We start from the raw sequence: 57,475 nt of genomic DNA on the forward strand, positions 1-57,475 counted from the left end.
TTTGTCGAAATGCAGTAACGCTAACAGTAACAGGTGGTTTTGCTAAGGGAAAACGATGCAATGAATGAGAATCAGGAATGCCAACCGGATCCGGAAATATTGATCGAGCTGGCCAACACACGTATGCCTTTCGGAAAATACAAGGATTACCGTCTGATTGATTTGCCCGAGCCCTATGTGGTCTGGTATTCACAAAAAGGGTTTCCGCGCGGCAAGCTTGGACAGATGCTGCAAATGGTCTATGAGATCAAGGCCAACGGATTGGAGTATCTTTTTGACAGACTCAAATCCGATTGAAAGCTTTGATGAAAACCGATAGAAAGAAGGTATAAATGAGCACGCAAGTTCTTTATTTCGATGATTTCAAGCCCGGCCAAACCTATGCAACGGCGCGCCGGACGGTTACCGAAGCGGATCATGTCAATTTTACCACCAGCTTTGGATTTTTCGAGCCGCTTTTCATGGACCGTGATTTTGTAAAGACCAGCACCCCTTACGAAAAACCCATCATTCCGGGTACGTTGACCTTTTCCGTGGCCGAGGGGCTTGCCATCCTGTCCGGCCTGCTGCACTCCGGCATGGCCTTTCTCGGTGTGGACCTCGATGTTCTCAAACCGGTTTTCATCGGTGACACCCTGAGCGTGGATATTGAGGTGGTCGATACCCGCAAAACGAAAAAACCGGATCGGGGAATCGTCACCTTTCGGCATCGGGTAAAAAATCAGAACGGTGTCGAGGTGATGGTTTACACGGTCAAGCGGATGATGCGTGGAGAATCATGATGACAGAAGAAGGCAAAAAATCCGTGTATGTTGATTTTGACGATGTCTTATGTTCGACAGCTCAATCCCTGATTGACATTTTATTTCAACAATACGGGAAAAAATTAAGTTACGAGAACCTCACCTGCTTCGATCTTAGCAAGTGCATGAACATTACGAATGAGAACGTTGAAAAAATTTTGGATATTGCCCACAGCGATGAAAAAATCATTCAAAATGATCCCGTAAAAAAAGCCTCTGAAGCATTATCGATGATATCTGAAATGGGGTATGCAATAGATATCGTTACCGGTCGTCCGCTATTCACAAAACCGGCCTCAGAAAAATGGCTGTCAACCTATTGTGTACCTTATGACAACATCTATTTTGTCAATAAATACTCACGCCAGGGTGACGGTTATGAGGATGGGGATACATTGGCCCTGGAAGATATCAAGAAGATGAGATTTTCTTTTGCCGTGGAAGATTCTTTAGAGACGGCTGTTTTTATCTCGAACCATATGAATATTCCCGTTTTTCTGTTGGATCGGCCGTGGAATAAAAACGGGGATTCAGACGCGAATATTAAACGATGCCGGGGGTGGGGTGAGATCATGGAGGCGCTTTCGACCACCTCTTGACTATGCGTATTTTTTTTATATATTTTATGCGCATAAAATATGTTCATAGGAGGCTTGCATGAAAACCGTTCTCTATAATCCCAAAGCGGGAAAAAAAGCCACGAATGTAAGCATCAACAGTGATTTGTTAAAGCAGGCAAAAGCCTTATCTGCTCGATATACAGTCAGATCTTTTCGATACACTTGCCACCCGCGTGGTTGTCCCACTGGTCGATGAGAGAATTGTCGGAAAACCTATTTTTCATCTCAACCCGAGATTCCATATCGCCGATACACCGGTGATCATGTCAACGGCGGAAATTGCCGGTATTCCGACAGGCGCGGTAGGCAAAAAGATCGGTTCGTTAAAAGACCAGCGCAATGAAATCATTGCCGCGCTTGACTTCTTGATTAACGGTTTCTAAATTTTACGTTTAAATTCTGAACTGGCTGTGACATAAAGGGCGGATGCTTAAAAGGTATGAACAGATACGCCCGGTGCACCGCAGCGTTACGCATTGAAAAAATGCAACGGCAGTGGATTGTTTCGGGACAAAGGATTTGAACAAAATAAAAGTACAAGGATCGCAATGACGGAAAATAAAGCCACCCGACAGTCGCATGTTTCGTCTTCCGTTATCGATACAGGGCTGTGTACCGGCTGCGGCGCTTGTGTCGGACTGTGCCCTTACTTAAGATCCCATCGGGGCGACACGGTCATGCTGTTTGACTGTGACCGTGAGGACGGCCGCTGCCGGCAATACTGTCCCCGTACGCAAACGGATCTGGACGGCCTTAACCAGGCGCTTTTCGATGCGGCGGACATGACCCCGGAGATCGGTGCTTTCAAGGGGCTTTACATGACCCGGGCGACAGACCCGGACATCCGGTCAAAGGGCCAGCATGGCGGCACCGTAACCGCCCTGACCTGTCTGGCCCTGGAGGAAGGCCTTATCGACGGATGTGTCGTGGCCCTGGAGGAGGCGCCCATGTTGCCCAAAAGCACAGTCGCTCTGAGCCGGGTCGACGTCCTGGCTGCAGTCGGCAGCAAATTCGGCAACGCGCCGGCGGTTGCCGAATTCAATCGCGTGTCCGCCGAAGGGCAGGGGACGTTGGGGGTTGTGGCCACCCCCTGTCAGGCCCTGGCCCTGGCCAAAATGCGAAGCAACCCGGCCGATGTGGATGCTGCCCGAATCGCCCGCCTCAAGCTGATCATCGGCCTGTTCTGCGGCTGGACCCTGGACTGGCGCAAGCTTCGGGAACTGGTGCTCACAGCGGTAAAGGGTGAGACAATACGTGCCATGGACATTCCGCCCTCCAGCCATGCCTGTATGCAGGTCGAGACGGAAGGTGGCGTAATTGATATCCCCATTGATCAGGTCAATGAATGTGTTCGCGGATGTTGCCAATACTGCACGGACATGACGGCCGAATTCGCCGATATTTCGGTTGGGTCGTCGAGAAGCCCGGAAGGGTGGGACGTGGACAGGCACTGGAACCAGGTGATTGTCAGAAGCAAGACCGGCGAGCATTTGATGAATCTTGCCAAGGAAAAGGGGATTCTGGAATTCAAAGATGTGCCGCCGGAGAACCTGGCCAAGCTCAAATCCGCCGCCATGAGCAAAAAGCGGAGCGGCCAGTCGAATTTGCGCCGTCTGCTTGGAGAGGACAACGCTCTGGCTTCCTGAGCGACGGCTATTGCCGGCGTTCAGGGCCGCGGCAAAAAATAATTCATAAATAGTGTTCGTCCAGAAATAGGCAAATTTGGTCGAGATCAAGGCGCCCGACCAATCTTAGCTCGGGTTTAACCACAGGCATATGGTTGATATTCCGAGGATTAAATTTTTCGTGCAACGCCGATATCGGGTAAATTGGTCATTTCTGGATGGACACTAAATAGGTGTTTGCATGTCAATTATTACCGGTAAGAAAAACAAAGCAGAACGTCTCCTGATGATGGGTAACGAGGCCATTGCCCGGGGTGCCCTGGAGGCCGGTGTCAAGGTCGTTGCCGCCTATCCGGGAACCCCGTCTTCGGAAATTCCCAAGGCCCTGGGAGATGTAGCCGACGAGATGGGGCTGTATGTGGAGTGGTCCACCAACGAAAAAGTCTCCCTGGAAGTGGCCGCTTCAGCCGCCTATTCGGGGCTTCGCGCCCTGTGCACCATGAAGCAGGTCGGCGTGAACGTGGCCTCTGATTTTTTGCTTCACCTGGCCGAATATGGATCCCGCGCCGGTCTGGTGCTGGTGACCTGTGAGGATCCCGGCTCGTTGTCGAGTACCAACGAGGGGGATTCCCGGCCTTACAGCAAGATGATGGAGTTTCCGCTGATCGAGCCGGGCGACATCCAGGAAGCCAAGGACATGACCCGCTGGGCCTTCGAGCTTTCCGAAACCATCAGAAATGTTGTCATGCTGCGCAGCGTCACGCGCATGTCCCATGCCTCGGGCAATGTGACTGTCGGTGATTTGCCGGAGACGGACGTTACAGCCGATTTTAAGTGCACCGGCGAATTTTTCGATCAGATGACGGGCCCGGTCATGACGCTTCCGTCCACGGCACCGGCCCAGCGCCTGCGCCAGCATGAAGGGCTGGCAAAGGCCGTTGCGTGTTTCGAAGAGAGCCCCTTTAACACCTACACCGGACCGGAGCGTCCTGAACTGCTGATCATCACCAGTTCGGCCGCCACGTTTTATTGCCGGGAAGCCATCGCCATTTTGGCGCTCGAGGAGCGGGTGGGGCTTTTAAAGCTGGGCACGACCTGGCCGCTGCCACCACGCCTGATTGAAACGCACCTGGCTGCCACGGACCGCGTGCTGATTGTCGAGGAAGGCACCCCGTTTCTGGAAGACAACGTCAAGGCGCTGTTTGCCGACCTGATCGAAACGGTCGGGCCGACCCGGTTTCACGGGCGTGCGGACAAAACCATTCCGTCCGTGGACGAGCTGAATCCCGACATTCTCATGTCGGCCCTGGCAGGGCTTCTGAATCTGCCGACCGACGACAGCACGGCCGACTACCACCAGCGCATCTCAGCTGCGCTTGAGAGCGGTGTGCCGGACAGGGCCATGACCTTCTGTCCCGGATGCCCCCACCGCGCCTCTTTCTGGCTGCTGCATGAAGCACTCAAGCTCGACAACCGCCGCGGCTTTATCAGTGGCGACATTGGGTGTTACACCCTGGGTGTCGCGGACTGCGGGTTCCGGGCCGTGAAAACGGTTGCCGCCATGGGCTCGGGCGTGGGCATGGCCTCTGGATTCGGCAAGCTGCAACGCTTCGGCATGGAGCAGCCGGTCATTGCCGTTTGCGGAGATTCGACCTTTTTCCATGCCGCCATGCCGGGGCTGGTCAATGCCATCCACAACCAGGCGGATATGATCATGGTCATCCTGGACAACGCGGGTACGGCCATGACCGGTTTTCAGCCCCATCCCGGGATTCCGGTCGGAGCGGATGGCAAGCGGTTGCCGGCCCTGGACATTCCGACCATCTGCCAGGCCATGGGCGCGCGGGTGGAGATTGCCGACCCATTTCAATTTCACGCCGCCAGAAAGACAATCCAGGATTTGATGGATGATACAGGTGGGGTGCGCGTACTGGTGCTGCGGCAGGCCTGTGCGTTGAGCCCGGTCCGCAAAGGCAAGAAAGAATGGAACGTGTCGGTTGACCCGGATAAATGCCTGGGTGACGCTTGCGGCTGCAATCGGCTGTGCACCCGGATTTTCAAGTGTCCTGGCCTGATCTGGGATCCGGAACAAAAAGAGATGCGCATCGACGAATTCGTTTGTGTGGGTTGCGGTGTTTGTGCCCAGGTCTGCACCCAAAACGCGATTACGGTTGAAAAGGTGGTGAATTCATGAACACGGCAAATTTGAAACACGACCCCTACAATCTGATCATCACCGGTGTCGGCGGCCAGGGCAACGTTCTGGCCAGCCGGATGGTCGGCGATATGCTATCCCGCCTGGGATTTGACATTACCATCGGTGAAACCTTTGGGGCCTCCCAGCGGGGCGGGTCGGTCATGAGCCACCTGAGAATATCGCAAAAAGGAAGCTACTCACCCCAGATCCCCATGGGTAGGGCCCACATGATCGTGTCCCTGGAACCCGCCGAAACCTTAAGGGTGCTCCTGGCCTATGGCAACCCGGACGTCAAGGTGATCACCAATATGCGGCCGGTCCGGTCTATCAGTGTCATCAGTGGTGAGCAGACATATCCGGCGCCGGATACCATCATGGGCTGGATCCGCGATTTTTCCGACAATGCCTGGTTTCTTGACACCACGCAAACGGCGACCCGGCTGGGCAATCCCATATTCGGCAACGTCATGCTGGTTGGCGCCTTGGCCAGTACGGGCGAGCTGCCCCTTGACCGCGATACCTTTGAAGCCGTGGTCAGAAGCCGCATGCCTGAGTCCAAGGTACCGGTAAACCTGGAGGCTTTTGATGCCGGTGGTGCGATGATCGAACAGTAGCATGGAAAGCAGCCGATAGGCTATCTGGCTAAAATGATAGTGGATTGTTTAAGTGCGATTACTTCTGCTTAACAGGAACCCAAATTTCCTCTGTCGCATTTGGGTCAACAGGACTGTAACCAGCAGGCAGGATTTCAAAGTGTTCCCGGTTGTCCAGGGAATATGAGGCGTTCGGCAGCCATTGCCCGAAGATATGCTGCATGGTTCTGGCTGCCGTGCTTGCTCAGAATCATGTGTATGCCGATCAGCTTTTTGGGGGTGAGGATTTCTATGCGTGGTTCTATATTGTGTGCCATCTAATCATACTTTCCATACTGATTTTTCCATCCGTCGGCCGTTTCCATAAAACGCGCATAGCCGTTTTCTCTGATAAACCGTGTTGCTTCTTCGTATTTTTTATATTTGTAGCTTTTTTTGCCATAGAAACCTTGAATTATTTCGCATGTGGCATAACTCTCACAATCTGCACAGGTGTTCAGATTTTTTCCGATGCAACAAACTTTCATTTTGCACCTGGCTTTGGCGATATCTCTTTTGCCATCCTTATAGCCAATCTTGCAGCCCTTGCAGCGGCCATTTCTTAACTCAGGGCATGTTTTACAATATGCGCCGCAACATCCAATTTCTAAAATGGACATTTTTCTCTCTCCATGATGGGCTTGATTACGCTAAACGGATAACCACCTTTCCTTTGAAACGACCCTTTCCAAAATACCTGAAGGCGTTTGCGGTCTCCTCTAACGGATAGCATCGATCGATAACCGGTTTTTGTTTTTTGTAAAATTTTCTTGGGTGTAGTCAATGGCATGATCGGCACCAAGAAGCTGTATGATATTCAATTTGTCTGTGCTGTCCACACCAGTCACTTCAGCGCCAGATGCTTTGGCCATCTGAATGGCAAAGGTTCCCACACCACCACCCGTACCATTGATCAGCACGTGTTGTCCTGGCTCAACTTGTCCTATCCAATTGATGGATGCCGCATGCACTTTGACCAGGACTTCATTGTTTTCTGGAGAGGGCGTTTTTACTTCTTGGAATTTAAGAACATCCGGAGGTCCATATTGGTTGTTCAGGATTGCTTTCATATGAATTTACCAAATGAAATTGAGGAGGGCAAAAAGGCCGTGTAAAACACCGGTGAAGACAGTCAATTTCTTTTTTGGAAAAGATACTGGTGGATGGTTATCTGGCCCCCGTTTGAATTCGTGCTTGGCAAGGGCCTATCTTTGAGTTTTTCCCAATCGAAAAAAAGGTTTTCGAAGTGGCCGGGTTCGTGATGACGAAATATTTTACCTGAGGACTCGAAGCAGCCATAAGTATCCAATTGTCTTTGTTCATAAAGATCTTTAAAATTTGGATTATCAACCGTTTCATAATCGCTGATATAAAGATAGGCGTTAGGATTCGTATGGTTGCTGATAAATGCGGCCAGTTTCAATTGATCATCTACCGACGGGCAGGACCCAAACAGGGCAAAACAGATAACCAGGTCAAATGAGCTTCTTGTCAACTGAAGTAGCTCATTATTAGAAGATGTTTCAGAGTTCTCAAAAAATGCCTGATGGATCAATGGTACACTGATATCGTAACCAACGACCGTGGAAAAACCGTAATCAATTAATTTAGGTGTCAGGCGTCCGTAGCCACATCCAAAGTCAAGCACCGCAGATACGCTATTAAAGCTCTTCATCCAATCATAGTCGAGTGGATGGGTATATTTTCTTTGAGCGTTTTCCGTGCCCTGGTATTCAGCGTGTTGCCTAGCCATTGTTAACATTCAACTCCAATTCGCATTAGCTGAACAGCTCATCCATCGAGCGATTGAAAAAGAACCTGTATTTATCCTTGCCAAATGAACCATTAACGTTCCAGGGTTGATCCAAGCGCCTTAACAATGGAATATCGTCTTCATTGGCAGGACTCATTTTTTGCCTGCCATTTTACAGAGCCGTTCGTCAAAACCGATAGTCATTCCCATTGAACAAAACCGTTTTGTCATTGATCTCGTGTGGTTAATTTACTTGTCACTCATGGCCCATAAGGGAAACGTGGTGACACTGGAGAAAATGAGCAGAAAGACTGTAAATGATTTTTGCCTTTGTTTCAAGTGGGTAGGCGCCTCACCAGCAATTGTAATTCTGAAGGTGTTCAGCACAAATTTCATCAATCGATTGAAAAATGGTCGACCTCGGGGGGGTGATCCTGCCGGATGGCCGCAACCGTCCGGCAGGCTTTGGCGGCACTATCGTTTCAATTCCTCCAGGCCCTCGTATTGGTCGAGGCAGTCCGGGTTGGCCAGCGCATCGCGGTTGGTTACCGGCTGGCCGTGAATCACGTTGCGCACGGCCAGTTCGACTTTTTTCATATTGATGGTGTAGGGAATTTCGTCCACCTGTATGACCTTGGCCGGTACATGCCGCGGGCTGCAGGTTTCACGGATGGTGGTTTTGATTTTTTTAATCAGCGCTTCGTCCAGGGCGTCGCCTTTGGCCAATGTGACGAACAGCACCACGCGTACATCGTCCTGCCACTGCTGACCGATCACCACACTGTCGGCGACTTCGGCCACATGTTCCAGGGCGTTGTAGATATCGGCGGTACCGATACGCACCCCGCCGGGATTGAGGGTGGCGTCACTGCGGCCGTACATGATGATGCCCTTGGTTTGGCTGTTGATGCTGATAAAATCACCGTGGGTCCATATGCCGGGGTATCGGTTGAAATAGGCGTTTTGGTAGCGCTGACCGTCTTCATCGTTCCAAAAGTAGATCGGCATGCTGGGAAACGCCCGTGTGCAGACCAGTTCGGCGGTTTGATCGTATACCGGCTGGCCGTTATCATCATAAGCAAACACATTCAGGCCCAGCCCGCGTCCCTGCAGTTCTCCGGCGTGAACCGGCAGCATGGGCGTGCCCAGGGCGAAACAGCCGTTGAGGTCGGTGCCGCCGCTGATGGAGGCCAACTGCATATCGGCCTTAATTTCGCGATAGGCGTACTCGAAGCCGGACACGGCCAGGGGTGAGCCGGTGGAGCAGATCATGCGCAGTTTCTCCAGATTGCAGTCGCTACCCGGCTTATACCCGGCTTCGTCCAGGGCGGCGATATAGCGGGCGCTGGTACCGAAGATGGTCATGCCCACCGCCTCGGCCAGTTTCCACAATACCTCCGGGCCGGGATGGAACGGTGACCCATCGTAAAGTACCAGGGTAGCACCCACGCCCAGGCCGCAGACCAGCCAGTTCCACATCATCCAGCCGCAGGTGGTGAAGTAGAAGAGAACATCATCGCGTCTCAGGTCGCAATGCAGGATATGCTCTTTGAGCTGGTTGGTGAGAATTCCCACATGGCTTTGGACCATGCACTTGGGTTTGCCGGTGGTGCCAGAGCTGTACATGACATACAACGGATGCTCGGCCGGTACCTGCGCGAAGGTGATTTCGGCCGGAGCATAGGGGGCCAGAAATTCATCCCATGACACGGCATTGGGCACACCGGTCAGATCGGGTTGCTTGCGGGTGTAGCCGACGACAACGACTTTTTCGACCTTGGGCAGCTGTTTGAGAATACCACTCACCCGTTCCAGACTGTCAAACGACTTGCCATTGTAAAAGTAGCCGTCGGCCGTGATGAGCACCTTGGGTTCGATCTGGCCGAAACGGTCCAGCACGCCCTTGATCCCAAAGTCCGGAGAGGAGGAAGACCAGATGGCGCCAATACTCACGGCAGCCAGCATACCGATGATGGTCTGGGGCATATTGGGCATGAACCCGGCCACGCGGTCGCCTTTCTGAACACCGGCCGCCACAAACGCCTGGGCCATGCGGCTGACTTCATCGTACAGTTGGGCATAGGTGTATTTTTGGATGGGCTGTCCCTCACCCTTGAAGATCAGTGCCGGGTGGTCATCCAGGTGACGCAACAGGTTTTCGGCAAAGTTCAACTGGGCGCCGGGAAACCAGCGGGCGCCGGGCATTTTGGTAGGATCATCGACCACCTGATCATAGGGTTTGTTGGCGATGATGTCGGCAAACTCCCAAAACTTAGCCCAGAACTCAGGGATATTGTCGACGGACCACTGCCAAAGCTGGTGGTAATCGGACAAGGACAGACCGTATTGCTGGTTGACCTCGGTCATGAAACGCATCATGTTCGATTGCTGAACAAACGCTTCGCTGGGTTGCCAGAGCTTTTTGGGATTGTTCATGCGGTGTCTCCCCCCTTATTTACAGAGAATGGTTTCATTTTGGGATCGTTAATGATGGTAGAAAAATAAGGACAGTTTACATTTTAATCTCTGGTCAGAAATAGGTCAATTAGGATGAAGCCAGGTGGGTTAATAGGCCACCTGGTCCAGCCCTTTGAGTCCCAGGATCTGCCGAGCCTCGGCAGGCGTGGCGGTTTCAATACCCAGTTCACCGGCGATCCGTTTCAATTTGGCCACCTGCTCTCCGCTGCTTTTGGCCAGTACCCCTTTGACCAGATAGAGGTTGTCCTCAAGGCCGACCCGGGCGTGACCGCCCATGAGCAGAGCATGCGTGGTCATGGCAAACTGTGTGCGTCCGGCCGCGCAAACCGACCACTGGAAATCGCCGATTTGCTGGCGGGCGGTCTGTACCAGATAAACCAGGTTCTCCACGGTGGCGGGAATGCCGCCCAAAATACCCAATACGAACTGAAGATAAACCGGTGTTTGGATATGGCCGGTATTGATCAGATAGGCAAGATTGTTGATCATGCCCACATCGTAGATTTCAAACTCTGGCTTGGTGCCGTTTTTCTCCATCAGCTTGATGAATTCGCGCATGGTATAAAAGGTGTTGGGAAAAATGAAATCCTCGGTAGCCCCCAGGTATTGTTTTTCCCACTCGTATTTCCACTTTCCTTCATACTTGGGAAGCACGTGAAACAGGGCGAAATTCATTGATCCGGCATTCAGGGAGGCAAGTTCCGGCTGCAGGGTTGCGATCACCTTGCCGCGGTTTTCCACTGTATCCCCCAGGCTGCCGCCGGTGGTGGCGCAGATGACGATGTCGCAGCGGCGTTTTACTTCACTGACCACTTCCCTGAAAATGGCCTGATCCGCTTTGGGCTGGCCGGTTTCGGGATCACGGACATGCAGGTGCGCCACGGCACCGCCGGCCTCGTAGACACTCATGATATCGTCGATCAATTGCTCAGGCGTGATGGGCAGATGGGGCGACATGGCCGGTGTATGAATCGCGCCGGTGACGGCTGCGGTGATAATGGCCTTATGGGAGGTTGGTGGGTTCATCGATAGTTCGATTCCTTTCCATCGTAATAAAAGTGAATCGTGCCTTCCACCACCAGCAACATCTCTTCTCCTTCATGTTGAAAAATAGCGATTTTTGTTGAGCTGGCGGGAATTGTCAAAAGATAGGGTTCCATTTTCTTTTCCAGATCGGGATGGGTCAAGGTCTCATATTAAAAAAGGAGAAAATGGAAAAAAGGTTGCCTTGACTGGAGGTTTCTACATAAGAAACATATGCATCGAATGTTTCTTGTCGGGAGACTTATTGTACGGCTATAGTGTTGTCAAGTGTTTTTAGGCCTCCTATTAACTGAATGATATTCATCAATGTGAAGGATGAAATCGATTCCTTATCCAAAGGAGCCCCATCATGACCTCCATCTGTGATCATCCGGCCTGGAAACTGGCCCTTTCTATGCGTAATGGTGAATTGTCGCCAGTGGACCTGATGCGTGAAACCCTCGAGCGCATCGACCGGCGCAATCCAAGCCTGAATGCTTTCGTGGCCTTGCAACCGGAAACCGCACTTGCCGAGGCGCGCATGATGGCCGACCGGATCGAAAGGGGAGAGGATGTGGGGCCCCTGGCCGGGCTTCCCATTGGTGTCAAGGATCTTGAAGACGTGGCCGGCATGGTTACCAGCTACGGCTCGATTCCATTCAAAGACAACGTGGCCAAAAGGGATTCCATTCAGGTGGCCCGGCTCAAGGCGGCCGGTGCCATTGTGGTGGGCAAGACCAACACACCGGAATTCGGTTTTACCGGTTTCACAAAGAACAGGCTGCATGGCGTCACCCGCAATCCATGGAACCTGGAACGAACGCCGGGTGGCTCCAGCGGCGGCTCTGCTGCCGCCATCGCCGGTGGTCTGGTGACCCTGTGTACGGGTTCCGATGCTGGTGGTTCCATTCGAATTCCAGCATCCTACTCGGGGTGTTTTGGCTTTAAACCCTCCTTTGGCAGAATACCGATGGGACCGTCGCCATTTATCAGTTACAGTGCAATGATTGTTGCCGGCCCACTGACCCGTACGGTACGCGATGCAGCCATGTATATGGATTGCGCCATCGGCAGTCATCCGCAAGATCCTTATTCGCTGCCCACACCGCAGCAACCCTTTCTGGCCGGTCTGGATCATTTGCCGGACCGATTGAAAATTGCTTTCAGTCCGGATCTGGGCTATGCCCGGGTACAAAAAGAGGTGGCGCTGCGCGTCGAGAAGGCGGTGCATGCTTTTGAAGCCATGGGCCATTCGGTGGACGTGTACAGTGGCAGCCTGCCGGATATGGGAGACGTGTGGACACAGCTGATCTGCACGGATATTTTTGCCCAGGTGGGCGATTTGCTCGAGCGTTGCCGGGATCAGCTGGGCCGCACACTGGCCCGTACGGTGGAGAAGACCCGCAAACTGACGGTGGCGGAACTCACAACCATTCAAAAGGATCGGGCAGGGCTCAATCAGATCCTGAATACGTTGTTCGAAACGCACGATCTATTGCTGACGCCCACCATGCCCACCGCAGCCTTTGCCGCCGGTGGACCGCCACCGGCAGAAATCGACGGGCACCCCATTCCGCTCTTGGGGGCGGTGGCGTTTACCTACCCGTTCAATCTGTCCGGCAGTCCAGCGGCCTCGGTGCCGGCCGGGTTGACCACCGATGGATTGCCGGTCGGGCTGCAAATCATCGGGCCCCGCCTTTGTGATCAACGGGTCCTGCAGGCTGCCAGAGCCTATGAGAAAACCAGGCCCTGGAACGATCGTTGGCCTGATATGGCCGAATCATGACCATGCGTCTCATATGGCACTTGGGATGAATTGTCTCCAACTTGCGCTTTCTGGAGAACCGCGTTTTTTTTCTGCGCCCTTAAAACGAAAGGCTGCTCGCACTCGATAGCGTGAGATCAAAAGGGGCCATGACTTGGTAGCGCCCTTCATCTGCCGCATCAACAGCAGAGCAACCGGTGTATTCGCGATGTAGGATTTGAAAGGTCTGCACACGGTTGATCAATTCGCAGGTTTCAAGGCAGCGGTTTTTATCTTGGTGCCGCTTGGGACAATTCCGACAGGGAGATAGTGTCATATGACCTCCTTTCCGGATGCTGCAATATGACAGAATGTGTTTTCCTTGACGTACTGGGCCGGTATCAAGGGATGGTAATTATACACAGCAACTTCAATGCCATATTAAGACCTTAGAAAGTAAGGGGATTTTGAGTTGGAGGGCATCGGCAGTGGAAATTTTCCTGACAGGTTGTAAAGGCCGGTGCTGTTGAACATTCACAACGACTACCGCAGGATTCGCAGCGCATGAAAAAGATCCCGGTATTAGCGATCTTATGACGATATTTGCCATTGTGCTGGTCGTTTTGTCAGCGGCCATGCATGCCGGACGGAATTATCTCACTAAAAAGGCGGGTGATAAACAGGCCTTTGTCTGGTGGTACGAAATTGTCCAAAAGAAAAGATCGCTCCGGCTGGGCCATAGCCAAAGCGATCTTTGGTGCACCCGTCTTTCAAAAGCCTTCCACCGGTTTTGAAATTCGAAAGGGCCAGTTTCGAGCTCCAAAAGATGGTGGGGGGGCAAATGAATACCGACGGGTTGGCCCTGGTAAGCGCAATCTTTTCTATGAAAAACCCGTTAAGGGATGCTCGCTTTGCTAAGCCCCCTTAAGCGGCAGGATCATCATGCATAGAATGACGCCGGTCACCAACAGGATTTTTGCACAGGAGGTGGGCGGTTTCCTGGATCCCGATTCGGGCCACGAGAGTCTATTTTCAGTCCACCGGCACCACTTGCTTTAAGTTCAGGCGGTGCCAATGGTCGGTTTGATCCTTTCATTGTTGTTTGATGGTTCGATTGTATTTTAAAAAAAGCGCACCCAATGTTTTTTTCTACAGAGACTCCGGAACTTCCAGGGACGGCCTCAGATCAACCAGAAGACGCATCAGCCGTTCTGTTTCCTCGTGGATGATGTTCAGGAAGCGCATTCGATCATTATCATCCAACCCCGGGTTTTCCACCAGAAGCTCTGACAGCGATCGGACCGAGGATAAGGAGTTGATAAAATCGTGACTGATAGATTGATTATCGAAGAGAAATGGTACCATTTCTGAGACCATATAATATCTCCCCCGTTTTACTTTCATATGTTGTTAATGAATTCAATTCATTAAATAGTTTATAAGAAATGAAGCGACTTCAGATATTATTCCGTAATTATCAATACCCATGCCAATTGTTTGGAAAATTCATAATATTCTGTTTTTTCTTGAGTTTTTATTAAATCCAAGCGGTTGATGAGGATATGGATGAATACAACCTAAGTTGTGATTTTCAATCGCGAATTTGCCGGTATCTTTGCATACGCCTTGATTTTGAGCGTGGATTACCAAGAAATCACCGGAATACAATCTTCTTTGTATATACAACAAAAGTTGTATGGATTTTCCAAATGAAGGGGTTAACTGCTGTTTTTTATGTTTTTCAACCGTTTGCTCAATGCCTGTTGGGAAATACCCAGTATCCTGGCCGCCTTGGATTGGTTTCCGTCGCTTCGGCGCAACGCCTCGTCAATCAACAGGTTGGTCGCTTCCTTGATGGTTGGCAGGCGATAGGAAAAGGTGATCGGCGGATCGCCGTGCGTTTCCCCCCCGGGCGGCAGCGACAGGTCTGTTTGGGAGTGTTCCCCGTGAATATGGATATTAAAGGAATCCAGCGATAGTACGCCGGTGCGGTAGCGACTGACGGCGTCAAACACCATGGCTTCCAGTTCCCGGATGTTGCCTGGATAGGAATACGCGGAAAGCAGCGGCACCAGTTCCCGCGGTACCACCGGCGTTGGTTTGTCAAGCCGTGAGGCTGCCAAGGTCAAAAAATGATCGAGCAGAAGCGGAATATCATCCAGCCGTTCCCGAAGTGGTGGAATATAGATGCGGTGGGTTCGCAGACGGTAGTTCAAATCCTTGCGAAATCGTCCCTCATTTAAAAGCTCGGAAAGATTTTGGTTGGTGGCGGCGATGATACGGGTGTTGGCCGTACGGGGGGCGTCGGATCCCAGCGCAAAATATTCTCCCTCCTGTAAAAGACGCAACAGTTTGACCTGGGACGCCTGGGTCAGATCGCCAATTTCATCCAGAAACAATGTACCGTCATTGGCCTGTTCGATAAGCCCGCCGCGTGGGGTGTCGGCTCCGGTGAAGGCCCCTTTCACGTGGCCAAAAAGGGTATCGGAGAACACCGTGTCATCCAGGCCGGCGGCATTGACGGCCACAAATTTTCCTTTCAGGCCGCTCAGCTCATGGATGGTGCGGGCAATCAGCTCCTTGCCCACACCGGTTTCTCCGCGAATCAGCACCGGCTGGGATGTCGTGGCAATGGACTCCACGTAATGAAAAATAGTCAGCATTTTTTTATTGTCGGTGACAATGTTTTTGAATACATCCGGGTGCTCCAGATCCGAATGAAGCATATGTCGGCGAAGCGATTGATTTTCACGTTTGAGTTCTTGAAAAGACAGGGCCCGGTTGACGGCCGTAATCAGGCGATCCGTTTCCACCGGCTTGACAATATAATCAAACGCGCCGGCCTTGATACAGCGCACGGCGGTTTCCACATCAACGGCGCCGGTAACGATAATTACCGGAATATCAGGATACTCCTTTCGGATTTCGTCCAGCAGTCGGTGACCGTCGATATGCGGCATATTTAAATCCAGCAGCATAGCCTCGATCGGTTGATCGGCCATCAGATCCATCACTTGGCGGCTGTCCTCACAGGTGATGGTATTGTTGATTCCTGCAAGCTGCAGGGCTGTATCAATCGCCAGCAAGATGGACGCTTCATCATCTACAATCATGATCGGATTCGGCGGGTGCGGGGAAATAGTCATGCGATGATTTTTTAACCTCCTTGCGTTGGGGCTTTTTCTCCGTATGGAAAGGTGACGCGTACCGTCGTACCCTCACCCGGTTGAGACTCAAAACGCATCTGACCACCATGGTCGCGAACGATACGATCGGAGATCGACAGCCCCAGGCCGGTTCCGCCACTTTCGCGGCGTGTGGTGAAAAATGGATCCATAATTTGTTTCAGCGCGGCCTCATCGATCCCTACGCCTTGATCTTTGACGATCAGTTCAATGCGTTTTACTTGGGGATTGAAAGCCGTTGTAACGATGATCGACCGATTGATGTCCGGCAGGGCCTGGCAGGCATTGACGACCAGATTGATCACGACCTGTTCGATGCGCTGGGCATTGCCGGTAAAGCTGGGCAGTGCCGGATCGCAGTCCAGAATGAAATGCTTGGTTGATTTGTTAACCAGGTTGCTGGTCAGGCTGACGGCCTTGTCAACCACATCGTTTAAATCCACCCGGTCCTCATGCTCTGAAGGGTTGTCGCGGGCGAAGTCCTTTAAATCCGTGACGATGTCTCGGACCCGCCGTGCATCGTCGGTGATCCCCGTTAGCATCTGAGGAATCCGGTCACGAATGCGGCTGAAGACTGTGGCGCCCACGGCGAAATCGCCATGCTGTTCATAATGGTCGTCAAGGATCGGCAGGATCGCCTCCCACATGCGGGCCAGGCTGGGCGCATGCAGCATGACCGACGTAATCGGATTGTTGATTTCATGGGCCACACCGGAAATCAGGGTGCCCAGAGAGACCATCTTGGCGGCCTGAAAGAGCTGTTCCTGTTTAATCAGGGCCTGCGCTTGGGCCAGTTTTTTTTCTCTGGTGACCTTCATGCCATGCCAGACGATATGGACGGACAAAACGATGAATATCAGCAGGATCAAAAGGCAAATCATGGTCGTGGTGCGGGTGATGGCGGATATCTGGGCATGGACGTCCTCCACATAAATACCCGTGCCGATGATCCATCCCCAGTGGGCAAAGCCCATTACATAAGAAATTTTGGGAACAATGCGGGTTGGATCATCCATCCATTGCCATTGGTAGTCCACATAACCGGCGCCTTGGGTGCGTACAATGTCGACAAACTCGACGAACAGGCGTTTGCCGGCCGGGTCGGTAAACGTGGAAATGTCCTTTCCTTCCAAATCCGTACGATAGGGGTGCATGATCATGCGGGGCCGCATGTCATTGATCCAGAAATAATCCTTGAAATCCTCGCCGTAACGCAAGCTGCGAATCGTATCAAGGGCCAGGCGCTGGGCTTCGTCCCGGGTCAATACCCCTTCTCGTTCCTGATTGGCGTAGCCGTTCAGGCTGCTCCAGGCTGACGCCACCAGTTCTCGGATCACTTCACGTTTGCCTTCCATCAGGCGGGCGTGCATTTCAGGTAAGATCAACAAAAAAATAGTCAGAATAAAGAGCAAAACGGTGAGTACCACCGGCAGGAAAATACGGATGGGAATCCGCCCCAGCACATTGTTAATCTGCTCCGTTACCATAGTCGTCAGAGAAGGATCGTCGTCGTTGAAGAGAAATGATTATATGAACGCCTGTTTAGTGGATCGACTTGTACCTTACCCTAGTGTGGATGAAAATCAATCGTAAATTGAACACAAAGGAGGGTGATTCTTGTTCTCCCTGTTCACGAATGCTATGATATGCTTCATTAAAATGCGAAAGGATCAATGTTTTTACCTACCCGAAGGATGCCTTTGATGCGTCTGCCTCCGTCTAAAAACGAAAAAAAACAGGATAAGGGTGCAGGCAAAATGCCGATAAGGAGAAAGCAATGTCAGCCAAGAAAAAAGAAAAAAGCCAATTGTCCCAGGTTGTTGCCGATGCCCGTCGTCACATGCGGGAGCGGGAAAATACCTACCGCGAGAAAGCCCTTAAAATGTTTCCGCATGTCTGCGGACGGTGCGGTCGCGAATTCAGCGGCAAGCAGTTACGGGAATTGACTGTTCACCACCGGGATCACAATCACGACAACAATCCGCCTGACGGCAGCAACTGGGAACTGCTTTGCATCTATTGCCATGACAATGAGCATGGCCGCCTGGAGGTTGCCGAAGCGTACGATAATAGCAGTACTGTGTCCAGGGATGACACGGATTCGGACTTTTCCCATAAACCCTTTGCGGATCTGGCAGCCCTGCTGAAGACCAAAGAAAATAAAAAAAAATAATGGCTTGGATTCACGGTCACGATATTGGCCGGAGGGAGTATCTGCCGCTCCCTTTCCGCCATTTTATTCGACCGGATCCGCTGTTTTCAAGCGGCACCTTGTTTCCATCGATCAAGGCTGGAACCTATTGCTTTCACAATGTATATGGCTTGACACGAATTTTTTTTGTTGTTAGGCTATAAATATCTTTTTGACATGTGCGTTTAGACCTTAAATCTGCTTTGAATCTGGACCCAAGCCATCTATTCCGCTGAACCGCCAACGTTTTTTTCTGTCCCTTCACCTCCTTCAGGCTCAATTGTGTGGGTTAATTCCTAACCCTTTTTTTCGAAATCAGGTGATTTGTCGATGACGGTGCCGATCAACATGTGCACCATGGCTCCTGATATATTTTCATCAAGTGTAAAATCGCTTTGATTCAGATGGTAATCTTTATCATCATCAAGCAAAGTGGGAGAGTCTTATGAAAAGCCAATCAAAGTATTTGGGTTTACTTTTTATCGTTGTGTTCTTGATTGTTTGCTTACCATTTGTCAGTCAGGGCGAGATACGGGATCTGTCTGCCCAGGAACTCAAAGTCATGTTGGATTCAAACCAGCCGCTGTTTCTGCTTAACCCGCTCAGCGACATTGAATTCAACGAGGGACACATCCCCGGCTCGGTGAATGTCCCGCTTCACACCATGATACAGTCAAAAAAGATGCCAAAGGACCTGGGAACGCCCATCGTCACCTACTGTCTTAGTGAAAAGTGAGTGTACTTCCGTGAGGCTGCCAGTATGGCGGTGAATTGCATGTATAAAAATATCAGTACCTTTTCGGGTGGTATGAAGGCTTGGAAATCAGCCGGGTACGAAATCGAGAAAACAGACCCGCTGCCCATGTGTCAAATCGAGATGATCGACGCCGCGACATTCAAAAAAGACCTGCGGTATTTTTGTGTTGTTGATATTCGTATTCCCCAACATTACACCATGGGCCTTTTTTCCAGGCATCTGAGCAATGAAATGGCAACGCTTTCATCGACATATCGTAAACGGTACATCCACAAAATTCCCCTGGCTTACCTCAGCAAACGGTATAAGCGAATTCCAGGTGATAAAAAAGTGATTGTCGTGGATTACAAGGGCAAGCAAGCCCCCTTGGCGGTGCGGTACTTGAAAAATGTTGGATATAATGAGGTCTGCATGCTCAAGGGCGGATTGATGAGTTTTGAGAATGATTAAGATGATCGATTGCGATTACGCGCACGAGCACGAAAAACGCCAATACCCGTCGTGCTCGTGCTTAAGCTATGCGGTGCTCGTAATCGGAAAGGTCGACATGGCATAATTACAATTGCTGCAAAATGGCATATGCATTTGATACCCCATACATGGGCGACCGGCCGGTCGCCCATATTGTTTCCGAGCGAATCAATTCCAAACCAGTAGAGGAAATGGGAACTATTTTTCATATCCTTGCTGTTATTCCGGCCGGTTAAATTAATTATAAATATTTGATAATTTAATAAAAATTATCAAATTGAATTTTGTGCATGAATTTTGCTTTATGGGGCGGTTTGGTGCGGAAACCGGGTTTAGATAGTGTCCATCCAGAAATAGGAAAATTGGGCATTCGTGGATGGGCACTAATTAGATAAAATTCGAAAGGGAGATCGGTAATATGCCCTTACCAATCGGTCACGCTGCGATCGGAATCGCAACACACAATATTTTTTTGGATGGCAACCGTCAGCCAATCAATTGGCAAGTAGGGTTGCTGATCGTCGTCCTCTCAAATTTGCCGGACATCGATGTGATTTTTGGTCTTATCCTTCAAAACAATGGCAGCGCTTTCCATCGGGGACCGACGCACAGCATTCTATTTTCTTTGGTGGGTGGGTATGCGGTTTACAAGGTATCGTTATGGCTCAAAAAAACGCAGCTTTTAAGTTGGAAAACCTGTGTTGCCATTGTTTTCTCACACAACCTTGCCGATTATTTTTTTACGACGGCACCGGTATCTTTTTTCTGGCCGTTTGAAGTGTATTGGTCAACGGACAGCACCCAATGGCAGCAGGTTTTTCACACTGTTTTTTTCGAGGCGGCTAAAGATGGTGCAATCGTGTTTGGCTGCGCGGTGATAATCATAGCGAATATGATTGTGCGGCGAATTGCGAAAAGAGGGGGATTAAGGAAAACGATGACACGCTATCCTTTTTCGTTTGGTCGTTCCCTCGAATCCGTGTTGCCAGCGAAGCGGTTGTCGTTGGCGGCTTTTTTATCGATAACGACAACCGCTTCGCTGACAACGACAACGATTGGTTGTTTCAAACAGGCACTAAAAATTATTATCCCCGTCCAGCAGGCCTCCCAGAGATCCCAAGATTGATCCTTCACCGCGGCTGCCGCCGCGCTGGGGGGCGGCCTGGAGCATTCGTCCAGCCAGCCGTGAGAAGGGCAGGGACTGCAGCCAAACCTTGCCCGGACCATGCAGGGTGGCAAAAAAGAGTCCTTCGCCACCGAACAGGGCCGTTTTGATATTGCCTGCCTGGCGAATATCGAAATTGACGGTTTGCTCCAGGCCCACAATACACCCGGTGTCCACATCCAGAACTTCTCCGGGCTTGAGCTGGCGCTCAATCACCGTACCACCGGCGTGAACAAAGACCATTCCATCCCCCTCGAGTTTCTGCATGATGAACCCCTCTCCACCAAACAGGCCCGTCAGAATCTTTTTCTGAAAATGGATGCCGACGGAAACCCCTTTGGCAGCACACAAAAAACTGTCCTTCTGACAAATCAGGCAGCCGTCAACACTGGGCAGGGGCACAGGAATGATATTACCCGGGTAGGGGGCGCCAAATGCCACGTGGGCCTTGCCCTGACCGGTGTGGGTGAACACGGTCATGAAAAGGCTTTCGCCGGTAAGCAGCCGTTTGCCGGCGCCCAGAAGTTTGTCCATGAAGCCACCCTCCCCGGACTGCGCCGACCCGTCGCCGAAAACGGTTTGCATGTCGATTGAAGCATCTTTGTACATCATGGCCCCGGCTTCGGCAACGGCGCTTTCTCCGGGATCCAGTTCCACTTCCACAAACTGCATCTCGGCACCAAAAACCTTGTAGTCGATTTCATCGGCCCGCGTTTGCGCTGAAGCGGCCGCTGGTGGTGGGGTGGGCACGGCTACGCCAGGCGCTGGATTGAGCTCGGCGATACTGGTGATGGGCTGCCACTCGGCCAATCCGTCCCGCCATGCAAAACCGTTGGGATTATTCTGGGCCTGGGCAACGGCCTGGGATAGATCCATGGGGCCCAATTGATTGCCGTCATAACTCAGATACCATTGGCTCATTTGTGTTCTCTCCTTTAATAGATAGTGTCCATCCGGAAATGGCCAATTTGTCCGATATCGGCGTTACGCGAAAAATTTAATCCTCGGAATATCAACCATATGCCTGTGGTTAAATTTTTCGGGCGCCTTGATCTCGACCAAATTTGCCTATTTCCGGACGGACAATAGATAATCAATTTTATTGATTTTCCAGACTGTTGTGAATGCGTTCAAGCGTTGCCGAATCCAGGTCCAATCGATCGGCCAATGCAGCCAAATAGCGACGCTCCTGATCGGTATCCACATCAATGGCCATGAGGGACACCGTATACACCTGCTCGGCCAGCTCTGGTGTGGTGACACCGGCCGCGATTGCTTCCATTTCGACCGGCGCCAGCAGCTCTTTTGCAATGAAGGCATGCTCTTCCGGAGTAAGTTCAACCGATTGCAGGCGCTCCAAAATATTATTACGTTCCGTTTGATCGATGACGCCGTCGGCATTGGCTGCAGCGATCATGGCCCGAATCAGCAGCACGGATTCCGAGGATTCGCTCGGTTGGGATGCCGCGGGAGGCGGTGGAGGCATTAGCCCTGGTCCACTTGATTTTGGGGGTGGTGGCGGTGGCGGTGCTGACCGATCACCGGGCAAGGGCGGTGGTGTTGCTGTTGAGGACGATTTGTTCATATAGTGCTCAACCGCTTCCATTGCCACACCCAGTGCGCCTAGTGCGACACCACCGGATAGCAAGCTTCCAAGCCCACCACGACTCCCCCGGGTGCTGCTGCGAATTAGTCCACCGAGAATTTTTTCAGGATTGAACATCGGTTGGTCTCCCATTTATTATTGTATCCATCGGGCTGCCTGACTAATAACCTATTGATTTTTGGAGAAGAGGATACCCCTTGTCAAGGATAAATGCGAGTATGCGGCACCTTCTGTTCAAGGGGGCGGGGCTGTGTTACAACCCCTTGTATAAAATCCAGTCGCGCAGCATTACAGGAGCTTATTCATGGATTCAACCTATATTTTAAAGCCTATCGGCATCATTCACTCTTGTTTCAAGGAAAAATTCGGCATTCCCAGGCAGTCGGGGCTGGTCGCGGCGGCCCAGGCAACGCTGGAAATTTTGCCGCCTTTTGACCAGGATGAGGCCTTCAAGGGGCTTGAGGCCTTTTCCCATGTGTGGCTGATTTTTGTTTTTCACGGCATTCCCAACGGTAAATGGCAGCCCACGGTTCGTCCTCCCCGGCTGGGAGGCAATCGGCGAACAGGCGTCTTTGCCACCCGCTCCGGGTTCAGGCCCAATCCCATTGGCATGTCCGCCGTGGGTCTTACAAAGATCTGCCGGGTGGAGGGCAAACTGATATTATACCTGTCCGGTATTGACCTGCTCGATCAAACCCCCGTGCTTGATATCAAACCCTACCTGCCTTATGCGGATATGATCCCCCGGGCGTGCGGCGGATTTGCTACCGATCCGCCTCATCCATCCTTAACGGTTGAGTTTACCGATCAAAGCCGGCAGACATGCATGGAACTGGAGAAAACCTATCCCGGATTGAGTGAATTGATCGAACAGGTGCTGCAAGCCGATCCGCGTCCCGCCTACATGCGCAGTGGATCGAGAAGAACCGAATTTGGCATGCGGCTTTATGATTTCAATATCAGGTGGTCGGTGCGTCAACAGACCATTGTGGTCCAGACAATCGAGGCCGAATCTAAGAGCCTGTTTGATAAATCCGTCTAAAGCCCGCTAACGGCGTTGGAAAGTGTCTCAAAATGCTCACATATTACATATATGCTCCGCTTTTGAGCCACTTTCCGCCTTGTTATCGGGCCTGATCCAGAATTCTCAAACAGGCTCTAAAGACCCAAATGGTACTGACAGAGAGCCATCCATCATCAAAAAATGACCATCCATGCCATGCATGGTCCTCACGTCTGTGCGGCAACGCAGTTGTTTTTACCCGTGATTTTAGCTTGGTACATGGCCTCATCCGCGGCTTTGACCAGTGCGTCGACATCGGTTGCATGGTCCGGAAAAACAGCCGCCCCGATGCTGGCCCCGATTTTAACCTCTCCAGCATCAATTTCAATGGGAAGGCTTAACGCCGTCAGCAGATTTTTACCGGCCTGAAGGGCTCCGTCAATGGAATCGATTTCGGCAAGGATGCAGACAAATTCATCTCCGCCGATGCGGGCGACCATATCTGATTTTCGCAAATGTTGCTGCAAGGTCTCGCCAATGGCCACAAGCAAGGCATCGCCGGCATCGTGACCTTTCGTGTCGTTGACCGCTTTGAATCCGTCGATATCAATATACAGCAATCCTAATTTACGGTCATGGCGACTATTCCGCGCGACGTCCATGTTAAGCCTTTCGACAAATGCGCGGCGATTGGGCAGCCCGGTCAAGGCATCAACCATCGCCAGGTTGGCGAGTTGAGCGTCTTGCGCCCTGCGACGTGTCGTTTCCAGGGCCATCACCCAGGACCCGGGGGCGATGATGATCAGAAGACTGATCGAAAAAAATAAATATTTTTTAACCAGTGCATTTTTAAAAGAATCAAGACGATCTGGCGAGACACGATGGATCAGTATCCAGTAGTAGGTGGAATATTGATCGGGCAGGTTGGGGGCTGTTTCGTTTGCCAAAGATTCATCAACCGGCGGAAAACGTCCTTCCAACAAAGGAAAAATACGGCTGAACACGAACAGCCCGTTTTGAGTATTGACCTGGCCTTTTGGGTGGTGGGAGATAAACGGCCACGCCTCTGGATAGTGAAGGGAAAATCGATGGTCACGTCGATCATCAATCAAAAATCCCCATGCTTGGTGCGACTTGGGACTGAGCAGCCAATACGCCGCCGAATTAAGCAACATCACCTCACTCAAGTTGTTGTCGCAATGATCCTGTATCTCCGATAGCAGCTTTTCAGCTAGATAATTGATGACGATAATGCCGCGTTTTTGATTGTTTTCGTCAAACACGGGGGTGGCCGCTCGAATCATGGGCTTTAATGGTTGCTCGATGGCGCCATTTTCCACATTCAAGTCAAGGGGAGAGACATAAATAGCACCGCGATCAAGCGCAATTGATTCTTTAAAATAGTATCGGCCGGCTTTGTTCTGAAGGCTCGCGGTGTCGACGGTCCTGATCTGACCGTTATTGTATATGATGTTGTATAGCAATGGCCTGCGTCAATTTTCCATTGCGCTCGATCTGGTTGGATGTGATTTCAGACTGGTACAACAAAACCATGATGGTAATCAGCGCACAGCCGATCAGTGAAAAAAGGGCAAAGAACAGAGGGATGGTTTTTCGAAGGATTATATCATGGGGCACGAGATGTATTTTCATGATCCTCAGATCCATTTTTTTCGCCGAAAAAAAACGATCATCATGGCCACGATGCCGATAATCAGCAACCATACAGCCGGGTATCCCCAGCGCCAGGTCAACTCCGGCATGTGGTTGAAGTTCATACCGTAGATGCCGGCGATAAAGGAAAGCGGTATGAAGATGGTGGCAATGATGGTCAATACCTTCATCACCTCGTTCATACGATTACTGATGATGGAAAGATAAAGATCCTGCATTCCAGACAGCATATCCCGTAATGATTCAATGGTATCGATTACCTGGATCGTGTGGTCGTAAACATCGCGAAGGAATGGCCCGGTGGCTTCACCGATCAATGGAGCGCCGTCCTTTTGGAGATAGGTGATAATTTCCCGTATCGGCCAAACCTGCTTGCGCAAATAAATCAGCTCGCGTCGGATGGTATGAATTTTTTCGAGGATATCGGCATCGAGATCACTATCAATGGCTTCTTCCACAGCTTCCAGTCGCTGGCCCACGTTTTCCAGAATGACAAAGTAGTTGTCCACAATGGCATCGATCAGGGCGTAGGCCAGATAATCGCAACCCGCGCTTCGGATTCGCCCTTTCCCTTTGCGAATCCGTTCCCGCACCGGATTGAAAACATCACCCTCATCTTCCTGAAAGGAGATGAGAACCGTTTTGCCTAGTACCAGGCTGAGTTGTTCGGAAACAATACTGTCCTTTTCTTTGTCGTGTTCGAGCATTTTGATGACGATAAACAGATAATCGTCAAACGACTCCACCTTGGGGCGCTGTGTTGTGTTGAGGATATCCTCTAATGTCAACGGATGAATGTGATAGTGCCTGCCGATATCCTCGATCAGGGCGATGTCCTGAATACCGACCACGTTGATCCAAGTCGTGGCATCGGGAGTTAAAAGGGACGTGGCCTCACCAATATCGGTCAATGGTTGCTCGATGTGTGTCTCGGCATCAAAATGCAGCATTGAAAGGCTGGATTGCTCGGTTTTTATTTCCCCCACGTGAATCAGTGTGCCGGGAGAACTGCCCACCTTTTTCAAAGATTTACTGATAAATCGTGGCATTGGTAATCCTTAAAAGCGATTATTTCGAAATGGGTAACAAATGATTTTTTTTATGTCGTCGACGCCGTTTGGGGGGCCGGGTCATTGCTCTCGGTTTCGGGCGTCGCGGAATCTGTAGCGGGCCTTTTGCCAATCATCCGGCAGGCCATCGTAATAATGTCCGTTTCCGATAGATGCTCCGCCGTGACAGTGGCGAGCCCTTGGCCCACCATCTGTTCTTCATCCACCACCAATGACGCGCCGGCTTCTTCCAACAAGGTGATATGTCGATGGTAGCGCCCCCTTGCGATAATTTTCACCTGTGGGGTCATTTCCCGAACCATCCGGATCATAGATGCTGCCGTGCGGCTGTCGGGTACGGTCACGACCACCACCGCGGCGTCATGGATGCCGGCATGGTCGAGCACGTCGGCTCTTGTGGCGTCTCCAAGATAGATGACGACACCTTCCTTTGCGGCGGATTCAATGGCCGAGGGATTCAGTTCGATTATTTCCGGGTCCACGCCCATGGATTTCAAATTGTTAGCTACTTTTTTGCCGGCCGGTCCGAATCCGATGATCAAGGCCTTTTTGCACACGGTTGGTTCATTTTGGAGTACATTGGTGGTTGCCGGTTGTTTGGACATCCAGACGAGCAGCTTTTCAGCCAGGGGCTCTGCATAACTGACCATGTAGGGTGCTAAAAACATGGAAAGTGTGGTAATCGACACCGCAACCGTAAAAAGCTCCGGGCCGATAATCCCGCCATCCCGACCGGCTGCCACCAGCACAAAGGCAAACTCTCCCACCTGACCCAGGGTGATCCCCGTGCCTATGGCTACTTGGTTGTCTACATGCAGCAATATGAAAATAAAGCAAATAATCAGGACTTTAATTAAAAATACAACGACTGTCGCCGGTAAAACCAGGTGGAGGTGGGTGGCCAACCAACCTAAATCGAGCAGCATGCCGATCGAAGTGAAAAACAGCACTACAAAAAAGGTTCGAATGGCATCGATATCCGAGCGGATCTGGGTGGCAAAGGGGGATTCGGCCAATAGCATTCCCGCCAGAAAAGCGCCCAGCGCCGGTGACAGTCCAACCAGGTGTGCGCTCCCAATGGCGCCCATGGCCGACAGAATTGCCAGCAAGATCATCAGTTCCCGGTTGGCGAATAACCCTTCGCGTTTCAACAACCAGGGAATGATCCAATAGAACATCAGGTAAAAGACCAGTACCAGGCCACCGGCCGCGGCAATCACCTTGCCGATGCGCAGGGCGATGGATGCCAACGTGCTGGCTTCCCCGATCAGACTCACCAACAGTACCAATGGTACCACGGCCAGATCCTGAACAAGCAAAATGCCAAGGGACATCCGTCCCCGGTTGGAATCGATCTGGGCGTTGTCCAGAAGAACCCGCAGAACAATGGCGGTTGAACTGACGGCAAACGCACAACCGATTACAACCGCCTGGGAAGTCGGAATGAAAAATCGCATGATGGCGGTGACAATGATCAGGGTCATGAGGACCTGCAGGGCGCCGCCGGAAAGCAGATCTTTGCCCAGGGATTTAAGATGCTGAAAAGAAAATTCAAGGCCAATTGAAAAAAGCAGCAGAGCCACACCCAATTCGGCGACTGACGCGACCGTAGCGTAATTGAAGAGCAGTGTGCCGACAATGCTGCCGGCCAGCAGATAGCCGACGATCGCACTTTGCCGGAAAAGTTGGGCCAGGATACCGGCTGCATAGGCGGTCAATAGCAGCAGAAACAGTTTTAACAGCAGGGGCCACATGGGTATGGTCTCCTTGTGTTTAGGACATTTTAACGCTGAAAATAATCATCACGACCTGGGTTGCTGTACCACGTCAGGTCGGCTTTGCGCCTTTTTATCGGGCCAACTGGCATTTGCGGTTAGGCCCGATATAGGTAGTCAGGAGGTTGGTTCGAATATAATTTGAATGGCATCGGAGGATTTAAAATCGACCTTGTATCCGGGTCCGATGACACCTTTGGCGGTCAACTCGACCTGTTTCCTTTTTACGGTAACACCTTCAGTGCCTTCCATCAGTAAATAGGTGCCGTTAGAACTCTGGTCGGTGAGATAATAGGTCCCCTTTTTGAATTCGACGATGGCATGCGTTCGTGAAACCCTGTTGTTGGACACCTGAATGTCGTTGCTTTTTTGGCGGCCGATTTCTACCCGGGACCGGGTTTCGTTGACAATGACCACCACCTTTCCGTATTTCAGGATCAGGCAAGCGGGTGGGGTCTTTTTCGGTGCTTTTTGGGGCGTCTTTTTTGGTTTTTTCAGGGATGCTTTTAGCGCTTCGGCTTTGATTCCGTAAAAGCGCAGGAATTCACCGCACTTTTCGCATGGAATTTGAGACCCCATATTCGAAACGCGTTTTTCATCAATGACATTCTTATAGCCGCACTCTTCACAGTAAACGATCATAAACGACTGCCTGTGGTTGCTGTTTTTCATCCCCTAAGGGAAAAGACGTTTGTTTTGATGAAAATCTAAACCGTCACATTTCATCTTAAATTCGTTCAACAATCAAGTCTTTTTGATTGAAACGGATGAGCAATCATCACCCAAATCTTGTCGGTGCCGACCATATGCCCACAATGGCCAAAATACTGGGAGATGAATGCCGACAATGGTCTTTGTTGGTAACGCTGGATGTCGCTTCCGGGGAGGTCGATTCACGATTCCTCATCTGAGACCGGCTGGATTAATCAAGAGGCGTTATAATTTTTTTATCCTACCAGAATGGTTGATAAATAATCAATACTTGATCCGCTATAAACGACACCCGGTTTTTCTGGGCCTTCCGTTTGAATGCCATCGGAAGATTGTCTCGTCGAAAATCATAGACCACGCAACTACCTAAAAATTTGCCCAATGCTTATCCGGTTAGCCAAAATCAGTTCAAGTTTTCAGAAAAATGGCCGAAAGTGTTATTGAAATTTAAGTACAAAGGATTTTGTTCCATCATGAAAGTTTTTTTTAGTAAAGGCAGGCTTACAAAGGCGGCCATGGCTATCTTTCTCATGGTCGCCATTTTTATGGCCGGCGCTCAGCGTGGCTATGATTTGGGTTTTACCGCTGGTGAAAACAAAGCCAACAGCTGGTGGATTGATAAAAAAAGCAATTATTATGAATCCGCTAAAATCAAGCAAAAACGGATCGAGATGAAATACAACGAAGTTTGAGCATCATTCAGTTTTCCTCAAATGGATTTCAAAACAGGCTGTTCAAACCATCAAGTTCATGATATAAACCACAAAAATGAGCTTGATGGTCCAGTCCGTGTGCAATTTTCGTAACTGCCCCACCCCAAGCCCCTTGGGCAATGCTAGATAATATAGTGATTTAAAGTAATTAATAATTAGGCAAGGTATTTGCTTAACCAATCGGCTCAACTCGTGCTCAAGATAGGGGATTTATTCCTGATAATCCCGTTTGTGATGTTTTTTTAATTGGTATTTAAAGAACGCCAATCTCCACAACATTCGTACTGCTGATAAACGCACCGCGCTGACTTCCCAGCTGGTATCTTTTTTCTCCGACACGCTGAAACCTGCCAAGTAGTGGTCTGTTTGGTCTCTTTGAGGCCCACAGGGTCAATAGACCGATGATATTGCCGGTAATCCGCATACCATCCAAAAGGAGGTGATGCCGCCGACCAAACGCCCGGGTCAATATCAATTCAATGTCAGGCACACTGGTTCAATAATCTATCAACTAGGGAGGAGCGCACATGAAAAGATCAATCCGTACTATCTTTATTATTTTTACCCTTACCATCTGCTTTGCCGCCCTGGCATGGGCCGGATCCGCCACAAAAGATGAAGTCATTGCCAAATGCGAAGCGGCCGCCAAGCTGATCCAGGAAAAAGGTGTCGATGCAGCCAGCCAAGCCATTGGGGACAAATCAGGACCTTTTGTATGGAAAGATACCTATGTGTTTCTCATGGATCTTGATGGAAAAATGATCGCCCATCCCATCAAACCCGAATTGACCAAAAATGACAATCTGCTGCAAGTGGCGGATACAGACGGCAAACCGTTGTTTGTTGAGTTTGTCAAGGTGGCTGGCAGCCAGGGCCAGGGCTGGGTGGATTACATGTGGCCCAAGCCGGGACAAGATCAACCGGCGGCGAAAAGCAGCTATATTTATCGGATTCCCAATACCCCATACTTTGTTGGTGCGGGGATTTATAAATAATAGAAAATAATTATAATCAGATAATATCCCCATCAGTCCTGGCGCTATCTTTCCCCATATTTCGGAGTGCCTTGCGCATGAGGTAAAATATGGGGTCAATATGAATTGGTATCGGGCGATAAGTCTCTCTTGGGTGGAAAAAAGCCGGCACGGATGATCCGTGCCGGCTTTACTTTTATCCAAATTACTATGAAGCCTTTCGGGATGTTAAGAGTGTTCCTGCGGGGATTCCCAAACGGGCGTCAAGCGGATACTGTCGACCCCAGAATCAGGTCTGATGGAAAGCAATTGAACAGTATTCGATTGATTTTGCAGCTCACCGATCCGGCCGCCGTCAACCTGCCACCCTATCGGTCTGCCAGAATGTGAAATCTTAAGCAAAAAATGTCCTTTTAATGTGCTCTGGGGAAGATTCCGCAAAGGACTTATATTAATGGTGACGCCGTCGCCCGTTTGCCTGATTTGACTCAAGGTACGGTAAGCGAACTGAGTCCAGCATGTGGCCGTATCCGGAGCCAGCATTTGCTGCATAGGATCGATGCCGGTTTTGATAAAGTCGACCCATCCCTGAACCACATCCAGACTGCGCTGGATATCTTCATCAAGCAGGTTTGCCCAGTGAAGGCATATTAGGGGGCGGTCAAAGGCGAACTGGGGCTGGGCGGCAATCACATGCCAGGGCACCGGGGCGATGCCGCGCTCGATGATCAGTACGCCTGCTTCCCACGCCATGAGCGGATGCTGTCGGGGGTGAATCATTTTTGCCTTGGTCAAATCCGTGGTGACATAACGGATGCCATGCTTGTTCAAAATGCCATGAATGCCATGCCTGCCGCCGCCAAAGCTGTGGTTTAGCCCGGGCGGGACAAAGGCCTGAGGCAGGGGACCCAGACCATTTTGTTCCAGAATCCGGTCAAAGGCATCCAGATGGGCTTCGATTACCGCCAAGGGACGCATTTCGCCTTGTGTATTGTGGAATTCAGTGCGCGAGCGCCGGCCCTGATCCCAGAATTCATGGCCCACGCCATGCAGGCCGATTTCCAGTAGACCCCGGTTATCGTTCAGGGTTTGGGCCGCCTGATCCAGCCAGGGCCCGACATTGTGACGGTTATCCCAATCGGCTCCCATCCAGTTGGCGGAGGGGATTTTTTTCAACAGATTGGTCCGATCCCATTCACAGGCCACGAACGCAATCAGGGGACGCATGTTGAGCTGCCGGGCCAAATGGACCAGCGCCAGGTAGTCTGAAGGATGGTGGCGTCGCTTCAAGCCGGATCGAAAGGGACTGTTCGGGCCAACCGGATGGGATTTTTCCCACCACCCCACATCCTCGATGACCAGCTGAATTGCCATGGGAATGGTGATCTCGAATGCCATGGTTCTATTTTCTGTGACGGTTTGACAGTCGCCTTGCTGGCTGCAGGATCAGATTCAACGTTTAAACACAATCATCGGCCAGCCTACAAACTGATATGGCGCCGAATATGGGGGCCGATCAACCGTGAAAGCCATACCGGAAGACGTGTCCACGCCTTAAAAGAAAGGCGCTCGTACATGGGATCCACCGGGTCTCCGGCCAGCGTTAAATAGTACCAGTACAGCGGTGTGGGCTCCGCTTCCCACTGACGCTTAAAATTGTAGGTTCCCGCTCCGGGTGATGAGCGGCCAAAATCAAAGATATCTATTCCCTTATCGCAGGCATGGGCCAGAATGGTCCAGTATAGCAGCATATTGCTGCCCAGTTTACGAAAATCTTTTACCGATGATGCCCAGGGGTTGTGCAATCGATTGCGGTATTGAAGCACAATGCTGGCCGCCACGGGGGTGCCTTTGTAGCGCACCAGGGCCACCCGGGCCCGGTCGCCAAATGTGTCGAACAGCACCTCGAAAAGGCGGTAGTGGTGGATGGGGGACCCGAGGTCGCGCATGTTACGGGAAAAAATCTGGTAGAACGCGGGAAGCAGATTCGCTCCGCCCACTTCATGGGTCAGTCCATTTTTCATGGCTTTTTTAATCTGGCTGCGCAGCTTGGATTTGAAAGACTGCATCAATTGCTGTGCATCGGCTGGCAACGGGCGCCTCAAGCTGGCTTTATGGCTGGACACCTGCCAGGCGCGTACATTGGTTTCCAGATTGAAATTGCCTGCTGCCTGGGGCAAGGCCTGATGTGACGGGTCACATTGCAGCGGATTGATCTGCCGCAATTCGATCCAGCGCGCCTGATTACTATGGGCAATACCAATCGCCTTTTCAAGCAGCAATGTTTCGCAGTGCCGGTTGTCAGCCAATACACCGGCCACGTCGACATAAGGCAGCGACACCAACCGCCGTCGTTTTGGCCCGGTGCATAATAAGACCAAGGCCAGGATTCCCCTGACCTTTGGTTGGGTTGACGTGGATGGGTCCCGATCATCAGGAGGGGCGATGGCCATTAAATAGAAAGTCGGCAGGTTGTAAACCTGTTCAAAAATGGCTTTCCAGCCGAACAGATGAAAAGGACCGCCTTGGGGATGATTGAAAAGGTACCGGTCCCAGTCGGCTGGCTGATCACAAATGACGATATTCATAAAAATAGAATACCATCATTTGACATTCAATCAAATTGGTTAAAGGAGAAAAGGGCATCATCGGTTAGCCCAGGCGGGGTAGGTGGTACGGCAGGGGGATTACGGCGTTGTTGAAATGGCCACAGCGGCAATATCGTCGTGGGGCTTGAATCGGGGATAGCGATGGCACAACGGATCGCTGATCTGGAGTTTGTGAACGTATCGGTAAACAGACTGCAGTCCGCCACTCAGGTAACGTTCAACCAGCATATCCAACTGATGGCCGTCTTCCGGATCTTCCTGGGGAATGAACAAGCCGTCGGTAAAAAGCAGAATATGCCGGATGCCTGAAAGGCGCTGGCGTCCCCGACTGATGAAATCCAGGGCTTCCGATTCCCCGTTTAGCGATCCATAGGTTACGTTGACCCGCCGGCGTACGGCGATGATCTGTTCCTTCAGGTTTTCAAAGATGGCAGGCGTGCCGCACACGGCCATGTCCCGCCACATGCAAAGGGTTTCCAAATCATGACAGTGATCGGGAACCAATACCTGATAGTTGTGATCATCATCGATGGTCAAAATCAGGCTGTCACCACTTTGCACCCATTCAAATTCATCTTTGCCGACATGAACCACGGCAAGGCTGGTACACCATAAATTCTCTTTTTGCCGCAGATCCACGCCGCGTTGTTGCATGGCTTCAAGAATGCGGCGATTGGCGCGATGGGTGAGCTTGAAAAGCGGGGCGTTTCCAGTCCGGAACGTATCGCGGGCCAAGCGGGAGGCAAGATATCCACCGGTTTTACCATCTTCGTAGAGGCTGCCGTTTAGTGCGGTGGCGCCGTCAAACACGCCAACCATCCGATCGCCCAGAAAATAGGCGTCTTCATTTAATGTTCCACTGCCTTTTTTATACAGCCAATCAATTTTAAACGGATGCTCTTGCATATGCTGCGACCGCCACGCCTCCCACGATTGAAGAATAATCCAACTTTTCGATATTTAAATCATTAATGAAAAAAAGCGAGGGGGTCCAATTTTTTGTTTCGATTGTGTATTCGGCGACAATCGACATTTTCAATGGCGTCAGCAAAAGACCGGCACGGCGCTGGCTCGACGTGAAGCAGATTTTTTTGAGTTGACTTAATGAAAAATCAATCGTATTAAAATATTTAAAAAAATTAATTTATAGATAGCGAGTTCGTAAAAATGAAAATCAGCCAAGAACAAAAAGCAATCAACCGGCACGCCATTATCCGTGCGGCAGTGGCGGTGATATCTGAAAAAAACTTCAAATCCAGCACCATGCGTCAGATTGCCAAAGCCGCCGGCATTGGGGATGCCACGATTTATAATTATTTCGCCACCAAGGATGCCATTTTGTTTGCCTATTACGGGGACCACATGCAGGGCTGTATCCAGGCCCTTACGGAGGTGGCGGATTTTCATACCTTCACGCTTCAGGAACAGCTTCAGACACTTTTTGAAACGGGTCTGGAGCATTACCTCGCTGATCGCGAATTCGTGGAGAAAACGTTTCACCGGGTTCTGTTGCGTGGCAGCCGGGACTGGGCACAGGTGAAACCCGTTCGCACCGCCTTCTTAGCGGCGGTTGACGATATGCTGGCCGCCGCCGTCGAGGTGGGGGAGATTCCTGAGCCGGTTTTCCAGGAACTGATCGGCCAATTTTTCATGGATGCTTACATCGGTGTGGTGCATTATTGGCTGGCCGACGAGTCCGAAGGGTTTGCCAACACCAGCGTGCTCATCGATCAAGGATTGGACCTGGCGTGTGCCATGCTCAAAGCCGGCATTGCCAACAAGATTTTCGATATCACCGTTTTCCTATTTAAAAACCATGTTCTGAACAGGCTGGATCGTTTTGTTGAGCCTGTGCGGACCATGGGCAAGATGAAACGGCAATTCATGGAGGGGATGGATGAACGCTGACCTGCCCATTGGGAAAATCGGCCGGGCCCTGACAAGTGGACATACGGCGGCTAAAATCGGCGGCCGGATGCTTTCTTATTATACCAAGCGTCCTTTTCTGTCCGCCGATGCGCGTCAGCAGGCCAGACAGGCGGCGACTCAGAAAAGCGCCGAAACGCTATTCCAGGGGCTGAGTCTTTTGCGCGGCACGGCATTGAAGATGGCCCAGCAGCTCAGCCTGGAAACGGATCTGCTTCCGGAAAGCGCCTGCCGGGAACTGGCCAAGGCCTACCATCAGGTGCCGCCCATCAACCGTGCCCTGGTGCGCAAGGTGGTGGGAAAGGCCCTGGGAAGCCCGCCCGAAGCGGTCTTCCGGCGGTTTGACTTGACAGCCTTTGCGGCTGCCAGTCTGGGGCAGGTTCATTATGCCGAAGACCAGGACAATCAACCGCTGGCGGTTAAAATTCAGTATCCCGGCATCGCCCAGACCATTGCCGGTGACGTGAGTCTGTTGAGGCAGTTGCTGTGGCCTCTGATTCAGCGTGATCAATTGATTCCAACATTGAACGAGGTGGCTGCACGCCTTACGGAGGAGGTGGATTATCTGAAAGAGGCTGAACAGGTTGCCTACTTTGCCGATCGTCTGAAGCTCGCCGATGTTCGAACCCCCATGGTAAAGCCTCATCTAAGTTCATCGACTGTATTGTGTACCACCATGATGCCGGGCAGACCGCTGGACATCTGGCTGAAGGATAATCCCTGCCAGGCGGATCGGGATCGCATCGCCCAGACACTACACAATCTATTTTTAACTGGCTTGTACGAACTCAACCTGATTCACGCTGATCCGAATCCAGGCAATTTCATCATCGGTGACGATCTGACCGTCGGTCTGGTGGATTTTGGATGCGTCAAGCAGTTGAAACCGGATTTTGTGGAAGGATGCCGGCAATTGGCGGCGGCTTCAGCCCATCACGACAAAGATGCCTATTTCAGGCTAATGATCACCCTGGGATTGCTGCCGCGGGATTTGGCCAAAGCGCAAATGGATGCTGTTCGGGCTGTATCCGACGATATGGGAGACTGGTTCGGCCGCCTGTACGCCAATGAGATCTTCGATTTCAGCGCCACCCCCGATTTTATTGCCGACGGCAAGGCCATTTTGCGCCACTTTCATCACCTGCGCCAGCATTTTAAAATGAACCCCGAGTTTATTTTCATGGATCGCACGCGCTATGGGTTATTGAGACTTTTTGAGACCATGGGCGCCCGCGTGAAATTCCGCAACCCTTACGAATGGTGAGAGAGGGATAACCATGCAACCGAGAAACACATCAGACGCAACGCTGATCAATCGCTTTGCCCTGAAAGAACGCCTTTTAAGCCGAACCGGCTGGTATGGATTCATGATCGTCAGAACCTGGGGAATTTTCGTGCAGGCACCGATCTGGGCAGTGGTTTATCTCGTGTATTCTCTTGCGGCCTTTACGCTTGTTATCCTGCCCGGTCTATGCGCCCACTGTCCCTACCCGTCCGAGTATTCCTCCTGCCTGTTCCTGCCACCAACATTGGTCAACCGTTTCTACCCCTACAAGGGCCCTCAGATGCATCCGGCGTCTAAAATTGCGGTTCCGGTCGCCATGATGGGAATTGTGTTGATGCCGCAATTCTGGCTGATTGCCAATCTGCCCCTGTTTCTGCTCTTCTGGCTGCTGGCGTTGCCGACACTGGCCACCTTTCCCATGCATTATTGCAAGCACTGCCGCCATTTCGATTGCCCGCTTGAATAAAGCTTGCCGATAATCGTTTAAATTGAGTTCTCGTAAACGTCCAATTAAAAAATCGCCTCGATGGTGAATCAGAATCATTCTTTAATTATCAGATAATAACTTTGGTTTTGAGATAAAGTTAATTTCTGACGATGCCGATAGTCTGGCTTATACAAGAACGGCTTATTCCAACGAAAGGGGCGATTCCACCATGGCATTCATCCGCAACTTGAAAATCAAGCACAAATTACAGGTTACCGGCATTTTGTATGTTATTTTGATTTTAATCGTGGCATATTTTTTTATCAGTTCCAATTCGTTGATCAAAACCGCGTCGGTACAGCAAAGCGAGCTCAATGCATTATCCTTTGATATCCAGCAGGTCGCTATGGCGGTAAAGGACTATGTTTTTTCAAGAACCACAATCGAGCAGCTGCAAGGGAAGTTTGATGTGCTTGCCGGCAAGCTGACCGATAATCGCCTGCTTGATGAATTGAAGCAGGTCGGCAATCAGGCTGACGCATATGAAAACCGAAGGCTCAGAAATATTGAAATCGAAAACCAGATCAATCAGCTCACGGATACGTCATTGACGGCTTCCAACGATACCATTAAAGGTATCAGTCAACGATTGGTGGATGAGAACACCAGGGCCGACGTTTCCAACCTGGAACGCGCCGTAATCGTTGGTGCCAACATCAACACCTCTTCGAACTTCCAGATCAAAGTGCTTTTTGGAAAATTGAAAACGGATATTGGCGTAAAAAACGAATTAATCCAGCTTCTGGACACACTAGTGAAAAATGTCACCAGAGATGTCGAAATGCTGAAAGGCACGCAATACGATCAAGCCGCCAAGGCGGCATTGAAGACCAATCTGGCGATCAAGGACATGGTAACCGAGTTTATCGACAATGTTCAGATGCTCCAGACGATTGAAGCGGATATGCTGACGCGTATCGATACCATTGGCCAGGAGGTCAACGAGCTGGTTGCCAAAAGCAGCCAGGATCTGTTTGGGACCATCAAAGGGTATTTTACGCAGATTATCGCGATTATCCTGGTTGCTTCCGCCGCCGGGATCTTAATCAATTTTTTCCTGGGCAAAGCCGTTTCCGGATCACTTGACAAGCTGAATCATCTTGTCAAGGACCTGGCCGAAGGCGAAGGGGATTTGACCAAACGAATCAATTTAGCCAGTCAGGATGAAACCGGTGAGCTGGCCAAATGGATTAATATTTTCGTTGAAAAGCTCCATCGTATCATCCAGGATGTGTCGCTCAATGCCAATTCTCTGAACAGCGCCTCATCCGATCTTACCACTATTTCTCATGAAATGAGTGAAAGCGCCCGTCACGCGTCAGACAAAACCAGCAATGTGGTATCCGCAACGGAAGAGATGAGCAGCAAGATGAACTCCGTGGCAGCTGCCAGCGAAGAGGCATCAACCAATGTCTCCATGGTTGCCAGCGCTTCCGAAGAAATGGCCATCACCGTCCAGGAAATTGCAAAAAGCGCTGAAAAGGCCCGCTCGGTGACCAATGACGCCGTTAATAAAGCCACCGGCGCCACATCAAACATCAACAAATTGGGTGAGGCCGCCGTTTCGATCAGCAAAGTCACTGAAGTGATCACTGAAATTTCCGAGCAAACCAATCTTCTGGCCCTCAACGCCACCATCGAAGCGGCCAGAGCCGGCGAGGCCGGCAAAGGGTTTGCTGTCGTGGCCAATGAGATCAAGGAGCTTGCCAAACAAACGGCTCAGGCAACCCAGGAAATCAAAGCCAAAATAGACGGAATTCAAACCTCGTCTTCACAAACCGTTTCCGAAATTGATATCATTTCAAAGGTCATCAACCAGGTGGATGAAATTGTGTCGTCCATCGCCACAGCGGTCGAGGAGCAATCCACCTCGACCCAGGAAATCGCCGGCAATGTCAGCCAGGCTTCTGAAGGCATCCGGGAAGTGAATGAAAACGTTTCCCAAAGCTCGGTTGTTTCCGAGCAGATTGCAGAAGACATCGCCGATGTCAATCAGGCCGCCGGCACGTTAACACAAAGCTGCGACAAGGTGAACTCAAGTGCAGGCACACTAGCCAAGCTGGCTTTAAAACTTGACCAGACCATCGCCCTTTTTAAACTGTAACAGAAAGGTCCTTATGAACGACTCCTGTCTTGAATTTGCCAAGGCTTTTTCCAACGCCAACGGAATATCCGGTTTCGAGGACGACGTCTTGAAACTGGCTCGCGGATTCATCGCACCGTCCATCCATATCGAAGAAGACAAAATCCGCAATCTTTACCTTCGTTCAAGCCGCAACACCGGCAACCGTCCTGTGGTAATGATCGATGGGCACTCGGATGAGGTGGGCTTTATGATTCAGTCCATCAACAAGAACGGAACCCTCAAATTCATTCCCGTCGGCGGTTGGTCATCCCAGGTGGTGATGGGGCAGCGAGTAAAGGTACGAAATGCGAAAGGTGAGTACATTCCGGCCATTGTTGCCGCCAAGCCGCCACACTTTATCAAGGCCGAAGACAAAAACAAAGCCATTGATATTGCTGATATGTTTATCGACGTCGGTGCCATGTCAAAGGCAGAAGTATGTGAAGACCATATGATCGAGCCTGGTGCGCCTGTTGTTCCGGATGTTGACTTTTCCTTTGATGCCGCAAGGAAAATGATGATGGGCAAAGCTTTTGATTGCCGGTTGGGGTGTGCGGCGGTGATCGAAACGCTTAACCGGCTGGAGCACCTTGATGCCAAGGTGGATGTGGTGGGGACGCTATCCTCCCAGGAAGAACTGGGACTGCGAGGGGCCCAGGTAGCGGCTCGGCGGGTCGATCCCGATGTGGCCATTATTTTCGAAGGAACGCCGGCGGATGATGTATTCAAGGATGAGGATGCAGCCCAGAGTGTACTGAAAAAAGGTCCCCAGATCAGGCATCGCGATAATTCGATGATGGCCAATCCCCGTTTTGTGGGGTTTGCCCGAAAGATCGCCCGACGTGCAAGCGTGCCCTTCCAGGATGCCGTTAGAGATAGCGGGGGAACCAACGGCGGGATGGTGACCCTTGCCGGGCGCGGGGTCCCAGTGGTGGTACTGGGCGTCCCGGTTAGATATATTCACGCTCCCCATGGCCTGGCTGCCATTGATGATCTTCAGTGGGCCGTGGCCTGGGCCTGTGAGATCATCAAGCAGCTTGATGAAGATATCATCAAGGGCTTTTAAGGTATCCATCGGACACGCGATGGATACAAAATGGAATGTCCGGTTTGTGGCAGACAATATGATTATGCCATTCCACCAGAAAAACTGTCACCAGAAGAACGGCAGCGGATGATTGATTCCACATTTATTCCCTGAATCCTGCATGACAATCGGAATCCCATTGGAATTCTTTTCTTCTCTATACTTAGGTTATTCTCCTTGATGGAAAATGATGAGTCAATGATTGCGTTTTAATCGGCGTTCTTATTGTTCTGGCAATTCACTCCATAAAGTGTTCGTTATTCCGGCCAAGGTCAAGCATCCAGGCATTTACTGGATGCCGGATCAGGTTCGGCATGACGTTGTATTTCCTGCCCCCCGTAAAATGCCCCACCTTTTCCAATATTTAATTTTCGATTTTGGTCATCTACAGGGGGCCGTCGGTCATCGTCACCACCTTATCGTTGATTCTCCATCAAAGCGCTCACATATGTGTGTTAACCAAACGTTACGCTTAACGTTACCTGCCGTCAACATTGTTGTGCGCAGGATCGCCTCCCCAGCTTTCTGAATTACAAGCCTGTAAAAATATCAATTAATAACAATATGATCGGTGTCTCCTCGGCGAAATTCAGCGGGCCAGACGAAACGGCATGAATGTTGGAATATTTATAATGAGAACAGCATCACCACCCAATAAGTGCTTCTTTGAATCCAGGGGAGGTTGCGATGAGAAAAAATTATTTCAGCGTTTATTTTTTCTTATGGTTATTCTCTGTCCTGCACCTTTAATCATGAGAATTCAAGACTGGGTTGTAACCGTTTTGAGATGAACGAAAGCGGTCAGGTTATCGTATTTGGGAGCTGCATTGAACCATAATTTCAAAGAGGAGAGAAAAGATGAAAAAATCAGGTGCGCCGATGAAACGGTTGGGTATGTTGTTTTTATTTGCCATTCTCGCATCCTTTCTGATTTATCCGCCGGTTTTCGCTGATACACTGGATGATATGAAACGACAGATCGATGCCCTGAAAGACCAGGTACAGCAGTTAGAGAAAAGCAAAACCACTGATGCCGATAAAGCCAAAACGCCTAAAAAAGGATCCGTAATGCTGTCCGGCATAAACACGGAACTGACCATCGGCGGTTATGCCAAGCTCGATGTCGTCTATAGTGATGTCAGTGCCGGGGCTGACAGCGATGCGAACCTCTTTTTTTATCCGCGTGCCATTCCCCTGGATACCGACTCGACGAGCAGTATCACCAGATTTACGGCCAAGCAAAGTCGCCTGTTTGTTGAGACACGCACCCCCACGTCCTGGGGGGACTTGAAAGTCCGTATCGAGGGAGACTTTTATGGTCAAGGGGGAAACCAGAAAATAAGCAATTCATCCACATTCCGGCTGCGTCACGCCTATGGAGAATTGGGCAATCTGATGGCCGGCCAAAACTGGTCGACATTTATGAACGCGGGAGCACTTCCGGAGACCATTGACTTCGGCGGGCCGGCAGCTTCAATCTTTATCCGGCAGGCACAGATTCGTTGGACCCAACCATTTGATTGGGGCAGCATACAGGTTGCCGCCGAGAATCCGGAAACGTGGCTGCTGGCCAATGACGCGACCATTTCCGCCACACCGGATAACGACCGCATTCCGGATGTCGTTGCTCGATTGAACCTGAATATCGGGGCCGGAAAGTTCTCACTGGCCGGCATGGGGCGGGAATACCGGATTGATTCGCAAACCATCGATGAATCCGAGTTCGCCTATGCCGCCAGTGTTGCCGGTGTGCTCCCAACTTTCGGAAAAGACGATCTCAAGATCCTTTTTAACTATGGGAACGGGCTTGGCCGGTATATGGTTACCAATTTTGAAGGGGCCCAATTGGATGCAAATACTGGTGAAATGGAGCTTGTTGACCAATGGGGTGGCTATGCCGCATACCGTCATTTCTGGTCGGATAGATGGCGCACAACCGTTGCCTATTCCTATGGCGAGGCAGACAACAATGTCGAGATCGTTGGAGACGCGGTCAACAAAAAATTCCAGTCTGTGCATGGCAATCTGATCTGGAGTCCTGTACCGGCTGTCAACCTCGGTTTCGAGTATATCTGGGGCTATCGCGAACTCGAAAATGGTCAGGATGGAGAACTCAATCGCATGCAGTTCGGCGTCCAATATAATTTTTTCTAAAGTAAGGAACCGCTTTCGCTAATCAATGGTGCGGTTTGGTCGGTGTTTTCCAGACCGCATCGGTTCTTTAGAGGATTTATCGATCTTTCGGCGGTTTTAAGGGGATGCCATATTTTTTCATATACTTCCATATGGATGTGCGGCTCAACCCAAGGTGTCGGGCAACATCGGTTTTGTTCCAGTCCATGGCGGTCAAGCACTCCAACAGCTGTGCTTTGGTCAGCTTTCTTCGGCGCGGATAGGCGCTATTCTCGTTTGTGGCAATGGTTGATGAGCGGGTTGGATCCCGGATTTCTATGGGAAGGTCATTTGGCTCAATGGTTGCACCCGTGCACAGAACAAAGGCATGCTCAATGGTGTTTTCCAATTCCCTCACATTTCCCGGCCAGGAGTAATCCAGCAGAAACCGCATGGTTTCAGATGAAACGCCTTGAATGTGTTTGCCGCTGCTTAAGTTTTTTATCTCGATGAAATGGTTGATGAGCTGCGGGATGTCTTTTTTTCTCTGCCTTAACAATGGCAGATGAATGGGAAATACTTTGAGGCGATAGTAAAGATCTTCTCGAAAAGTCCCTGACTGGACCGCTTCATAAAGGTTCTGGTTGGTTGCGGCAATTATCCGGATGTTGATTTTACGGTTCCCATTTTCACCGACGCGGTTGATTTCCTTTTCCTGAATAACGCGCAGCAGTTTGATCTGAATATAGGGAGACATTTCGCCGACTTCATCAAGGAAAATGGTACCACCGTTGCCAGCTTCGAATCGTCCGATACGATCACTCACAGCGCCGGTAAACGCCCCCTTGGCATGCCCGAAAAGCTCGCTTTCAAGAAGGTTTTCGGGCAGCGCGGCACAGTTGACGGTAACCATGGGCGCCTGATGGCGATGACTACCGTCATGGATTGCCGACGCAACCAGTTCCTTACCCGTTCCGCTTTCCCCCTGGATCAATACCGTGGCATCGCTGGTCCCAGCAGCATCGATTAATGAGTAAACCTTTTGCATTTCTTGGCTGCTGCCGACAATCTTTCCATGCTGCGCAATGGTTCCGCTGCGCCGTGCGGCCTCCTGGGCTTTCAGCCGCATCTGATGAAGCGCCGTCAGGTCGGTGACCGTTTCCACCACCCCTAGAAAATTGCCATTCTCATCTTGTATGGCTGCAGCATTTTTAATAACAGGCACTTCGAAACCGTCACGATGGCGAAGTGTGCACTCTTTCAGCACTTCATCACCCTTTTCGAAAATTCCGCAGGCATCGATCCCTTCAGGGCATTTTTTCCCAAAGCATTTATTGCACGGGATTAGATTGCAGGTTTTTCCGACAACCTCGCTCCCTGTATATCCGCTGATTTGCTCCATAGATCGGTTCCAGAAAATGATCTGCCCCTGATTATCGAGGATGAACAAGCCATCACCCATAAAATCGACGACTTTTCTCAAAAACAGAGGGTTTTCGGGGAACAGACAGGTCATCGTCAGCACCTTTCGAAAGCAGGCATTTAACAATAAGCATTACCTTGTTTACGTTTTGAGGTCGTTAATCGTATCGTCCCGACAGGGTTTTGCCTCCAAGAGATCGACCAGCCACGGGGCATTGATTTTCCTGGCCAGAGTTATAGCCTGTCTGGAAAACAATTCGGCTTTTTGAGGATTGGTGCGGCGAATACTTTGCGAACGGATATGAAGCGCCAAAACCTGATGTTTGGTGGCGCCGGTTTCTTTAGCGGTTCGAAAGGCCGCATAGGCATGCCGGGTGGCCGCTTGTAAGTCATTTCGGGCCAGGTAAAGCCGAGCCAGGGCAAGGCGTGCTCGGGTTTTGACACGCCAGATGCTGTACACGTCGTGCAGGTAGCGTATTTCTTTCCATACGGTTTCGATTTCCTGTCTGGCGCTGTCGAGCCTGTTCAGCTGAAGGAAATTCTCGGCAATATTGATCCGGGCACTGAAGATGGTTTCCGGATCACCGCTTTCCAGCGCTTCGGACAAGGCCTTGCGGTTCAGGGATAGCGCCTGTTGCGGCATACATTGCAGCGCTTTCAACCAGCCCAGGGTATTGAGCATTCGGGGGCGCCAGAAGCGTTCATCTCCCGCTTCCCAGCGAGCCAGCCCTTTGTTCAGCAAATGCTCCGCCTTTGTCCACTCTCCGGTGGCGGTGTAGATCAATCCTTTTTGAAACAGAAGAAAATTATCGAAATAGCGGCTTTGCAGCGTTTGATTAAGGGCCTGTAGTTCCTCGCAAAGGTCCAGCGCTTCTTCGAATTCAGCGGTCCAGTTGTAGTGCTTGATCAGTGAAGCCAGCGTCCAGGCTTTTGCCTCTACCCCCATTTGCTCCTGGCTCAGATCCAAGGCTTCTACCAGCAGTTGCCGTGCGCTTTGAAACTTACCGAGCACCAAATGCAGCGAACCGAGGAAACTGGTCGCCTTCAGATAAATTTCCTGATTATAACGGATTTAGGGGAGCTGGATGAACATTAGTGTAACATGTTGATTTTTCGTAATATTTAAACAACTAGACTTTTTATTAATGATTTTGTATAGTTAGAGACCATACCCTGGCAAGGAGGTCTCTAACTATACATGGGAAAAGCAGATGCAGCAACATCCACCACCCGACTCAATAGAACCATATGTTTACCATTTTCTCAAGAACCCTATGACAACAAAATCAATTCGGCCGTCGATTTCAGAAAATTTCTGGATGCGCAATATGAGCTTTTCCCAGAACTGTTTCCGCCTTCATTTTCCAAAGGCTATCGGATGAAAGATAAGTATCGTTCGAAAAAGCTGTCGATTTGGATCCGCCGTATTAAAGTTGATGGCATCGCCTATACGATACGTCCAGCCTTTGCTATGCCCTATATGACTGGGTTTACAAAGGATGTTGAAAAACCTCTCATGTTGCGCAAGGCTGCTGTTCCCTTCTGGATGTTAGCCTACGGCTTCGGAAAAAACCCGATGTATTGGTACCGAATGGAGACGTCTCTTGGCAAAAACAGCCTCATCGGCACCTCCATTAAAAACCCTGAATACCTGCCCCAGCATATCAGCGCGGATGAAAAACACAGCCGAATCAAGGGCGAAAAGGTCTATGTGCCCTGCACGGTCGGCAACGATTGCATTTTAGGCGTGGCCGTGAAGAAAAGTGCCGGCCAACAGGACCTTGAGGCCGGCTATGGTGTTTTTAAAAAGGAAGCGCAGGACTTGAACCCGACTTACTCTCCGCAAACCTGCAACACGGATGGCTGGATGCCAACCATGAACGCATTCAAGTCATTATTCCCGGCTATGGTGCTCATCTCCTGCTTTTTACACCTTTACATTTCCATCCGAGATCGATCACGGAAAAAGTTCAAAGATATCTTCCGGTTGGTTTCAGATAAGCTGTGGAGCTGCTATCAGGCTAAAAGCAAAGCCTCTTTTGCTCAACGGGTGAGGCGTCTTCACGAATGGGCTTCCTGCCGTGAGATGCCATCTGTCATCATGACCAAGCTTGAAAAGCTGCGCAATAATCTTCCCTCATTTTCAATTGCTTATAACCATCCCGGCGCGCATCGGACAAGCAACATGGTCGATAGGCTCATGCAACGATTGGATCGTTACCTATTCTGCACCCAATATTTCCATGGAAGTCTTGAGGCAGCCGAGCAGGGTATTCGCGGATGGGCACTCATCCAGAATTTTGCGCCTTCAAATCCGAGGACGGTCGCCAAGTATCATGGCTTGCAAAGTCCGGCAGAAAGACTGAATGGCTTCCGATATCATGAGAATTGGTTGCAAAATCTTCTTATTTCGGCGTCACTCGGGGGGTTTAGAGGACCTCCCCAAAATCCGTGATAATCAGTAAATTTCTTTTTGACCGCTTTTTTGGGCGTGTTTTCTTGCTTCCATCAGTTTTTTCCGGGCCAGTCGGGGTTTGTGGAGAAAAAAGTAGGCCCATCCGATACGAAACAATCCTTCGGCGATCATTCTGTCATGTTTTCCGGCCTCGGCCAACGCCAACACTGTTTTGAAACTTTCCAGCGCTGCATCCAGCTGGCCGACACAGTACTGCATGTGACCTTTCCAGTTCAGCACACTGGGCAACATGGTCGCATGGTCTTCAGGGCGATGAGTCTTCAGTATCTCAACGGCCCGGTCGAAATAGACCAGCGCATTGTTGCAGGCAAAGACACGGCGTGCCTGATGGCCGGCTTCCAGATAATAGGCCAGTGCTTTGGCCCAGTGGCTGGCCATATAAAAATGATAGGCCAGTTGACCGATTACATCCACCAAGTGATCTCGGTGCAAATCTTCCAGTGCTTCACCGATCTGCAGGTGAATCTTTTTGCGTGACTGGCGCAACATCATATCGTAAGCGACATCACGCATCATCAGTTGCTGAAATCGATACTGATGGGGATCGGTCGGAGAAATTCGCTGGATCAATGCCGCCTGTTCCAGCGCATCGATGCCCTGGGTCAGATCCACTGACGGCCTGATCACTTTTCCCAGTAAGATGCGTGAAAAGGTGCTGCCGGCAACGGCAGCTACTTGGAGCAGGACCTTTTGATCTCCTGGCAGGGCATCCAGCCGGGCGGCCAGCACATCATAGATACCGGTTGGCAGTTTGAGTTGATCCATGGGTGATTTTAAAAACGCCCGATGACGGTCGATGACGATCTGATTGTTGCGCATCAGGGACTCGGCCAGCTCGATGATAAATAATGGATTGCCTTGTGCGCGATCGATGGCGATCTTTCTTAAAAAGGCATCCACATGGTTTGTGCCCAGGGCGGCGGTGAAAAGGGCGACGGCAGATTTGGAATCGACAGATTCCAATTGAATGACACGTTGGGATGTGTGCAAGTGATGATGGGTATTGAAACGCCGTCCTGCACATAGAATCAATAAAGGAAGCGTGTTTTTACTGACCGACAGGGTCGATAGGAATTCAATGGAATACGAATCCAGCCATTGACAGTTGTCGATGGCTATCAGACACGGCCGCGTTCTGGCGGCAGCGGAAAAAAGCTCGCTGAGCTGGGAAAAAATGGTCCGCTTACGCCCCTCCAGCAGTGTATCCTCATGAACCGCCTGTTTGCGGGCACGGTTGAATCGATCCAGAAGTCTGTCGCTCTTCTCGATCAGATGCCTGAACGCCACGGATGGCTTCCCGGTTGTTGGCCTGTCTGATGAGAATGTGCTGGCCAGCATTCTCATTAATAGCTGAAAAGGTTCAGATGCACCATAGGCTCTGCAACTGCCCGTCAGAACAAACGCCTGCTGCGTGATGGCTTCATTGATAAAGTGGGTGAGCAACCGTGTTTTTCCAATGCCTGCCGGTCCGATGAGGGACACGGTGACCGGTCCGTTGGTGCATGCCTGGTCCCATGCGGTTGCCAGCTGTGAAAGCTGTTTGTCTCTTCCCACCACCACCGAGGGCAACCTTTCAGGTCGGGTAGCTACCGCCGATGTTGTCTTCTCAGCCAGCAGTCGAAATAGTTGTTGTGGGCGTGATTTTCCTTTCAGGTGGTGAGCGCCTAAATCTTCAAAATCGAAAAGATGTCCGACGGCGCCGGCCACTTTCTTAGAGACATGAATACAGCCCGGCTCGGCCGACGCCTGAAGCCGCGCCGCCAGGTTGGTGGTGTCGCCGATAGCGGAATAATCCAGGCGCAGGTTGTCCCCGATGGCGCCCACCAGCACCCGGCCGGCATGGATGCCGATGCGCATTTGAAAATTCACTTTCCATGTTCGGGATGCCCGTTTCTGGTAGTCTTTGAGGCGCCGCTGGATTTCAAGCCCTGCATAACAGGCTTTGGCAACATAATCGTCCAGGGCGATGGGTGCGCCGAAAATCGCCATGATGCCATCTCCGGTATACTGGTTGATCGTGCCGCCTGTGCCGTGAACGACATCGCCGAGGATTTCAAAGCATCCATCCATCAATCGGTGCAGGGTTTCCGGGTCCAACGCTTCGGCGATCCGGGTGATGCCGACCACATCGGCGAATAAAACCGCCACCCGCTTGTTTTCACCCAGCATGGCATGACGGGATTGCATTACCGTTTCAAGGAGAAAAGGGGGGGTATAATCCCTGGGTTGACGGCGGGCATAGCCCGGGAGTGGGGCGGCGTTTTGTCCGGGCTGTGCGGCGCCACCCGATTTCAGCGAAGATCCGCACTTGCCGCAATAGTTCATTTTTTCCGGATTGTTAAAACCACACTTGCGGCATTCCAGCATGGATTGATAAGCCCTTTCAAAAAGAAAGTACGGTCAATCGTCATCTTTTGGCCCCGCCCGAGAGGACCGGTATCGGCCCTCTCGGGGTAATCGCGCTTAAGGTCAGCCAGCGACGCTGGGAAAAGCCTCCAGATTCGTGTGGGGCAGAAAAAGGGCCGAGGTAAATTCATCCATATAGCGCGGATTACTGGAAAAATCCACATAGGTCATGCGATTGCAAATCTCCTTGGCTTCCTGACGGTAGCTGTTGGACATCAGGGCCATATAGGCGCCCTTGATGGAACTGTTGCCCATGTAGGCAAATTTCTCACGGGCAATATCAGGCAGCAGACCAATGGCCACAGCTTGCTCGATATTCAGGTACTGGCCGAATCCGCCGGTGATAATGACCCGCTCGACCATGGAAAAATCCATTCCCGCTTCGTTTAACAACGTGGTAAAGCCGGCGTACACGGCACCTTTGCTGTACACCAGGTTTTTCAAATCCGACGCGGCAAAGATGATATCCTCCTGCATGGGCGTCTGGTCGGCAAAGGCCAGGACGTAGGCCAGCTCGTCGCCAATTTCACGGATCCTCGGATTGTTTATCTCCTTGTTGAACCGGCCGCTACGGTCGATGATGCCGGTTTTGAGCAGCTCGGCAATCAGGTCGATCATGCCCGACCCGCAAATCCCCCTTGCAGGGGCGTCGCCTACGGTTGTCAGTTGTGGTTCATACGAATCCGGATCGATGGTCACTTTTTCAATGGCGCCTTCCTCGGCGCGCATGCCCCAGCGGATACCACCGCCCTCAAAGGCCGGGCCGGCACTGCAGGCCGCCGTCATCAGCCATTCATGGTTGCCCAGTACGATTTCGCCGTTGGTGCCCACATCGATAAACAAGGTAATCGGTTCCTCCCGATGAAAGCCGGTGTAAAGGATACCCGAAACGATGTCGCCGCCCACATAACTGGCCGGGCCGGGCATGATGAACACCGCGGCAATGCGATTGGCCTTGAGGCCGATTTCGCCAGCCTTGAGAATGGGAAAGTCCGACACCGTGGGAATGTAAGGGTCGCGGCGGATGTAACGCGGTTCGATCTGCAGTAGCAGGTGGGCCATGGTCGTGTTGCCGGAGATGACCACGTTGTGGATGGCATCGGCCTTGGCACCGGCACTGTCCAGGGCTTCGCCGATCAGATCGTTGATGGTGGCCAGGGCCATGCGACTGAGCTTTTTCACGCCGTTTTTCTCGGCGCAGACGATGCGGTTGATTACATCGTCGCCGCAATCGGCCTGGCGGTTATGACCGGCAGTGGCGGCGATCACAGTGCCATTTTGCATGTCCACCAGATAGACCACGATGGTGGTGGTACCCACATCGATGGCCAGTCCCAGGGAAGGCGATGCCCCGTTGCCCGGCCTGACTTCCAGAATTTCATTGGCGCATCTGCGGCGGATCACCGATGCGGTGATGTTCCAGTTGTCCTGGCGAACGGCCTCGGCCAGTTGACGCATGACCTTCAGACCCACATTGAGGCGTGCCACATCGCACCCCTCTTTTTTCAATCCCCGATTGAGGCGGTCCAGGTCGCTGACCGAATCGGCAAGGGTGGGCGGGGAGAGGGTGAGGGGAATGGTTTTCAGCATGGGATCGATGTCGGCGACCAGGCCATGTACTTCTTCGGTAACGGTCTGTCCCATGCCGGCGATTTTGAGTTTGCGTTGGATGACTTCCTCGGGAACACTCACCGTCACATCTCCGGTAACCTGGCTTTGGCAGGCCAGCACATAGCCCTTGGCCTTCTCACCATCGGAGAGCAGTGGGGTCGGCGGTGCGTTGACGGTCCCATCGGTTACCACCAGCTTGCACTTTCCACATGACCCCTTGCCGTTGCATGATGCGTTGACATGCACATCGGCAAGGCGGGCCGCTTCCAAAAGGGTCGTATTGGTCGGCACGTCTACAATCTGGCCGTCCGGTAGAAAGGAAACCTTGACCGTGGCCGCGGCTGCCTCCTGCTGATCCTCGGCCGCCCACCCCTCCTGACGTTTACTCATAAACCAGATGGGACATGATGGGCGGTGTTTGCAATACACATTGGGGTCCTTGCAATGCAGGCATTCTTCGCAAAGATAGATCTTGTGTTTCATGCAAAGATAAGGGGTTTCACGATCAGGATGATTGATGCACGTTCCCATATTTTCTCCTTTAAACGAGTTGCTTTAGCGCCCGGCCAAGGGTTTCGCCACTTTGAAGACCGATGAACCGTTTCACCTCGCGGCCGTTCTGATAGATGATGATCGTGGGAATACTCTGGATTCCCAATTGATACGCGATCTCGCAATTTTTCTCGATGTCGATGATTTTGATCTGGGCCATGCTGGAGAAGTTTTTTTTAAGGGTCCTGATGATCGGTGCCTGGGCGCGGCAGGGATCGCACCAGTTGGCACCAAAATCCACCAGGGTAACGCCGCTGGCCACAAGCCGTTCAAATCGATGGGTCACGGATGTTTTGGCCGACATGATTCTTCTCCTGTTACATTGGGGCTGCCTTGGCGTGGATCAACCCGGCAGCCTGACCGTCAGTACCGGAACCGGGCAGGCGTGAACCACATCCCGGGCCACGCTGCCCAGCATCAGATCGTCGAGTTTGCTGTGCCCGTGGGTGCCCATGATCACCAGGTCGTAATTCCCGCTGGTGGCCGTCTCGACGATCTTTTGAGCCGGATCGCCGACCTTGACCAGAATTTTATCTGCGGCCAGGGGGCAATGGGGAATCTCGTCCACGACGCCGCTGGCGGTTTCGCGAATCCGCTCCTGAATCCGCTGCATGGCATCCTCAACGGCCTGCTGATTCAATCCACCGGGCTGGCCATTGCCATTACCGCCTTTCAAGCGGATGCCGGTTTCCGAGGCGTACACGTCTGCAAGATCCGGCACCACATGCAGCACCTGAACCTCAGCAGCGTACTGGCTGCCCATGCTGCAGGCATAGCGCACCGCATGGCGGGCCGTTTCCGATAAATCCGTGGCGTACAGGATGTTCCGGAAGGTCGGTACCAGCGGATGCGTATCGCAGGCTGCGGCAGCCGGTTTGGGGGCGACGGTGGGAATGGAAGGACCGGCGGGAACACCGGCCGGTGCCTTGCCTTCATCCGGCTTGCCAAAGATGGCGTCGGCGTATTTGACGTACCAGGCCGCCGACTGAACCTGGATAATGTAGGCCATGGCCACCACCAGGGCGGCGCTTGATCCCTGGGGGCCAAAGGCGTTGATGGCAATGGCCAGGGCAATGGACAGATTGCGCATCACCGAGCCATACACCAGGGCAATGGCATCATTGCGCGGCAGCAGCAGTTTGCCGACCACGGTGCTGAGTAAGAAATTCAGGGCATAGATGATCACCAGCGGCGCCAGTACGTAAAGCAGCAGCTGGGGTGAGCCGGCAATGGCTTTGGCCTTGAGGGCCATGGCGATAAACACGATGCCCAGTACGCCGACCGTGGACAGGGCTGGAAAGCGAGGGGCCAGGCGGGTCTGAAATTCTTTTTGACCGTATTTTTTAACCAGCGTCTGCTGGGTGATATAACCGGCGATCATGGGAATGAACACGATGATGGCGATCTGTTTCATGACCGCGACAATGTTTACTTCAAGACTCGCCCCCATCAGGGCGCGCACATAAAACGGTGTGGCCAGGCTACCAATGGTCAGGCCGATGACGGTCATTTTCACCGCCGCCTCAACATTGCCCTTGGCGAATCCGGTCCATGAGATGGTCATGCCGCTGGTGGGCACCAGTCCGGCCATGAGCAGGCCCAGTGCCATATACGGCTGGTCTTTGAAAAAGAACCCACCCAGGGCAAACGCGATGAAGGGAATTACACCGAAATTGATCAACTGGGTGAGAATCTGAGCTTTGGTGTCGCCTCCCTCAATCACCTTCTTGATTTTCAGGGTGACCATCATGGGATAGACCATTAAAAACGTGAACGGAACAATCAGCTGTTTCATTGGGGCGGCATTGATGAATATGCCGGTGATGAATCCTGCGACCATCAGTATCGGAATGGCAATGATCAGATTCTTGTTAATCGTTTGCAGCAGTTTCCACATATTTTACGCTCCTTGGTTGTAAGGTTGTTTTCTGGAACTGTTGGCTATCTAATCAAATGCTGTGCCAGGTGTGGGGTACTGATAGTATTGTTATAAATAACAATATATTAATTTGGTAATGGATAGCGTTCACACAGCGTCAGGCAGGATTACGAATGTTTTGTAACGTTACTATATGTTACCGTTTTGGCCATATATAACGTTACTTTTTGCAACTGGTAATGGATGTCGCTGAAGGATATCGCGCCGGATTATTTCAAACAGGTTCAAAGAATGATGATCGATTACGATTACGAGCACGAGCACGAAAACGCCAATGCACGTCGTGCTCGTGCTTCAGCTATGCGGTGCTCGTAATCGTAATCGAAAATTTCGACATGGCATCATTACAATTGCTGGGCCCATCCCCGGGCGTTTAGAGTTTTTTAAGCAGCTGGTTGGCCGCGGTAAGCATGGGATCCCAAACCGGGCTGAACGGCGGTGCATAGGCCAAGTCGGTCTGGGCAAACGTGGCCACGGACATCTTGGCATGCAGGGCTACGGCAATCGCATCGATACGGTGGGCGACCCCTTCGGGACCGACCATCACGGCACCGAGCAACCGACCCGTTTGCCGGTCGCCCACCAGGTGAACCCAAATGGTTTGCGAGCCCGGATGCGCATGGGCCCGGGATCGGCTTTTAATGGTTACCACAACCGGGTCGAATCCGGCTTTTTTTGCCTCTTGTTCGGTAAGCCCGCTGCGGGCCACCTCCAGATCGAATACCCTGAACACGGCGGTACCGGCCACGCCGTCCAATTCAGCTGTTTTGCCGCATACATTGTCGGCCACAGCCCAGCCGGCCCGGTTGGCCCGCAGCGCAAGGGGAATCCAGGTTTTTTCGCCGGTGACCACATGGATGGCATCGGCGCAGTCGCCCGCCGCATAAACCGATTCGTCGGAGGTCTGCAATCGGCGGTTGACGGCAATGCTCCCTCCGGGGCCCAGTTCAAGGCCGGCATCTTTGGCGATTTCACTGTTGGGATGGATACCGATGGCCACCAGGACCATATCCGCGGTCAGGGTTTTATCCTCACAGACGATTTTTAATTGGCTTTCGGCCTTTTCAATGGCTTTGATCGCATGGCCCGGATACAGGCCAACGGCATTGGCCTCAAGTTCTTTTTCAATCACTTCGGCCAGATCGCGTGGCATCCAGGGCAACAAGTCTGGCCCGGGTTTGACCATGTCCACGGCAATGTCCCGGGCCCGCAGCGCTTCGGCCATTTCCAGGCCGATATACCCCATGCCGATGATCACGGCTTTTTTTACCGCATGGGTGTTAAGATACGTTTTGATGGTTTTACCGTCCTTAAGACTTTTCAGGGCCAATACCCCTGGCAGATCGAATCCCGGCAGATCCGGTATAATAGAACGCCCCCCGGTGGCAATCAGCAGCCGGTCATAGGAAAAAGAGAACGATGCCTGGGTGCCTTGAATTGTACCGGAAACCAAGCGGCTGCCTGGGTCAACACATTCCACCACATGACCGGTGCGCAAATCGATGTCTTGTTTTTGCCGGAATACATCGGCGCTGCGAACCACCAGGTCGTCCATCTCGCGACTTGCATCGGCAATGTTATAGGGCATGCCACAGGCGCTGTATGAGACATCTTCGGTTTTTTCCAGAACGATTATTTCCATGTCAGGCATGCTTCGCTTGGCCCGGCTTGCCGCACTCATGCCCGCCGCATCTCCGCCGATAATCACAAATTTCATAAATCACCATTGATGTTAAAAGTTGGGGTTATTCTCAATGTCACAACGTTACCAAACGTTACCCGTTGCATAGGCAATGAGAACAGGTTCAACACTACATTCGCTTGGCAATCCCGGCAAGGCAAGAGCATTTGCGGGTTTCCAGGCGTTCTCGATCTTCATTTTCTCATCTGGCACTTATTATGCTTAGACATCCCGATTAAATTGAGATCAGGTGACACAAACATAAAATACGATACATTTAAAATCAGGAGAATGAAAATGAAAAAAACAGATGTATTGGTCATTGGTGGAAGTGCCGCCGGTATTGTTGCCGCAACAACGGGCAAAGCGTTTTATCCGGATAAATCGTTTATGCTGCTGCGCAAAGAAAAACAGGTGATGGTTCCCTGCGGCATCCCCTATATCTTTGGCACCCTGGAAAGCAGCGATCAAAACATTATCCCCGATGCGGCGCTGACCGGTGCCGGCATTGAGCTGAAAATCGATGAAGCCGTATCCGTGAACCAGGAAAAGAAAATCTGCACCACTGCCGATGGTTCTGAAATCGCCTTTGACAAGCTTGTTTTTGCCACGGGGTCAAAGCCGGCCGTGCCCGGATGGCTCAAGGGGGCCGACCTGGACAACGTGTTCATCATTCCCAAGGACAAGGAATACCTCGATCAGTTCCGCAAAAAACTGATGGAATTTGAAAAGATTGTGATTTTGGGCGGCGGGTTTATCGGTGTGGAAGTGGCCGATGAGCTGAACAAGACCCAAAAAGCGGTAACCATCGTGGAAATGCTGCCTTATGTACTGAACCTTGCCTTTGACGAGGAACTGGCGGCCAAGGCGCAGGCATGCCTGGTGGACAGAGGGGTGAATGTGAGAAGCAACGTTGGCGTCCAAGAACTTGCCGGCAACGGGAAGGTCTCGGACGTTATCTTAAGCAATGGCGATACGATTGCAGCCGATGCGGTGATTCTTTCCACCGGATACAGGCCCAATATCACCCTGGCGCAAGAAGCAGGATTTGAAATTAATAATATGGGGTTCATCAAGGTCAATGAATACATGCGAACGGCAAACAGCGATTTTTTTGCCGTGGGAGATTGTGCTGAAAAACACAGCTTCATTACCCGTTCTCTCAAAGGCGTCATGCTTGCTTCAACAGCATGTGCCGAAGGGCGGATTGCCGGCATGAATTTATACAAATTGTCCACCTTGCGTGCGTTTAACGGCAACGTGTCGATATTTTGTACCAACATCGGCAACACCTCTTTCGGTGCGGCCGGAGTGACGGAAGCGCTGGCCAATGAAAGGGGCTTTGATGTCATCACGGCAACCTTCGAGGGGGTTGACAAACATCCGGGGACTTTGCCCGGGACTCAGCAGCAAATCATCAAACTCGTTGTTTCCCGGGATTCAGGTGTGGTTCTGGGCGGAGAGGTGGTTGGCGGGGCAACCACCGGGGAGTTTACCAACCTGATTGGCTTCATGATTCAAAACAACATGACCATTGACGCCCTGCTGACCGCGCAAATTGGTACGCATCCACTGCTCACCGCCTCGCCGACCGCATATCCGCTGATCAAAGTCGCCGAGATGGTGGCCAAAAAGCGGCGGGCCGCCTGAATTCGTACCCAACCAGAAATGGCCATGCCCGATAAGTAATTCTTGACCTGGCCTGGGTTTTTCCGTTACCTATTGTAGGTAACAAACGGTAACGTTCTTGAATTGAAACCTGTGCCGGAGGGACCATGACCAAAAAAACCCACGATATCTGGAACGCCCGCTTTATTAATCGGATTATTGATAGCATGGCCGATGGGGTGTTCACCATGGATGACCAGGGGCGAATTTCTTCCTGGAACCCATCCATGGAGCGGATCAGCGGCTATTCCGCCACCGAGGCGCTGGGGCAAACCTGTCAGTTGCTGCAATGTAGCCGATGCTTTGGCAAAAACTGTCCGGCAAGCATTGAGAAGTGCCGTATTCTGGAGATCGGTCAGTCCGAGGCCAAGGAATGTCTGCTGCGGCACAAGGACGGTCATGATGTGGCGGTGATTAAAAATGCCAGCGTGGTCAAGGATGACGATGGTCAGTTTGTCGGCATTGTTGAAACCGTTACCGATATGACGGAACTCAATCGTGCTCGGGAACGCGCCGAGGCGGCAGCCCTGCGCCTGGCGGAGGTCTACCAGATGAACAATATTATCGGTAAAAGCCACGCCATGAAGGAGGTCTTTCAGGCGATTCGCGTGGCCGCGGCCAGCGAGGCGACCGTACTGATCCAGGGTGAAAGCGGCACCGGCAAGGAACTGGTTGCCGGTGCCATTCACTACAATAGTGATCGGCATGAAGGTCCGATGATCACTGTCAACTGCAGTGCGCTGTCGGAAAATCTGTTGGAAAGCGAGCTGTTCGGACATGTGCGCGGGGCATTTACCGGTGCCAACCGGGATCGTATGGGCCGGTTTGAAGAGGCGTCCGGCGGAACCATTTTTCTGGATGAAATCGGGGAACTCAGCCCGTTTATTCAGGTGAAACTGCTGCGCGTGCTGCAGGAGCGGGAAATCGAACGCGTGGGCGACTCACGCAGGCGCAAAATTGACATCCGCATCATCACGGCCACCCACAAGGACCTTTACACCCGGGTCCGTGATGGCCTTTTCAGAGAAGACCTGTATTATCGGCTCAAGGTGTTTCCCATCCAACTGCCGTCTTTGCGGGAGCGCCGGGAGGACATTCCACTGCTGGTCGATTACTTTATCCAGCAGATGAACAAAAAAACAGGCAAAAATGTGGCGCGCATCTCCCAGCCGGCCTTACGCATTTTCATGGACCATCCCTGGCCGGGAAATGTGCGAGAGCTGGAAAATGCTATTGAACATGCCTTTGTGCTTTGTGATCGTGATCAGATCGAGGTCTCCGACCTGCCGCTTGAAATCCGCCAACCCGATATTAACGGTGCATGTCGTGACCTGCCGCCGGTAAAATCCTCACGACGTAAAAAACTGACCCAAACAGAACTGCTTGATCTTCTGGACGCATGCGATTGGAACAAGGCTGAGGTTGGACGCCGCGTGGGGCTGAGTCATACGGCTATCTGGAAGTATATGAAAAAATGGGACATACCGCTACAACGAGAAAAATAAGCTCATTTAGACGGCGTTCAGGCCTGTTTTAAGCCGGCTTAATGCTGGGCAATGTGCGATCACGGCAGTTTGTAAGGGTTGATCGACACGACCGGAATCGGTGATTGCTTTACCACTTTTTCCGCCACGCTTCCAAAAAGCATATGTTCCAATCCTCTGCGGCCATGGGTTCCCATTACCAACAGGTCGATACCTTCGGTTTCAATGGCCTTTAGAATTTCATCAGCAGGATCACCGGCAACGACAATCTTTGTAAAATTGGGACAGCTTTGCAGCTGATCATCACAGACATGTTCCAGTGTCTTCTTGGCGGCGTCAATGGCTTCCCCTTGGAATTTGTCCATGGAAGGATGGGGGACATAGAGTTTTCCCCACTTATTCAGATCCTGTACTACGTGCAGTAAATAGACCGTG

At 51.4% G+C, this 57,475-nt stretch carries 56 protein-coding genes (1 of these 56 only partly in view); 25 read left to right on the forward strand and 31 right to left on the reverse strand.

What is annotated here, in order from left to right; translation table 11 throughout:
- Positions 1 to 60: 60 nt before the first annotated feature.
- The 8 genes from Dvar_RS01025 to Dvar_RS01060 all read left to right on the forward strand — a co-directional run bounded on the left by Dvar_RS01025 (position 61) and on the right by Dvar_RS01060 (position 5,859).
- Positions 61 to 297, forward strand: a complete 237-nt coding sequence (locus Dvar_RS01025) for a DUF3820 family protein (protein ID WP_419659870.1) — start codon at positions 61 to 63, stop codon at positions 295 to 297.
- A gap of 35 nt (positions 298 to 332) precedes the next feature.
- Positions 333 to 782, forward strand: a complete 450-nt coding sequence (locus Dvar_RS01030; RefSeq protein ID WP_419659871.1) for a MaoC family dehydratase — start codon at positions 333 to 335, stop codon at positions 780 to 782.
- The gene (locus Dvar_RS01035) at positions 779 to 1,402 is read left to right on the forward strand and encodes a 5' nucleotidase, NT5C type (RefSeq protein WP_419659872.1); all 624 of its coding nucleotides are present in this window, start codon (positions 779 to 781) and stop codon (positions 1,400 to 1,402) included. The genes Dvar_RS01030 and Dvar_RS01035 overlap by 4 nt, the downstream gene beginning before the upstream one ends.
- A gap of 58 nt (positions 1,403 to 1,460) precedes the next feature.
- Positions 1,461 to 1,619: a type II toxin-antitoxin system CcdA family antitoxin gene (locus Dvar_RS01040; RefSeq protein WP_419659873.1), complete on the forward strand. Its 159-nt coding sequence runs from the start codon at positions 1,461 to 1,463 to the stop codon at positions 1,617 to 1,619.
- The gene (locus Dvar_RS01045; protein ID WP_419664052.1) at positions 1,552 to 1,806 is read left to right on the forward strand and encodes a CcdB family protein; all 255 of its coding nucleotides are present in this window, start codon (positions 1,552 to 1,554) and stop codon (positions 1,804 to 1,806) included. Before Dvar_RS01040 ends, Dvar_RS01045 begins: the two co-directional genes overlap by 68 nt.
- 165 nt (positions 1,807 to 1,971) lie before the next feature.
- Positions 1,972 to 3,069, forward strand: a complete 1,098-nt coding sequence (locus Dvar_RS01050; RefSeq protein WP_419659874.1) for a Coenzyme F420 hydrogenase/dehydrogenase, beta subunit C-terminal domain — start codon at positions 1,972 to 1,974, stop codon at positions 3,067 to 3,069.
- A gap of 220 nt (positions 3,070 to 3,289) precedes the next feature.
- Entirely contained in the window at positions 3,290 to 5,242 is a 1,953-nt protein-coding gene (locus Dvar_RS01055; RefSeq protein WP_419659875.1) for a thiamine pyrophosphate-dependent enzyme, read from the forward strand.
- Entirely contained in the window at positions 5,239 to 5,859 is a 621-nt protein-coding gene (locus tag Dvar_RS01060) for an indolepyruvate oxidoreductase subunit beta (RefSeq protein WP_419659876.1), read from the forward strand. The genes Dvar_RS01055 and Dvar_RS01060 overlap by 4 nt, the downstream gene beginning before the upstream one ends.
- Before the next feature lie 58 nt (positions 5,860 to 5,917).
- On the opposite strand, the gene Dvar_RS01065 is transcribed toward Dvar_RS01060, so the two are convergent.
- From Dvar_RS01065 to Dvar_RS01105, 9 genes are all read right to left on the reverse strand, one after another.
- Complete coding sequence (locus Dvar_RS01065) at positions 5,918 to 6,061, reverse strand: GyrI-like domain-containing protein (protein WP_419659877.1); 144 nt, start codon at positions 6,059 to 6,061, stop codon at positions 5,918 to 5,920.
- A complete protein-coding gene (locus Dvar_RS01070; RefSeq protein ID WP_419664253.1) occupies positions 5,994 to 6,155 on the reverse strand; it encodes a hypothetical protein in 162 nt (53 codons plus the stop codon). Before Dvar_RS01070 ends, Dvar_RS01065 begins: the two co-directional genes overlap by 68 nt.
- Positions 6,156 to 6,497: a hypothetical protein gene (locus tag Dvar_RS01075; protein ID WP_419659878.1), complete on the reverse strand. Its 342-nt coding sequence runs from the start codon at positions 6,495 to 6,497 to the stop codon at positions 6,156 to 6,158.
- A gap of 25 nt (positions 6,498 to 6,522) precedes the next feature.
- A complete protein-coding gene (locus Dvar_RS01080; RefSeq protein ID WP_419664053.1) occupies positions 6,523 to 6,618 on the reverse strand; it encodes a hypothetical protein in 96 nt (31 codons plus the stop codon).
- Positions 6,597 to 6,947: a zinc-binding dehydrogenase gene (locus Dvar_RS01085; protein ID WP_419659879.1), complete on the reverse strand. Its 351-nt coding sequence runs from the start codon at positions 6,945 to 6,947 to the stop codon at positions 6,597 to 6,599. Before Dvar_RS01085 ends, Dvar_RS01080 begins: the two co-directional genes overlap by 22 nt.
- A 62-nt stretch (positions 6,948 to 7,009) precedes the next feature.
- Entirely contained in the window at positions 7,010 to 7,630 is a 621-nt protein-coding gene (locus Dvar_RS01090) for a class I SAM-dependent methyltransferase (protein ID WP_419659880.1), read from the reverse strand.
- A 474-nt stretch (positions 7,631 to 8,104) separates the two neighbouring features.
- Positions 8,105 to 10,066 carry an acetoacetate--CoA ligase gene (locus Dvar_RS01095; protein ID WP_419659881.1) on the reverse strand — a complete coding sequence of 654 codons (1,962 nt, stop codon included), beginning with the start codon at positions 10,064 to 10,066 and terminating at the stop codon, positions 8,105 to 8,107.
- A gap of 129 nt (positions 10,067 to 10,195) precedes the next feature.
- Complete coding sequence (locus Dvar_RS01100) at positions 10,196 to 11,134, reverse strand: 3-keto-5-aminohexanoate cleavage protein (RefSeq protein ID WP_419659882.1); 939 nt, start codon at positions 11,132 to 11,134, stop codon at positions 10,196 to 10,198.
- Positions 11,131 to 11,268 carry a cupin domain-containing protein gene (locus tag Dvar_RS01105; RefSeq protein WP_419659883.1) on the reverse strand — a complete coding sequence of 46 codons (138 nt, stop codon included), beginning with the start codon at positions 11,266 to 11,268 and terminating at the stop codon, positions 11,131 to 11,133. The genes Dvar_RS01100 and Dvar_RS01105 overlap by 4 nt, the downstream gene beginning before the upstream one ends.
- 233 nt (positions 11,269 to 11,501) lie before the next feature.
- Here Dvar_RS01105 and Dvar_RS01110 point away from each other — a divergent pair, with 233 nt between their 5' ends.
- The gene (locus Dvar_RS01110; protein ID WP_419659884.1) at positions 11,502 to 12,917 is read left to right on the forward strand and encodes an amidase; all 1,416 of its coding nucleotides are present in this window, start codon (positions 11,502 to 11,504) and stop codon (positions 12,915 to 12,917) included.
- Between the two features lie 79 nt (positions 12,918 to 12,996).
- On the opposite strand, the gene Dvar_RS01115 is transcribed toward Dvar_RS01110, so the two are convergent.
- From Dvar_RS01115 to Dvar_RS01130, 4 genes are all read right to left on the reverse strand, one after another.
- Positions 12,997 to 13,212 (reverse strand): hypothetical protein, encoded by a 216-nt coding sequence (locus Dvar_RS01115; protein ID WP_419659885.1) that lies wholly within the window; start codon positions 13,210 to 13,212, stop codon positions 12,997 to 12,999.
- Positions 13,213 to 14,024: 812 nt separating this feature from the next.
- Positions 14,025 to 14,252, reverse strand: a complete 228-nt coding sequence (locus Dvar_RS01120; RefSeq protein ID WP_419659886.1) for a histidine kinase dimerization/phospho-acceptor domain-containing protein — start codon at positions 14,250 to 14,252, stop codon at positions 14,025 to 14,027.
- A gap of 341 nt (positions 14,253 to 14,593) precedes the next feature.
- Positions 14,594 to 16,021, reverse strand: coding sequence for a sigma-54-dependent transcriptional regulator (locus Dvar_RS01125; RefSeq protein ID WP_419659887.1), 1,428 nt, complete (start codon positions 16,019 to 16,021; stop codon positions 14,594 to 14,596).
- A gap of 11 nt (positions 16,022 to 16,032) precedes the next feature.
- Complete coding sequence (locus Dvar_RS01130; RefSeq protein ID WP_419659888.1) at positions 16,033 to 17,547, reverse strand: cache domain-containing protein; 1,515 nt, start codon at positions 17,545 to 17,547, stop codon at positions 16,033 to 16,035.
- A 353-nt stretch (positions 17,548 to 17,900) separates the two neighbouring features.
- Here Dvar_RS01130 and Dvar_RS01135 point away from each other — a divergent pair, with 353 nt between their 5' ends.
- The 4 genes from Dvar_RS01135 (at position 17,901) to Dvar_RS01150 (ending at position 20,605) form a co-directional block, all read left to right on the forward strand.
- The gene (locus Dvar_RS01135) at positions 17,901 to 18,233 is read left to right on the forward strand and encodes a YajD family HNH nuclease (RefSeq protein WP_419664054.1); all 333 of its coding nucleotides are present in this window, start codon (positions 17,901 to 17,903) and stop codon (positions 18,231 to 18,233) included.
- 463 nt (positions 18,234 to 18,696) lie between these two features.
- Complete coding sequence (locus tag Dvar_RS01140; protein WP_419659889.1) at positions 18,697 to 18,987, forward strand: rhodanese-like domain-containing protein; 291 nt, start codon at positions 18,697 to 18,699, stop codon at positions 18,985 to 18,987.
- Between the two features lie 39 nt (positions 18,988 to 19,026).
- Positions 19,027 to 19,458 (forward strand): rhodanese-like domain-containing protein, encoded by a 432-nt coding sequence (locus Dvar_RS01145; protein ID WP_419659890.1) that lies wholly within the window; start codon positions 19,027 to 19,029, stop codon positions 19,456 to 19,458.
- A gap of 439 nt (positions 19,459 to 19,897) precedes the next feature.
- Entirely contained in the window at positions 19,898 to 20,605 is a 708-nt protein-coding gene (locus Dvar_RS01150; RefSeq protein ID WP_419659891.1) for a metal-dependent hydrolase, read from the forward strand.
- On the opposite strand, the gene Dvar_RS01155 is transcribed toward Dvar_RS01150, so the two are convergent.
- Together Dvar_RS01155 and Dvar_RS01160 are read right to left on the reverse strand one after the other, a co-directional pair.
- Positions 20,555 to 21,565 carry a TIGR00266 family protein gene (locus Dvar_RS01155; RefSeq protein WP_419659892.1) on the reverse strand — a complete coding sequence of 337 codons (1,011 nt, stop codon included), beginning with the start codon at positions 21,563 to 21,565 and terminating at the stop codon, positions 20,555 to 20,557. The genes Dvar_RS01150 and Dvar_RS01155 overlap by 51 nt on opposite strands.
- A gap of 178 nt (positions 21,566 to 21,743) precedes the next feature.
- Positions 21,744 to 22,382, reverse strand: coding sequence for a tellurite resistance TerB family protein (locus tag Dvar_RS01160; RefSeq protein WP_419659893.1), 639 nt, complete (start codon positions 22,380 to 22,382; stop codon positions 21,744 to 21,746).
- A gap of 172 nt (positions 22,383 to 22,554) precedes the next feature.
- Between Dvar_RS01160 and tsaA the strand changes: the two genes are divergently transcribed.
- Entirely contained in the window at positions 22,555 to 23,292 is a 738-nt protein-coding gene (tsaA, locus tag Dvar_RS01165; protein WP_419659894.1) for a tRNA (N6-threonylcarbamoyladenosine(37)-N6)-methyltransferase TrmO, read from the forward strand.
- Between the two features lie 188 nt (positions 23,293 to 23,480).
- Here tsaA and Dvar_RS01170 read toward each other — a convergent pair whose 3' ends face one another.
- The 5 genes from Dvar_RS01170 to Dvar_RS01190 all read right to left on the reverse strand — a co-directional run bounded on the left by Dvar_RS01170 (position 23,481) and on the right by Dvar_RS01190 (position 28,414).
- On the reverse strand, positions 23,481 to 24,737 hold the full coding sequence (locus Dvar_RS01170; protein WP_419659895.1) for a diguanylate cyclase domain-containing protein: 1,257 nt from the start codon (positions 24,735 to 24,737) through the stop codon (positions 23,481 to 23,483).
- Positions 24,712 to 24,906 (reverse strand): hypothetical protein, encoded by a 195-nt coding sequence (locus Dvar_RS01175; protein ID WP_419659896.1) that lies wholly within the window; start codon positions 24,904 to 24,906, stop codon positions 24,712 to 24,714. The genes Dvar_RS01170 and Dvar_RS01175 overlap by 26 nt, the downstream gene beginning before the upstream one ends.
- Positions 24,907 to 24,911: 5 nt before the next feature.
- Positions 24,912 to 25,976: a magnesium/cobalt transporter CorA gene (gene corA, locus Dvar_RS01180; RefSeq protein WP_419659897.1), complete on the reverse strand. Its 1,065-nt coding sequence runs from the start codon at positions 25,974 to 25,976 to the stop codon at positions 24,912 to 24,914.
- 50 nt (positions 25,977 to 26,026) lie between these two features.
- Positions 26,027 to 27,751: a cation:proton antiporter gene (locus tag Dvar_RS01185; protein WP_419659898.1), complete on the reverse strand. Its 1,725-nt coding sequence runs from the start codon at positions 27,749 to 27,751 to the stop codon at positions 26,027 to 26,029.
- Between the two features lie 138 nt (positions 27,752 to 27,889).
- Positions 27,890 to 28,414, reverse strand: a complete 525-nt coding sequence (locus Dvar_RS01190) for an FHA domain-containing protein (protein WP_419659899.1) — start codon at positions 28,412 to 28,414, stop codon at positions 27,890 to 27,892.
- A gap of 542 nt (positions 28,415 to 28,956) precedes the next feature.
- Between Dvar_RS01190 and Dvar_RS01195 the strand changes: the two genes are divergently transcribed.
- Entirely contained in the window at positions 28,957 to 29,175 is a 219-nt protein-coding gene (locus Dvar_RS01195) for a hypothetical protein (RefSeq protein ID WP_419659900.1), read from the forward strand.
- A 548-nt stretch (positions 29,176 to 29,723) separates the two neighbouring features.
- Positions 29,724 to 30,191 (forward strand): cache domain-containing protein, encoded by a 468-nt coding sequence (locus Dvar_RS01200; protein WP_419659901.1) that lies wholly within the window; start codon positions 29,724 to 29,726, stop codon positions 30,189 to 30,191.
- 207 nt (positions 30,192 to 30,398) lie between these two features.
- Here the strand turns inward: Dvar_RS01200 and Dvar_RS01205 are convergent, their stop codons facing one another.
- The 3 genes from Dvar_RS01205 to Dvar_RS01215 form a co-directional block, all read right to left on the reverse strand.
- A complete protein-coding gene (locus tag Dvar_RS01205; RefSeq protein WP_419659902.1) occupies positions 30,399 to 31,568 on the reverse strand; it encodes a hypothetical protein in 1,170 nt (389 codons plus the stop codon).
- An 83-nt stretch (positions 31,569 to 31,651) separates the two neighbouring features.
- Positions 31,652 to 32,758: a FemAB family XrtA/PEP-CTERM system-associated protein gene (locus Dvar_RS01210; RefSeq protein WP_419659903.1), complete on the reverse strand. Its 1,107-nt coding sequence runs from the start codon at positions 32,756 to 32,758 to the stop codon at positions 31,652 to 31,654.
- A gap of 99 nt (positions 32,759 to 32,857) precedes the next feature.
- Positions 32,858 to 33,685 (reverse strand): protein phosphatase 2C domain-containing protein, encoded by an 828-nt coding sequence (locus tag Dvar_RS01215; protein WP_419659904.1) that lies wholly within the window; start codon positions 33,683 to 33,685, stop codon positions 32,858 to 32,860.
- A 261-nt stretch (positions 33,686 to 33,946) separates the two neighbouring features.
- On the opposite strand from Dvar_RS01215, the gene Dvar_RS01220 reads away from it, so the two are divergent.
- The 6 genes from Dvar_RS01220 (at position 33,947) to Dvar_RS01245 (ending at position 41,843) form a co-directional block, all read left to right on the forward strand.
- Positions 33,947 to 34,687, forward strand: coding sequence for a TetR/AcrR family transcriptional regulator (locus tag Dvar_RS01220; protein ID WP_419659905.1), 741 nt, complete (start codon positions 33,947 to 33,949; stop codon positions 34,685 to 34,687).
- Complete coding sequence (locus tag Dvar_RS01225) at positions 34,677 to 35,969, forward strand: ABC1 kinase family protein (RefSeq protein ID WP_419659906.1); 1,293 nt, start codon at positions 34,677 to 34,679, stop codon at positions 35,967 to 35,969. Before Dvar_RS01220 ends, Dvar_RS01225 begins: the two co-directional genes overlap by 11 nt.
- 13 nt (positions 35,970 to 35,982) lie before the next feature.
- Entirely contained in the window at positions 35,983 to 36,456 is a 474-nt protein-coding gene (locus Dvar_RS01230) for a hypothetical protein (protein ID WP_419659907.1), read from the forward strand.
- 190 nt (positions 36,457 to 36,646) lie between these two features.
- The gene (locus Dvar_RS01235; protein WP_419659908.1) at positions 36,647 to 38,581 is read left to right on the forward strand and encodes a methyl-accepting chemotaxis protein; all 1,935 of its coding nucleotides are present in this window, start codon (positions 36,647 to 36,649) and stop codon (positions 38,579 to 38,581) included.
- A gap of 13 nt (positions 38,582 to 38,594) precedes the next feature.
- Complete coding sequence (locus Dvar_RS01240) at positions 38,595 to 39,668, forward strand: M42 family metallopeptidase (RefSeq protein ID WP_419659909.1); 1,074 nt, start codon at positions 38,595 to 38,597, stop codon at positions 39,666 to 39,668.
- A gap of 879 nt (positions 39,669 to 40,547) precedes the next feature.
- Positions 40,548 to 41,843 carry a DcaP family trimeric outer membrane transporter gene (locus Dvar_RS01245; RefSeq protein ID WP_419659910.1) on the forward strand — a complete coding sequence of 432 codons (1,296 nt, stop codon included), beginning with the start codon at positions 40,548 to 40,550 and terminating at the stop codon, positions 41,841 to 41,843.
- Between the two features lie 76 nt (positions 41,844 to 41,919).
- Here the strand turns inward: Dvar_RS01245 and Dvar_RS01250 are convergent, their stop codons facing one another.
- Positions 41,920 to 43,317, reverse strand: coding sequence for a sigma-54 interaction domain-containing protein (locus Dvar_RS01250; RefSeq protein WP_419659911.1), 1,398 nt, complete (start codon positions 43,315 to 43,317; stop codon positions 41,920 to 41,922).
- A 48-nt stretch (positions 43,318 to 43,365) separates the two neighbouring features.
- On the reverse strand, positions 43,366 to 44,235 hold the full coding sequence (locus Dvar_RS01255) for a tetratricopeptide repeat protein (protein ID WP_419659912.1): 870 nt from the start codon (positions 44,233 to 44,235) through the stop codon (positions 43,366 to 43,368).
- Positions 44,236 to 44,421: 186 nt separating this feature from the next.
- Here Dvar_RS01255 and Dvar_RS01260 point away from each other — a divergent pair, with 186 nt between their 5' ends.
- The gene (locus Dvar_RS01260; RefSeq protein WP_419655564.1) at positions 44,422 to 45,678 is read left to right on the forward strand and encodes a hypothetical protein; all 1,257 of its coding nucleotides are present in this window, start codon (positions 44,422 to 44,424) and stop codon (positions 45,676 to 45,678) included.
- A 3-nt stretch (positions 45,679 to 45,681) separates the two neighbouring features.
- Here Dvar_RS01260 and Dvar_RS01265 read toward each other — a convergent pair whose 3' ends face one another.
- From Dvar_RS01265 to Dvar_RS01285, 5 genes are all read right to left on the reverse strand, one after another.
- Entirely contained in the window at positions 45,682 to 48,066 is a 2,385-nt protein-coding gene (locus Dvar_RS01265) for an adenylate/guanylate cyclase domain-containing protein (RefSeq protein ID WP_419659913.1), read from the reverse strand.
- Between the two features lie 102 nt (positions 48,067 to 48,168).
- Positions 48,169 to 50,247 (reverse strand): ASKHA domain-containing protein, encoded by a 2,079-nt coding sequence (locus Dvar_RS01270; RefSeq protein ID WP_419659914.1) that lies wholly within the window; start codon positions 50,245 to 50,247, stop codon positions 48,169 to 48,171.
- 10 nt (positions 50,248 to 50,257) lie between these two features.
- Positions 50,258 to 50,572 carry a thioredoxin family protein gene (locus Dvar_RS01275; RefSeq protein ID WP_419659915.1) on the reverse strand — a complete coding sequence of 105 codons (315 nt, stop codon included), beginning with the start codon at positions 50,570 to 50,572 and terminating at the stop codon, positions 50,258 to 50,260.
- A gap of 39 nt (positions 50,573 to 50,611) precedes the next feature.
- A complete protein-coding gene (locus tag Dvar_RS01280) occupies positions 50,612 to 52,165 on the reverse strand; it encodes a universal stress protein (protein ID WP_419659916.1) in 1,554 nt (517 codons plus the stop codon).
- 415 nt (positions 52,166 to 52,580) lie between these two features.
- Positions 52,581 to 53,924 (reverse strand): FAD-dependent oxidoreductase, encoded by a 1,344-nt coding sequence (locus Dvar_RS01285; protein ID WP_419659917.1) that lies wholly within the window; start codon positions 53,922 to 53,924, stop codon positions 52,581 to 52,583.
- 261 nt (positions 53,925 to 54,185) lie between these two features.
- Between Dvar_RS01285 and Dvar_RS01290 the strand changes: the two genes are divergently transcribed.
- The gene (locus Dvar_RS01290) at positions 54,186 to 55,538 is read left to right on the forward strand and encodes an NAD(P)/FAD-dependent oxidoreductase (RefSeq protein WP_419659918.1); all 1,353 of its coding nucleotides are present in this window, start codon (positions 54,186 to 54,188) and stop codon (positions 55,536 to 55,538) included.
- Positions 55,539 to 55,663: 125 nt separating this feature from the next.
- Complete coding sequence (locus Dvar_RS01295) at positions 55,664 to 57,061, forward strand: sigma-54 interaction domain-containing protein (RefSeq protein ID WP_419659919.1); 1,398 nt, start codon at positions 55,664 to 55,666, stop codon at positions 57,059 to 57,061.
- Positions 57,062 to 57,120: 59 nt separating this feature from the next.
- On the opposite strand, the gene Dvar_RS01300 is transcribed toward Dvar_RS01295, so the two are convergent.
- Positions 57,121 to 57,475, reverse strand: partial view of a universal stress protein gene (locus Dvar_RS01300; RefSeq protein WP_419659920.1) — the 3' portion only. The gene runs 110 nt beyond the window's last position; the window shows 355 of its 465 coding nt (coding positions 111-465); the start codon falls outside the window, past its right edge — the gene reads right to left on this strand; the stop codon is at positions 57,121 to 57,123.

Origin of the sequence: Desulfosarcina variabilis str. Montpellier, from assembly GCF_048565275.1 — a bacterium.
In the GTDB taxonomy this organism is placed as follows: domain Bacteria; phylum Desulfobacterota; class Desulfobacteria; order Desulfobacterales; family Desulfosarcinaceae; genus Desulfosarcina; species Desulfosarcina variabilis.

Bases quoted from the DNA above. Each gene is read 5' to 3' on its own strand.
- Dvar_RS01025 (WP_419659870.1), top strand. From the start codon at position 61: ATGAATGAGAATCAGGAATGCCAACCGGATCCGGAAATATTGATCGAG.
- Dvar_RS01030 (WP_419659871.1), top strand. From the start codon at position 333: ATGAGCACGCAAGTTCTTTATTTCGATGATTTCAAGCCCGGCCAAACC.
- Dvar_RS01035 (WP_419659872.1), top strand. From the start codon at position 779: ATGATGACAGAAGAAGGCAAAAAATCCGTGTATGTTGATTTTGACGAT.
- Dvar_RS01040 (WP_419659873.1), top strand. From the start codon at position 1,461: ATGAAAACCGTTCTCTATAATCCCAAAGCGGGAAAAAAAGCCACGAAT.
- Dvar_RS01050 (WP_419659874.1), top strand. From the start codon at position 1,972: ATGACGGAAAATAAAGCCACCCGACAGTCGCATGTTTCGTCTTCCGTT.
- Dvar_RS01055 (WP_419659875.1), top strand. From the start codon at position 3,290: ATGTCAATTATTACCGGTAAGAAAAACAAAGCAGAACGTCTCCTGATG.
- Dvar_RS01060 (WP_419659876.1), top strand. From the start codon at position 5,239: ATGAACACGGCAAATTTGAAACACGACCCCTACAATCTGATCATCACC.
- Dvar_RS01065 (WP_419659877.1), bottom strand. From the start codon at position 6,061: ATGCAGCATATCTTCGGGCAATGGCTGCCGAACGCCTCATATTCCCTG.
- Dvar_RS01070 (WP_419664253.1), bottom strand. From the start codon at position 6,155: ATGGCACACAATATAGAACCACGCATAGAAATCCTCACCCCCAAAAAG.
- Dvar_RS01075 (WP_419659878.1), bottom strand. From the start codon at position 6,497: ATGTCCATTTTAGAAATTGGATGTTGCGGCGCATATTGTAAAACATGC.
- Dvar_RS01085 (WP_419659879.1), bottom strand. From the start codon at position 6,947: ATGAAAGCAATCCTGAACAACCAATATGGACCTCCGGATGTTCTTAAA.
- Dvar_RS01090 (WP_419659880.1), bottom strand. From the start codon at position 7,630: ATGGCTAGGCAACACGCTGAATACCAGGGCACGGAAAACGCTCAAAGA.
- Dvar_RS01095 (WP_419659881.1), bottom strand. From the start codon at position 10,066: ATGAACAATCCCAAAAAGCTCTGGCAACCCAGCGAAGCGTTTGTTCAG.
- Dvar_RS01100 (WP_419659882.1), bottom strand. From the start codon at position 11,134: ATGAACCCACCAACCTCCCATAAGGCCATTATCACCGCAGCCGTCACC.
- Dvar_RS01105 (WP_419659883.1), bottom strand. From the start codon at position 11,268: ATGGAACCCTATCTTTTGACAATTCCCGCCAGCTCAACAAAAATCGCT.
- Dvar_RS01110 (WP_419659884.1), top strand. From the start codon at position 11,502: ATGACCTCCATCTGTGATCATCCGGCCTGGAAACTGGCCCTTTCTATG.
- Dvar_RS01115 (WP_419659885.1), bottom strand. From the start codon at position 13,212: ATGACACTATCTCCCTGTCGGAATTGTCCCAAGCGGCACCAAGATAAA.
- Dvar_RS01120 (WP_419659886.1), bottom strand. From the start codon at position 14,252: ATGGTCTCAGAAATGGTACCATTTCTCTTCGATAATCAATCTATCAGT.
- Dvar_RS01125 (WP_419659887.1), bottom strand. From the start codon at position 16,021: ATGACTATTTCCCCGCACCCGCCGAATCCGATCATGATTGTAGATGAT.
- Dvar_RS01130 (WP_419659888.1), bottom strand. From the start codon at position 17,547: ATGGTAACGGAGCAGATTAACAATGTGCTGGGGCGGATTCCCATCCGT.
- Dvar_RS01135 (WP_419664054.1), top strand. From the start codon at position 17,901: ATGCGGGAGCGGGAAAATACCTACCGCGAGAAAGCCCTTAAAATGTTT.
- Dvar_RS01140 (WP_419659889.1), top strand. From the start codon at position 18,697: ATGAAAAGCCAATCAAAGTATTTGGGTTTACTTTTTATCGTTGTGTTC.
- Dvar_RS01145 (WP_419659890.1), top strand. From the start codon at position 19,027: ATGTATAAAAATATCAGTACCTTTTCGGGTGGTATGAAGGCTTGGAAA.
- Dvar_RS01150 (WP_419659891.1), top strand. From the start codon at position 19,898: ATGCCCTTACCAATCGGTCACGCTGCGATCGGAATCGCAACACACAAT.
- Dvar_RS01155 (WP_419659892.1), bottom strand. From the start codon at position 21,565: ATGAGCCAATGGTATCTGAGTTATGACGGCAATCAATTGGGCCCCATG.
- Dvar_RS01160 (WP_419659893.1), bottom strand. From the start codon at position 22,382: ATGGGAGACCAACCGATGTTCAATCCTGAAAAAATTCTCGGTGGACTA.
- tsaA (WP_419659894.1), top strand. From the start codon at position 22,555: ATGGATTCAACCTATATTTTAAAGCCTATCGGCATCATTCACTCTTGT.
- Dvar_RS01175 (WP_419659896.1), bottom strand. From the start codon at position 24,906: ATGAAAATACATCTCGTGCCCCATGATATAATCCTTCGAAAAACCATC.
- corA (WP_419659897.1), bottom strand. From the start codon at position 25,976: ATGCCACGATTTATCAGTAAATCTTTGAAAAAGGTGGGCAGTTCTCCC.
- Dvar_RS01185 (WP_419659898.1), bottom strand. From the start codon at position 27,751: ATGTGGCCCCTGCTGTTAAAACTGTTTCTGCTGCTATTGACCGCCTAT.
- Dvar_RS01190 (WP_419659899.1), bottom strand. From the start codon at position 28,414: ATGATCGTTTACTGTGAAGAGTGCGGCTATAAGAATGTCATTGATGAA.
- Dvar_RS01195 (WP_419659900.1), top strand. From the start codon at position 28,957: ATGAAAGTTTTTTTTAGTAAAGGCAGGCTTACAAAGGCGGCCATGGCT.
- Dvar_RS01200 (WP_419659901.1), top strand. From the start codon at position 29,724: ATGAAAAGATCAATCCGTACTATCTTTATTATTTTTACCCTTACCATC.
- Dvar_RS01205 (WP_419659902.1), bottom strand. From the start codon at position 31,568: ATGGCATTCGAGATCACCATTCCCATGGCAATTCAGCTGGTCATCGAG.
- Dvar_RS01210 (WP_419659903.1), bottom strand. From the start codon at position 32,758: ATGAATATCGTCATTTGTGATCAGCCAGCCGACTGGGACCGGTACCTT.
- Dvar_RS01215 (WP_419659904.1), bottom strand. From the start codon at position 33,685: ATGCAAGAGCATCCGTTTAAAATTGATTGGCTGTATAAAAAAGGCAGT.
- Dvar_RS01220 (WP_419659905.1), top strand. From the start codon at position 33,947: ATGAAAATCAGCCAAGAACAAAAAGCAATCAACCGGCACGCCATTATC.
- Dvar_RS01225 (WP_419659906.1), top strand. From the start codon at position 34,677: ATGAACGCTGACCTGCCCATTGGGAAAATCGGCCGGGCCCTGACAAGT.
- Dvar_RS01230 (WP_419659907.1), top strand. From the start codon at position 35,983: ATGCAACCGAGAAACACATCAGACGCAACGCTGATCAATCGCTTTGCC.
- Dvar_RS01235 (WP_419659908.1), top strand. From the start codon at position 36,647: ATGGCATTCATCCGCAACTTGAAAATCAAGCACAAATTACAGGTTACC.
- Dvar_RS01240 (WP_419659909.1), top strand. From the start codon at position 38,595: ATGAACGACTCCTGTCTTGAATTTGCCAAGGCTTTTTCCAACGCCAAC.
- Dvar_RS01245 (WP_419659910.1), top strand. From the start codon at position 40,548: ATGAAAAAATCAGGTGCGCCGATGAAACGGTTGGGTATGTTGTTTTTA.
- Dvar_RS01250 (WP_419659911.1), bottom strand. From the start codon at position 43,317: ATGACCTGTCTGTTCCCCGAAAACCCTCTGTTTTTGAGAAAAGTCGTC.
- Dvar_RS01260 (WP_419655564.1), top strand. From the start codon at position 44,422: ATGGGAAAAGCAGATGCAGCAACATCCACCACCCGACTCAATAGAACC.
- Dvar_RS01265 (WP_419659913.1), bottom strand. From the start codon at position 48,066: ATGCTGGAATGCCGCAAGTGTGGTTTTAACAATCCGGAAAAAATGAAC.
- Dvar_RS01270 (WP_419659914.1), bottom strand. From the start codon at position 50,247: ATGGGAACGTGCATCAATCATCCTGATCGTGAAACCCCTTATCTTTGC.
- Dvar_RS01275 (WP_419659915.1), bottom strand. From the start codon at position 50,572: ATGTCGGCCAAAACATCCGTGACCCATCGATTTGAACGGCTTGTGGCC.
- Dvar_RS01280 (WP_419659916.1), bottom strand. From the start codon at position 52,165: ATGTGGAAACTGCTGCAAACGATTAACAAGAATCTGATCATTGCCATT.
- Dvar_RS01285 (WP_419659917.1), bottom strand. From the start codon at position 53,924: ATGAAATTTGTGATTATCGGCGGAGATGCGGCGGGCATGAGTGCGGCA.
- Dvar_RS01290 (WP_419659918.1), top strand. From the start codon at position 54,186: ATGAAAAAAACAGATGTATTGGTCATTGGTGGAAGTGCCGCCGGTATT.
- Dvar_RS01295 (WP_419659919.1), top strand. From the start codon at position 55,664: ATGACCAAAAAAACCCACGATATCTGGAACGCCCGCTTTATTAATCGG.